Here is a 57,671-nt window from a genome sequence, read left to right on the forward strand (position 1 = left end):
GCTTCGGCGGCGCCGCCGGCGCGACCAGGACGACGCCGCCGCGCACCGCCGCGTCGGCGGCCGCGGCTGCGACGACCGGCGGCGCGGACGCGTGCTCCGGCACCTGCGCACGCGGCGGCTCGCCGCGCACGCGCGGCAGGTAGACGTCGATGCCCATTTCGGTGAGCCGGGCCAGGCTTCCTTCATCCAGCATGCGTGCTTCCGCGGCGCAGGTCGTTGTGGAATTTCGCGAAGATCTCGTCGAGCGCGGCGCCGTAGGCGTCGACCGTGGCCTTCAGGTCGCGCCCCGCCGCCGGCCGCTCGGCCCGATAATACTCGTCGAGCAGCGGCGTGCCGTCGCCCGCGTCGGCGCGCAGGCGCAGCCCGATCACCGCATGATATCCGCCGTCCGCGGTCGGCACGCGGTCCAAGCGCAGGATCGCGCCGCGCACGCGCGCCGCCTGCGCACTGGCCGGCAGCTCGTCGGTCACCCGCGCGGCGACGCCGGCGTCGCGCAGCAGGCCGATCAGGCGCCGCTGCAGGATGTGCGACGGCGAATCGGTCCACATCTGGTAGTGGTACTGGCGCAGTTCCTGCGCGCCCGGATCGAGCGCGTAGATCAGCGCCTGGTCCGCGTACACGCCTTCGGCGCCGAACAGCTCGACCACCAGCGCCTGGCTGAACAGCGGCGCCGGATCGGCCGGCAGCGGCTGCGGACGCGGCAGGCGGTAGTAGGTGAAATCCGGCACCGTCGGCGCGCTGCACGCGCCGAGCAGGGCCGCCCATCCGAGCAACGCGATCCAGCGCTTTCTCATCGCGGCTCCTCGTCGATCTGGTCCGCCTTCGGGGCGATGATCAGCCGGTTCGGGTGCTTGCGGATCTCGCGGCTGAACTCGTTGACGTAGCGGCTGGCCGATTCCAGGTGATGCATGATCACGTCCATGCGGCTGGAGAGCGCTTCCAGCGCGCCGGCGAGGTCCTGCACCGAGCGGCGCAGGTCGGTGCGGTTGTCCTTGGCGATGCCGGCGATGTCGCCGAGCGCGCGGTCCAGCGTCTCGCGCGTGCGGCGCAGCTCGCCGGCGAGCCGGCTGGTGTCGGCCAGGGTGCTCGCCAGCGCGGCACGGTTCTCCGGCTTGAGCACGTCGTTGAGCGCGTCCGAGGCGCGGTTCGCGCGGTCGAGCAGCGCCTGCGCCTGCTCCAGGATCTGCGGCGTGCGCTGGTCGATCGCGCCGGTGATCGAGTCCACGCGCTGCGACAGGGTCTGGATCAGCGGCGAGATCTGCGTGCGCGTCAGCGCGCTGATCTCGCCGGCCAGTTCGTTCATCGCGGCGAACACGTTGCCGCCTTCCTCGCCGCGCAGCTCCCCGCCCGGCGCGAGCGCGTCGCGGCTGGCGCCCTCGCGGATGCCGATCGAGACGTCGGCGAGCAGCCCGCTCGACTGCAGGCGCGCCACGCTGTCGCTGGGGATCGGCCAGTCGCGGCGCAGCGCCAGCTCGACGCGGTAGCGCGTGCCGCCGGTGCCGCGCTCGGGCGTGACCTCGCCGACCTGGCCGATGCGATAGCCCTGGTAGAACACCGGCGCGCCGTAGCGCAGCCCGCTGACGTCGCGATAGCGCACGACGTAGCCGCTGGTCGCCACGCCGCGCCCGGTGATCAGGGCCAGGCCGACCAGCAGCAGCGCCAGCGCCGCCAGCACCACGGCGCCGACGAGGACGTAGTTGATCGAGTCGCGTCTCACATCCAGCCTCGGACCGCCCCTGCCACGAAACTCTATCAGGCTTCTTCCTCGGTGAGCCGCCGCAGGTAGGCGTCGGCGTCGACCGGTATCTCGCGCGGACGGCGGTTGAGCAGGTCCTGGATGCGCTCGTTCGGCGAGGCGCGCACGGCCGCCACCGGTCCGGTCATCAGGATCTCACCGGCATCCAGCACGGTGATCGTGTCGGCGATCTTGAACGCGCTCTCCAGCTCGTGCGTGACGACCACGATGGTCATGCGCAGGGCGTCGCGCAGGCGCAGGATCAGCTCGTCCAGCTCGGCCGACACGACCGGATCCAGCCCGGCCGATGGCTCGTCGAAGAACAGCAGCCGCGGATCCATCGCGATCGCGCGGGCCAGCGCGGCGCGCTTGACCATGCCGCCCGACAGCTGGCTCGGCATCAGGTCCTGGAAGCCGCCGAGATTGACCACCTCGAGCTTGAGCCGGCTCATGATGCGGATGGTCGACTCGTCCAGCTGCGTGTGCTCGCGCAGCGGCAGCGCCACGTTCTCGCCGACCGTCAGCGAGGTCAGCAGCGCGCCGCCCTGGAACGACACGCCGATGCGCTTGCGCACGTCCTGCAGCTCGCGCTCGCCGGCGCGGCCGAGATCGACGCCGAACAGCTTCACCGTGCCCGACACCGGCCGCTGCAGGCCGAGCAGATGGCGCAGCAGCGTGCTCTTGCCGGAGCCCGAGCCGCCCATGATCACGCGGATCTCGCCGGCGCGCACCGAGAAGTCGACGCCGTGCAGCACGCGGCGGCGGCCGTACCAGGCCTCCAGCTGCTCGACTTCGATGAGTGTTGCTAATGCGCCCATTGAACGGCGACCTTTGCCCGAGCGAGATCATAAGCAACAACAAAACGAAACCAATTCGATTCCGCCTCTACCTCCAACAACGCTTCTCGCAACTGAGGCAGGGCGACATCAAGACCAGAACGAGCGCGCAATGCATGAGCACTCGGCACAGCGTGGATTCGAAAACTCCAATCCGGCCAGATCGTCGTCTTCTCCACAACCAGCACCTCAACGGCGCCGTTCGACTTCATCTTCGTTGCATATCGCGACGCCCAGAACTCGTCGCGCCAACTGAAGAAAAGTTGGAATAGGCCAAACTGAGGAACGTCCCGCACCGCAGAAGAAATTCGCTCAGCTCCGATCGGATACGAAAAACCGACCGGCAGCTTCTGCTTGCTCGATGTAGGGATCAGATCCATGGCTAACTAGCGGTTGAGAAAGAACGAAAACACCATGTCCACCACGATGATCCAGCAGATCGACAGCACCACTGCGCGCGTGGTCGCGCGGCCGACGCCTTCGGCGCCGCCGCTGACCGAGAATCCGGTGCTGACGCCGATCAGCGTGATCAGCACGGCGAACACCAGGCTCTTGGACAGGCCCTGCCAGAGGTCACCGGGCGACAGCAGCGACATCGTGTGCAGCAGGTAGGCGGACGGCGTCACGTCCAGCGCCGGCGCGCTGTACAGCGCGGCGCCGAGGATCGCGGCCGCGTCGGCGACGACCGTGAGCACCGGCAGCATGACCAGCATCGCGAGCAGGGCCGGCGCGACGAGATAGCGCACCGGATCGATGCCGGTCACGGCGAGGGCGTCGACCTCCTGCGAGACCGACATCGAGCCGATGCGCGCCGCCAGCGCGGATCCCGAGCGGCCGGCGACGAGGATCGCGGTGATCAGCGCGCCGAACTCGCGCGTGACGGATTTTGCCACGGCCAGCACGACCTGCGACTGCGCGCCGAATTCGCTCAGCGAGGCGATGAACTGGATGCCGAGCATCAGGCCCACGGTGAAGCCGAGCAGGGCCACGATCGGCAGCGCGTCGACGCCGATCTCGCGCATCTGGCGCACCACCGGCGCCAGCCGCAGCGGCTGGCCGATGCGCCAGCCGAACGCCGCGTAGTACAGCGCCTCGAACAGCAGCGTGGCCGCGTAGCCGACGCCGCCGACCGCCTCCAGCGTGACACGCCCGAGGCCGGCCAGCGCGTTCACGCGACGACCGCGTCGACGCTCGGCACCAGCACGAACACGCGGTCGAGCCGGGCCAGCTCGAGCACCGCGCGCACCGCGTCGCTGACGGCGACGAGCACGAAACGCCCGCTGCGCGTGCGCGCGTTCTGGAATCCTTCCACCAGCGCCGCGATGCCGGACGAATCGATGTAGCTGACCGCGGAGAGGTCGATGCCCACCGGATGGCCGACGGCCAGCGCGTCGAGCACGGCGCGGCGCACTTCGGCCGACCAGGACAGGTCCACTTCACCGCTGAGGCGGATCAGCACGTAACCGTCGCGATCTTCCCGGGCGACGATGTTCGGTACGGCGCTCATGTCTGGCTGGCCTCCTCCAGGCGCTTGCGCAGGATCAGCCGGTTGCCGCGGCCTTCGCGCATCGGCTCGATGCGCCACTCGTCCATCACGTGATCGATCAGGGCGACGCCGAGTCCGCCGCAGCGGCAATCGTCGAACGGCTGCGGCTTGATCGTGTCCGGATCGACGCACGGCGCGGCGTCGGTCAGTTCGAAGCTCAGCCACGCGCCTTCGCGCAGCACGCGCAGGGCGATGTCGCCGCTGCACTGCGTCCCGTAGGCGTGGCGGATGATGTTGGTGCAGGCTTCGTCGACGGCCAGCACCAGGCGCTGGCGCAGGCCCGCTTCGACGCCGTTCGCCTCCAGCGCGCCGCGCAGTGCGGCGCGCAGGTGGCGCAGTTCCTCCGCGGCGGCGTGCACGCGATGCTCGAGCAGGACCTCCGGCGCTTCCGCACGCGGCGCCTCGATCATCAGCACGGTGGTGTCGTCGACCAGGCGCAGCCGCCGCAGTTCGGAGAACAGGCTGCGCAGGCGCGTCTCGGCCGAACCGGCGGCGTGCCGCTCGATCAGCGCCCGCACGCCGGCGTGGCCGATCGGCCGGCCGCTCGTGTCGCGCACGTCGGTGGCGCCGTCGGAGAACGCGAACAGGGTGCCGCCGTCGAGCTCGATCGCGTGCTCGCCGAACGTGACGCCGCGCAGGATCCCCAGCGGCGGACCTTCCGACGGATAGTCGGAGAACGCCGCCGCGCGGCGCAGCAGCACCGGCGGGAAGCCGGCGCCGGCGAAGCGGACGTGGCGCGCGGCGCGGTCGCAGTAGCCGACCAGCGCGCAGACGAACCGCCCGTCCTGGGTGGTCTCGCACAGCTCGTCGTTGGCACGCGCGAGCCAGGCCGACGGCGCCAGGCCGTCCTTGCCGGCCCAGCGCAGCAGGCTGGCCGCGCGCACCATCAGCAAGGCGGCGTCCAGGCCCTTGCCGGAGACGTCGCCGACGACGAAGCCGATGCGGCCGTCGGGCAACTCGAAATAGTCGTAGAAGTCGCCCGAGATCTCGTGCGCCGGGCGGTTCAGGCCGACGATCGGAAAGGCGTCGCGGCGGCGCTTGGGCAGCAGCGATTTCTGCAGGCGCCGGGCGAGGTCGAACTCGCGCTTCAGGCGCTGCTGCTCGAGCAGGGCCTGCGCCTGCCGCGCATTGCTGATCGCCAGCGCGATCGGTACCGCGATCGCATCGAGCAGTTCCGCGTCGAGCATGGACAGCGGTTCGCCGTCGCGGCGGTTGACGATCTCCAGCGCGCCGATCGGGCCGGCGGCGGTGCGCAGCGGCACGCAGACCAGGCTGTGCGCGATGAAGCGGTCGCCCGCCGCGTGCCAGATCGAGGCGTCCGCGGCGACGTCGGACACCACGCGCGTGGCGTTGTCGGCCACCGACCTCCCGGCGACGCCGTGTCCGACCGCGAGGCGCGTTCCGGCCAGGTCGACCGGGCCGATGCACAGCTTGCATTCGAGCATGCGCTCGGCCGCCGGCACGTCGGCCGGATCGTCGAGCAGGAACAGCGCCGCCGCCTCGACCTGCGTGAAATCGACCACGCGATGGACCGATTCGGTGACGGTGCGGCGCAGGTCCAGCGAAACCGCCAGCGCCTGCGACAGTTCGGCCAGGAAGGCCAGGGCTTCCGCGGCGGGCGCGCGCGCCGGCGCGCCATCCGCCCGCGCGGACGCGGGCGAGGACGGCAGCGCGTGCGCGGCGTTCATTCGTCGGTCCGGCCGGCTTCGCGCAGCGCGCGGCGGCTGCTGCGCTTCTGGCGCAGGCCCCACAGGGTCAGGATCGGGCCCGACAGGACGTACAGCACCGCGATCGCGAACAGCACGCGCGGCGTGTCGACCGCGAGCGCGACCAGGATCAGCATCGCGATCGGAATCCAGATGAAGGGCACGCGATCGGATTTCGGGCCGGCCTTGAAGCTGAAATAGCGGAAACGGCTGACCATCAGCAGGCCGGCGACGATGGCCACCACCGGCGTGACGAAATCCACGTCGTTGGCGTCGAGGCCGAACAGGCCCTTGTCCTCGATCGCCCAGACGAAGGACATGCACAGCCCGGCCGCGGCCGGGCTGGCCAGACCCTGGAAATAGCGCTTGTCGGCGACGCCGACCTGGGTGTTGAAGCGGGCCAGCCGCAGCGCCGCGCAGGCGGCGTAGATGAAGGCCGCGGCCCAACCGAGCTTGCCCCAGCCCGAGCCGTAGGCCTTCAGCGCCGACAGCGACCAGGTGTAGAGCACCAGCGACGGCGCGAGGCCGAAGCTGACCAGGTCCGACAGCGAGTCGTACTGCACGCCGAACTCGCTCTGCGTGCCGGTGAGGCGCGCGACGCGGCCGTCGAGGCCGTCGAGCACGCCGGCGACGAACACCGCGATCGCGGCCTCGGTGTAGCGCCCGCCGATCGCCGCGACGATGGCGTAGAAGCCGGCGAACATCGCCGCCGTCGTGAACAGGTTCGGCAGCAGGTAGATGCCGCGCGGCGGCTTGCGCGCGCCGTTGTGGGTTTCGACGGTGTCGGTCTGCGGCATTGGATCGGAATGCCCGGCGATGAGGGACGTTGGACGGCCGCAAGGAGTGTACCGTGATCCCCGCCGATCCCGCTCGCACGACGCCGCCGCGGACGCCGCGACGGGCCCGGCCGGTGACGCCGGCGCCGCCGTCCGTTCGCGCCGCTTCCGCCACAAGGCACCATTTTGCAAACTGCGCACGAATTTACCCCACCTTCCCTTGTGCCGCCGGGCTTCTGGTGCTATCCAGTCGCCCGCAAGGCGCTGCCCCTGGCGCCGGCAAGGGGGTCCCCGATGAAACGCTTCCGGCTGATGCTCGCATTGCTCGCCGTTTCCGCATCCGCCGGCGCCGCGGAAATGTATTCGTGGACGGACGCAAACGGCGTCAAGCATTTTTCCGATTCGCCGCCGCCGCCGAACGTGGCCAAGGCGAAGAAGCTGAAGGTCCAGGGCGGGGTCACCACCACCGCGACCGAAGACGCGCAGAAACCCGCCGACAAGGACGCCGGTCCCGCGCTCGCCGCAGCGGCCGGCTATTCGCCGGAAGACATCAAGCGCAATTGCGACGTTGCGCGTAAAAATCTGGACATCGTCCAGGCGCAGAAACTGCCGCTGGACGCCGACGGCAATCCGGCCGATCCGGAAGCCGCCAAAGAGCACCAGGCGCAGATCGACAAGTCCAATCAGCAGATCAAGCTGTTCTGCACCGCGCACTGAGCGGGCCGCCCGCCGTCCGGGCGCTTTCGCCCGCGATTTTCATTGCGCCGCGGGCGCAGCCAATGCCGTCGCGCTGCTAGAATCCCGGGTTCCGTATTCGTTTTGGAACCCCATGCGCCTCTCCCGCTTCCATCTCGCCACCGTCAAGGAAGTTCCCGCGGACGCGGAAATCGCCAGTCATCGGCTGATGCTCAGGACGGGCATGATCCGCAAGCTGGCCGCCGGCATCTACACCTGGTCCCCGCTCGGCCTGCGTGTATTGAGCAAGGTGCAGGCCGTGGTGCGCGAGGAAATGAACCGCGCCGGCGCGATCGAATTGCTGATGCCGTCGATCCAGCCGAAGGAGCTGTGGGAGGAAACCGGTCGCTGGGAGAAATTCGGCGGCCAGCTGCTGAAGATCAGGGATCGCAAGGAAGCCGGCTATTGCTACGGCCCGACGCACGAGGAAGTCGTTACCGATTTCGCGCGCAACGAGCTGAAGAGCTACAAGCAACTGCCGGTCAATTTCTATCAGATCCAGACCAAGTTCCGCGACGAGATCCGGCCGCGTTTCGGCGTCATGCGCGCACGCGAATTCCTGATGAAGGACGCGTATTCGTTCCATCTGGATTCCGATTGCCTGGAACGCGAATACCGCAACATGTACGACGCCTACGGGCGCATCTTCACGCGTCTGGGGCTGCGCTTCCGCGCGGTGCAGGCGGACACCGGCGCGATCGGCGGCAACGCCAGCCACGAATTCCAGGTGCTCGCCGATTCGGGCGAGGACGCGATCGCCTTCTCCAGCGAATCCGAGTACGCGGCGAACGTCGAGATGGCCGAGGCGCTCGCGCCGGCCGCCACGCGCCCGGCCCCCTCGCAGGCGCTCGAGCGCGTCGCCACGCCGACGCAGAAGACCATCGAGGACGTGTCGGCCTTCCTCGGCGTGAAGCCGGAGCAGTGCGTCAAGACGATGCTCGTGCGCGGCGTCGACGGTCTCGTCGCGCTGTGCGTGCGCGGCGACCACGAGATCAACGAGGTCAAGGCCGCCAAGCTGGCCGAGCTGCCGGGCGCCTCGGTGCTCGCCGACGAAGCCGAGATCGTGCGGGTCACCGGCACGCGCCCCGGCTTCATCGGTCCGGCGGGCCTGCCCGATTCGATTCCGGTGATCGTCGACCGCAGCGCGGCCGCGCTCGCCGATTTCGTCTGCGGCGGCAACCAGGACGGCAGCCATTTCCGCGGCGCGAACTGGGAGCGCGACGCACGCGTCACGCGCGTGGCCGACCTGCGCAAGGTCGTCGAGGGAGACGCCTCGCCGGACGGCCACGGCACGTTGCGGATCGCCCGCGGCATCGAGGTCGGACACGTGTTCCAGCTCGGCTCCCAGTACGCCCAGGCGATGGGCGCGACCGTGCTCGACGACGGCGGCAAGGCGCAGGTCATGCAGATGGGCTGCTACGGCATCGGCGTCAGCCGAATCGTCGCCGCCGCGATCGAACAGAATCACGACGACAACGGCATCGTCTGGCCCGAGCCGATGGCGCCGTGGCGCGTGGCGATCTGCCCGATCGGCGCACAGCAGAATGCGCAGGTGCGCGAAGAAGCGGAACGGCTGTATGCGGAATTGAATGCGGCGGGTATCGAAACCCTGCTCGACGACCGTGGACTGCGACCGGGGCCGATGTTCGCCGACATGGAACTGATCGGCATTCCGCACCGCGTGGTGGTCAGCGAACGCGGCCTGTCCGCCGGCACGTTCGAATATCGCCGCCGCAACGAGAGCGAAAATCACGCCCTCGACCGCGAGGAATTGCTGCGCCGTTTGAGCTGATTGCTAATGCCGGACGCAAGAAACGCGCGTTTCAATATTGGAATCCCGCGGCGACACGGTTAAAATTCCGCCCGCCCGGCGCATGTGCCATTCGGCATGGCGTAATTCCGGGCTAGGAATGCGAGAATTGGTCCATTCGGCTGGAATTGCGAATGCTCCGGCTCCGAAGGATTCCATTGCTACTTCACCGATAATCGAGAGGTAACACCGGCATGGCGATCGATCTCAAATCCCTGAACCATAATCAGCTTTCCGATCTGATCGCGCGCGCGCGTGCGCGCCAGGACGAACTGGTCAAGGAAAAGGCCACCAAACTGCGCGAGAAGATCAACGCGCTGGTCAAGGCCGAAGGATTCGGGCTCGACGAGGTACTCGGACGTTCCGGCGGCGCGGCTCGCGGCAAGGCACGCGGCAAGGTCAAGCCGAAATACCGCAATCCGGCCGATCCGACCCAGACCTGGAGCGGCCGCGGCAAGCGGCCGCGCTGGTTCCATGCGGCCCTGACCGCCGGCAAGAAGGAAAAGGACTTGCTGATCGGCTGATTCGGAGCAATCCGTCACACGCCACTGGAACGCCGGCCTCGTGCCGGCGTTCTCGTTTGTGCGCTCCGAACTGGCGGGCGCCCAGCGCATGCTCGATAATTCCCGCTCTCCGCGGGCGGGGCGCGATGCGTCGAATGGCTCGGCGAAACAGCGGCACTGCCGTTTCGCCGGTCCGGCTCGCCCGGGGTACCGCACGCATGCCCGGACGGCCTGCCCATCGATCCCATCGACTTTTTCGACCCGACCATGACCAAACCGATCTGGGAACCCGGCACGGAACGCATCGAGCGTGCGAATCTGAACCGTTTCATGCGCTTCGTGCGCGAGAGCACGGGCGACGAGGACATACAGCGCTATTCGCCGCTGTATGAATTCTCGATCCGCCATCCGGAACGCTTCTGGTCGCTGGTGTGGGAGTTCTGCGGCATCCGCGCGCAGGGCGAGCACGAGCCGGTGCTCGCCGAGCGCGAACGCATGCCGGGCGCGAAGTGGTATCCGAACGTCCGCCTGAACTTCGCGCAGAACCTGCTGCGCTTCAAGGACGACCGCGTCGCGATGGTGTTCCGCAACGAATGGGGCCACAAGCGCGAGCTGACCTATGCGCAGCTGCACGCGGAAGTCGGCCGCGTCGCCCACGGGCTGAGGGAGTCCGGCGTCACGGTCGGCGATCGCGTCGCCGGTTTCCTGCCGAACCTGCCGGAAACGATCATCGCCATGCTGGCGACGACCTCGATCGGGGCGATCTGGTCCTCGTGCTCGCCGGATTTCGGCATCAACGGCGTGGTCGACCGCTTCGGCCAGATCACGCCGAAAGTGCTGTTCACCGCCGACCAGTACGGCTACGGCGGCAAGCGCTTCGACTGCCTGGAGAAGATCCGCGGCGTGATCGAGCGCATGCCGAGCGTCGAACGCGTCGTGGTGATCCCCTACAGCGGCGATCCGCTGCGGCTGGACGGCCTGCGCGACGCCGTGGCGTGGCCCGACTTCGGCGGCGACGGCGAGCACGCGCCGAAGTTCGAGATGCTGCCGTTCGATCATCCGGTGTACGTGATGTACTCGTCCGGCACGACCGGAGTGCCCAAGTGCATCGTGCACGGCGCCGGCGGCACGCTGATCCAGCATCTGAAGGAGCTCGTGCTGCACACCGACCTCAAGCGCGAGGACCGCTTCTTCTACTACACGACCTGCGGCTGGATGATGTGGAACTGGTTCGCCTCGGGCCTGGCGGTCGGCGCGACCCTGGTCGTCTACGACGGCTCGCCTTCGCACCCGGACGGCAACGCGCTGTGGACGCTCGCCGACGAGGTCGGCATCAGCGTGTTCGGCACCAGCGCGAAGTGGCTGTCGGCGATCGAGAAGGCCGGGGTGAAGCCGCGCGAGACGCACAAGCTCATCCACCTGAAGACGATCCTCTCGACCGGATCGCCGCTGGCGCCGGAGAGCTACGACTACGTCTATCGCGACGTCAAGGATCGCATGCTGCTGGCCTCGATCTCCGGCGGCACCGACATCATTTCCTGCTTCGCGCTCGGCAGCCCGCTGCTGCCGGTCTACCGCGGCGAGCTGCAGTGCCGCGGCCTCGGCATGAAGGTCGAAATCCTCGACGACGCCGGCAAGCCGGTGCGCGGCGAGAAGGGCGAACTCGCCTGCACCGCGCCGTTCCCGTCGATGCCGGTGTTCTTCTGGAACGACGAGGACGGCAGCAAGTACCGCAACGCCTATTTCTCGCGCGTGCCGAACGTGTGGTGCCACGGCGACCACGCCCTGCTGACGGAGCACGACGGTATCGTCATCTACGGCCGCTCCGACGCGACGCTCAATCCCGGTGGCGTGCGCATCGGCACGGCGGAAATCTACCGCCAGGTGGAGCAGGTCCCCGAAGTGCTGGAATCGGTCGCGATCGGCCAGCACTGGCAGGAGGACGAGCGCGTCGTCCTGTTCGTGCGACTGCGCGAGGGCGTGGTTCTCGACGACGCCCTGCGCGAACGCATCGTCAAGCAGATCCGCGCGAACACCACGCCGCGGCACGTGCCGGCGAAGATCGTCCAGATCGCCGACATCCCGCGCACGATTTCCGGCAAGATCACCGAAATCGCCGTGCGCGACACCATCCACGGCCTGCCGGTGAAGAACACCGACGCACTCGCCAATCCGCAGGCGCTGGATCTGTATCGCGACCTGCCCGAGTTGCGCAGCTGATGGAGGCGGGCACCACCGTCGCCGCGACGGACGTCGGCGCCGTGAGCGACGAGGCCAGGCGCGCCGACTTCGCCCTGCGCGTGTTCGCCACCGCGCTGTTCGCAACGCTCGCGCTGGTCAGCCTGGCGATGAGCGGACCGCTGGTGCAGGCGGACGAAGGTTCTTATCTGCTCAACGCCGCCGCGATCGCCGGCAAGCTGATGCGCGGCCTCGGCGCGGGCTACTACTCGGGCTACAGCGTGCTGCTGGCGCCGGGCTACCTGCTGTTCGACGACTTCTCGGCGGTCTTCCACTACGCGCTGATCGTCAACGCGGCCCTGCTCGCTTCGCTGCCGTTCGCGCTGCGGCGCATCCTGCGCTGCGTCGCGCCGGCGGCGGGACCGGGCTGGCAGGCCCTCGCCGCGGCGGCCGCGACCTGCCAGATCGCCGTGCTGGTGAACAGCCAGAACGCGCTGTCGGAGAACGCGCTGATTCCGGCCTACGCCTGGATGCTCGCATTCGGCGCCTCGATGCTGCAGCAGCGAAAGCGCCATGCCGCCGTGCTCTGCGGCGCGCTCGCCGGAGCCTTGTTCCTGATCCACCCGCGCGGCGCCACGATGGCGGCGCCGGTGCTGCTCGCCTTGTCGCTGCCGTGTCTGCGCGAGCGCAGCCTGCGTCCGCTCGTACTCTGCCTGTGGATCGCGGCCGCGGTGGTCGCCGCCGCGCACGGCCCGCTCGAATGGCTGGCGGGAAAGTCTTCCGGCGCGAAGATGCACGCCTATTCCGCCGACTTCGTGTTTGGCCGCTACGCCTCGCTCGTCACCTGGGGCCAGGCGCTGTTCGCCGTCTTCGGCGTGTCGCTGTATCTGGCGATCGCTTCGTGCGGACTCATCGTCCTGGCCGCCGGCGAGGCGGGAAACCAGGCGCTCGCGACCTGGCGGCAGCGCCATGCCGAATGCGCGCCGTCGGCCTTCGTGTCGCTCGCCATGCTGGCGGCGCTCGCCGCGAGCATTCTGGTCACGGCGGTCTACCTGACGCCGCCCGATCGCGTGGACCAGATCATCTACGGCCGCTACGCCCTGCCCTGCTTCGTTCCGCTGCTGGCGCTCGGGTTGATCCAGCTGCATCGCATCGATCGAAGCCGACTGGCGGTCGCCTGGTGGGTGGTCGTCGGGGTCCTGGGCGCGATCTTCCTGATGGGCCTGGCCTTCCATTGGCTGCCGCACCCGCCGGAAGACTTCTGGGTGCACATCAACGTACTCGACGTGTACGTCCCGTTCATCCTGGCCGGCGGCATCGACTGGCCGACGATCGGGTTCTATTTCTGCCTGCTCGCCCTCCCCGTCTATTCGGTCGCCTGCTTCGCCTCGCCGCGGCTCGCCGCACTGCTGTTCGCCGCGATCAATCTCGGCGTCGCCACGTTCATCACCGTCGATTCCACTCTGCCCTCCAACGACATGCGCGAACTGGGCCGGCAGGCGCGCAACGCCGTCCGCGACTTCGAACGCAGCACCGGCACGCCGATCTGCGTCGGCATCGCGCGCGAGGTCGACGGCTGGCACACCGTCGACTACCAGAACTGGCTGTTCGATCGCATCGACCCGAGCACCGTCGTCGATCGCGCGCGCTGCGTGCCGGGCATCATCGCCTCGATGACCCAGAACCGTCCCTCGGAACGCTTCCGGCTGGTCTCGACCGATCCTTACCGCCCCTACGGCCTGTTCGTCCAGAAGTCGGCGGCGCTGGACATCTACGAGGCAGGCCATGCGCTGCCACCGGCGGACTTCCCCTCGGCGTTGCCGGAAGGCGAGCGTTCGGCCAAGATCGAGACGTCCGGCCTGGAAGAAGGTATGCAGCTGCGCGTCGGCGAGTCGTTCACCTTCGAGGTCCAGGTGACGCACGACGGAGGAAGAATGACCTGGCCCGGCTACTTCGGCGAATCGGGAATGTACGCCGTGCGGGCAGGTGCCCGCATCGATTCGCTCGACGGAGGAGACCCCCGCAACGAGTTTCGCGCCGAACTGCCTCAGCCTCTGAAACCGGGCCAGTCGGCGACCATGGAAATGACGATCGGACCAGTCCGCAAACCCGGACGCTACACGGTCGAGATCGGCGTACTGCAGGAGGGAGTCGCATGGTTCAGTCCGACCAAGACCGTCACGATCCGGGCCGTCACGCCGTAGGAGAGCGAGCGGCGGCGTCCGCCGCGGCACTGCGCGCCGGCGCATCCCTGGACGCGCGATGATCAGGCCAAAGGCTCGCAGCCTCCGCCTCATCCTCGAACGGTCCGACGAGTGGATCGCGCGTTTCCTGCTCGTGTTCGCCGCGGGCATGCTCGCGTTCTATCTGCTGGTCACGTACCGCACGCTGTTCCATTCCGACTCGGCCATGAAGCTGCTGCTCGGCGAGGAAATGGCGCGCCGGTTCGCGCTGTTTCCGCGCGACTGGAACTACGTCAACGACATCCCGACCGTTTTCCCGACGCTGTTCGCCGCACCGCTCTCGCTGCTGTTCGCGCCGTCCTTTCCGCTGCATGCCGTGGTCGACCTGCTGGCGGCGGCGTGCGTGCTGTACTCGGCCTGGTTCGCCTCGCGCGAAGCCGGCGTGGACGGCCCGCTGAGGCTGCTGCTGCCGACCGCCCTCGCGACGGGATTGTCCGCGCCGTTCAGCGAAGCGGTGTTCGGCCAGTCCGCGTATTCCGGCCCGGTGTTCGTGCTTCTGATGCTGGCCGGCTGGACGTGCCGGCATCTGGCGCTCCAACCCGGCGCCGCCGACCTCGCCCTGCGCCGCGCGCGAATCGGCATTGCCGTCGTCATAGCCGCCGGAGTCGCCGGCGGGCCGCGCGGCATCGCCACGTATTCGGCGCCGATGCTGCTCGCCCTGGCCGGCTTCCACTTCTTCGCCGCACCCGAGGGCGAGGTCTGGCGCCGGCGCCTGTGGAATCTGCTCGTCGTGGTGCTCGCCGCTACGGTATTGGGCGGGCTGCTGTTCCTGCTGCTCGTTTCGCTGGTCGCCTATCATTCGGGCGCCGCCAGCCAGGCCTTCGCCAACGACGAGCAGATCCTGCACAACCTGCAGCTGTTCGCCAGCAACTGGCTCGCGCTGTTCGACGCCTCGGCACCGCCCGGGCGCCGGTTCGGCGGACTGGCGGCCGCCGTCTACGTCAGCCGGGTTTGCGTGGCCGCAGCCGTTTTCCTGCTGCCGCTGGCCCTGGTGTCCCGGCTGAACCAGCTGGCCTCGCTGCCGCTGCGGTTTCTGGTGCTGCTGCACCTGGCACTCGTCGTCACCACCGGCTACGTGCTGGTTTTCAGCACGATCCAGGGACAGACCGGCAGTCCGCGCTATCTGGTGCCTTGCGTGGCCACCGGCCTGCTCGCGACGGCCTGCTGGCTGCACGAGGCCGGACGCGTGCGCAGGGTGCGGACCGCCTGGCTCGGCTTCGCCATGATCGCCGCGCTGCTGACCCTGGCGCCGCTGCAGCTGGTCGGCAAGGCGTTCCTCGACTGGAGGAATCCCGCCGCGGGACTGCGCGGCAACCCCCACGACGAGATCGTCGCGGCGCTGCGCAAGGCGGGCCTGACGCGGGGCTACGCCACCTACTGGAATGCGGGTGCGCTGACGGTGCTGTCCGGCGGCGACGTGCGCGTCGCTCCCGTCGTGTTCAGTCCCGGCAGTCTTCCCGCTCCGTTCCATCATCTCAGCGCCGAGAGCTGGTACGCCGCCGACTGGGCCACCGGGCCCAGCTTCCTGCTGCTGGGCGGCGACGAAAGCGCCGAACTGAACCGTCCGACGCTGCGCAAGCTCGCCGGCGATCCGAGCGAAACGCTGCGGATCGGCAACTTCGAGGTTCTGGTCTATCCGTTCAACGTCGGCGAGCGCATCGGCTACGGAGCGCAGCCCTACGTGCGGCTGCCGAAGATGACGGCGCAGACCTGTGCCGCGGAATTCCAGCCTCTGGAGACCGCGCTTGCGTTGACCGCCGGCGAATTCGGCTATCTCCAGGTCAAGGCCGTGAATCGCTCGACGATCACCTGGTCGCAGAATTCCCTTCCGTACTTCAATCCGGGAGTGCGCGTATCCGACCTCGAAGGCGGGCAGATGTCCGAACATCGCGCCACGCTGCCCGAGGCGGTTCCTCCGGGCGGGTCCGTGCTGCTGACCCTGCCGTTCCGCGCGCCGGCAGCCGGCGAATACGAGCTGCGCGCCGGCTTCGTCAGCGAGGGGGACGCCTGGTGCGGCGACCTCGCCTCGAACTGGGTCAAAATACCCCTCTCCGTCAAACCCTGAGAATCCCCGTGCGCTGGGTCCAACAACACGCCTTCATCCTGCTCTGCATCGCCTTCACCGTGACCAGCCAGCTGCTGATGCGCTGGCGCGTCGGCGCCGCCGGACCGCTGCCGGCGGGCTCGCTCGAACGCGTCCATTTCATCGCCGCGCTGCTGCTGACGCCGTGGATCTGGCTGGCGATCGCGTGCACGTTCTTCGCCGGGGTCAGCTGGATGATGGCGCTGACCCGCTTCGACCTCAGCTACGCATTCCCCTTCACCGGCATCAGCTTTCTCGTCATGCTGACGGCGGGCGCACTGATGTTCAGCGAGCAGGTGACGTTCGGACGCCTGGTCGGCACGCTGCTCGTCGTGCTCGGATTGATCGTCGTCGTACGATCCTGAGCCATGGCACAGATCACCACCGGAGTGCGGGCGATCCTCTCCTCGCCGCGCGCCTACGATTTCACGCAGAACCTGGTCGGCGCCGAGCGCTCGCGCAAGCGGCTCGTGCGCGACTACCTGCGCCCGCAAGCGGGCCAGCGCCTGCTCGATATCGGCTGCGGCACCGCCAGGATTCTTTCGCATCTGCCGGACGGCATCGCCTACACCGGCGTCGACCTCAGCGAGCGCTACATCCAGGCGGCGCGGCAGGAATACGGAAGCCGCGGCGACTTCGCCTGCGTCGACGTCGGCCGCACCGACTCGGACCGCTATCGCGGCTTCGACCTCGCGCTGGCGACCGGCCTGCTGCACCATCTCGACGACGACGAAGCGAAGCGGATGCTCGCCACCGCGCGCGACGCGCTGCGCCCGGGCGGCCGCCTGGTGACGATCGACCCCTGCTTCGCGGACGGCCAATCCGCCCTGGCCCGCTACGTCATCGAACGCGACCGCGGCCGCAACGTGCGCACCGCCGAAGGGTACGCGCAGCTGGCGCGCGACGTCTTCGCGGACGTGCGCGTGGACGTGCGCTCGGACATGCTGCGCATCCCGTACACCCACACCATCCTCGACTGTCGCCGATGAGCATTCCGTTCAACCGTCCCTACATGACCGGAAAGGAGCTCGGCTACATCGCCGAGGCCCACGCCAACGGCCATCTCTCGGGCGACGGTCCGTTCACCAAGCGCTGCCACGCCTGGCTGGAGAAGACCACCGGCGCGCGCAAGGCGCTGCTGACGCACTCGTGCACGGCGGCGCTGGAAATGGCCGCGCTGCTGACGGACCTGGAGCCGGGCGACGAAGTGATCATGCCGTCGTTCACCTTCGTCTCCACGGCGAATGCGTTCGTGCTGCGCGGAGCGGTTCCGGTCTTCATCGACATCCGGCCGGACACGCTGAATCTCGACGAGCGCCTGATCGAGGCGGCGATCACGTCGCGCACGCGCGCGATCTGCGTGGTCCACTACGCCGGGGTCGGCTGCGAGATGGACGCGATCAACGCGATCGCCGCGCGGCACGGGCTCGTCGTCATCGAGGATGCGGCGCAGGGCGTGCTGTCCGAATACAAGGGACGCCCCCTGGGCACGCTCGGCAGCCTCGCGGCGCTCAGCTTCCACGAGACCAAGAACCTGATCTCCGGCGAAGGCGGCGCGCTCCTCGTCAACGACGAGCGCTACGCCGAACGCGCGGAGATCATCCGCGAGAAAGGCACCAACCGCTCGCAGTTCTTCCGCGGCCAGGTCGACAAGTACACCTGGGTCGACGTCGGATCGTCGTACCTGCCGGGCGAGATCGTCGCCGCCTTCCTCGCCGCACAGATGGAAGAAGCCGAGCGCATCACGCGCGAGCGCCTGGCGCTGTGGGACCGCTACCACGCGGCGTTCGCCGATTTCGAGGCGTGCGGCGTGCTGCGCCGCCCCGTCGTGCCCGCGCATTGCCGTCACAACGCGCACATGTACTACCTGCTGCTGCAGAACCTCGAAGCGAGGACGCGCTTCATCGCAGCGATGAAGGAGCGCGGCGTGCAGCCGGTCTTCCACTACATTCCGCTGCACAGCGCGCCGGCGGGCCGTCGCTACGCACGCACCAGCGGCGCGCTCGAGGTCACCGACCGGGTCAGCGACTGCCTCGTGCGCCTTCCGCTGTGGCTCGACGGCATGGACCAGCAGAAGGTCGTCGACGCCGCCCGGAGCGCCTTCGCATGAATGCCGCCGCGCCGCTGATTTCCGTGGTCAGCCCGGTGTACTGCTGCGAGGGATGCCTGCGCGAGCTGTGCGGCCGCCTCACGGCGACGTTGAGTTCCATCACCGATCGTTTCGAGATCATCCTCGTCGACGACGCGAGTCCGGACCGCGCCTGGGACACCATGCGCGAACTGTGCGCCACCGATCCGCGCATCAAGGCGGTCGGGTTGTCGCGCAACTTCGGTCAGCACTACGCGATCGCCGCCGGCCTGGAGCAAACCCGCGGCGAATGGGTGGTGGTGATGGACTGCGACCTGCAGGATCGTCCCGAGGAGATTGCCGCACTCTATTCGAAGGCGCTCGAGGGCTACGACGTCGTCTTCGGCGAGCGCGAGGTTCGCCGCGACGGCTGGTTCAAGCGCACCAGCTCGCGCCTGTTCATCGGCGTGCTGAACTACCTGAGCGGCGCCGACTACGACTACCGCACGGCGAATTTCGGCGTGTTCCACCGACGCGTCGTCGACGCGGTCCGCAGCATGGGCGATTCCTCGCGATTCTTCCCGGTGATGGTGCGCTGGACCGGGTTCCGCCGCACGTCCATGCCGATCCGCCACGACGCACGCAGCGAGGGGCGCAGCGCCTACACCTGGCGCCGGCTGGTGCGGCTCGGTCTGGACATCATCCTGTCGAATTCGGACAAGCCGCTGCGGCTGGTCGCGGTCGCCGGCATCGTCATCTCGATCGTGGCGCTGATCATCACGGCATACAGCCTTCTGCGCTACCTGCACGGCGACATCGACGTGGCCGGCTACACCAGTCTGATCGCCTCGATGTGGCTGCTCGCCGGCGTGATGCTGTTCTGCATGGGCGTGATCGGCCTCTACGTCGGGCGCGTGTTCGAGAGCGTGAAGGCACGGCCCGTCTTCATCGTGCGGGAGCGGATCAACCTGTGAGCGAGTCCGTCCTGCAGCCGTCGCCGCTCGACAGCGCCCGCTTCGGGCGGCGCGTCTATCGGGCCGCGCTGCGCACGATCGACGCGCCGGCGCTCGCCGACGAACTCCGCCGCCAGCGCGTGGACACGCTGATCCTGCGCGTTCCGGCCGAAGCGGTCGGCGGCGTCGCAACGCTGCACGAGGTCGGGCTGCATCCGATCGTCGCAGACACGCACGTCGAGTACGAAGTCTCCCTGGACATGGCGGCCATCGCGCCTTCGTCCATCGCTCTGTGCGAGGTCGCCGCCGGCGATTCGGAAGCACTGCGGGCCGTCGCCAGGTCCGTGTTCGACGGCTACTCCAGCCACTACAACGCCAATCCGCTGCTGCCCGCCGCGGCGATCGCGGACGGCTACGCGGACTGGGCTGCCCGCTTCTCGCACGCCCCGCAGACGCCGACCTGGTTCGTGAAGTCGCGCGGGGAGATCGCGGGATTCTCCTGCTGCCGCGTCGACGGCGACCAGGCGCGCGGAGTGCTGAACGGTATCCTGCCGGCAGCGAGAGGCGCCGGGCACTATCGCGCCATGCTGCACGCGATGCTGGAGCGTTTCCGAGCCGCGAACCTGCGCACGTTCGTCATCGCCACGCAGGTCCACAACATTGCCGTCCAGCGCGTCTGGGCCGAGGCCGGACTGCGCCTGAAGCACGCGGAGAACACGATCCACGTCAACTGCGATTTCGGCGGACTTTCCGCGTAGGGGGAGTTCGGCACCGCCGGTCCGTTTCGTGGAGTCCGGCGGCTGTTTTCCTTTCGCCTCGTCAGGCCAGAGCCGCCGCGAGTTCGGCGCGCAGATCCGCCACGTCCTCGACGCCGACCGAAAGCCGGATCAGCGAATCGCTGATGCCAAGCCGCTTGCGGTTCGCCGGCGGGATCGAGGCGTGCGTCATGATCGCCGGATGCTCGATCAGGCTCTCGACGCCGCCGAGCGATTCGGCCAGCGCGAACAGGTGGCAGCGCTCGAGCACGCGGCGCGCCTTGCGCAGGCCGCCCTTGACCTCAATGGAGACGATGCCGCCGAAGCCGTCCATCTGCTTCCTCGCCAGCGCGTGCTGCGCATGCGACTTCAGGCCCGGGTAGATCACCCGCTCGATGGCCGGGTGCTTTTCCAGCCATTGCGCAAGTTCGAGCGCGCCGGCGCAATGGGCGCGCATGCGCAGATGCAGCGTCTTGAGGCCGCGCATCGCCAGGAACGAATCGAACGGCCCCGCGACGGAACCGACCGAGTTGTGCAGGAAGGCCACCTGCTCGGCGAGCGCCGCGTCGCCGCCGACCACGGCCACGCCGCCGACGATGTCCGAATGCCCGTTGAGGTACTTGGTCGCCGAGTGCACGACGATGTCCGCGCCGTGTTCGATCGGCCGCTGCAGCATCGGCGAGCAGAACGTGTTGTCGACGACGAAGATCAGGCCATGCTTCTTCGCGAACGCGCCGATCTTCGCCAGATCGACCAGTTTCAGCATCGGATTGGTCGGCGTCTCCGCCCAGATCATGCGCGTGTTCGGCTTCAGCGCCGCCTTCAGCGCGGCTGCGTCGTTGAGGTCGATAAACGTGAAATCCAGGCCCGCGCTGCGGCGGCGCACGCGCTCGAACAGGCGGTAGCTGCCGCCGTAGAGATCGTCCATCGCGATGACGTGGCTGCCCGAATCGAGCAGTTCCAGCACCGTGCCGGCCGCGGCGAGACCGGACGCGAACGCATAGCCCTGGCGTCCGCCCTCGAGGTCCGCAACGCAGCGTTCATACGCCATGCGCGTGGGGTTCTGCGTGCGCGAATATTCGTAGCCCTGGTGCACGCCGGGACTGGACTGCACGTAGGTCGAGGTCGCGTAGATCGGCGTCATGATCGCGCCGGTCGAAGGATCGGGGCTCTGGCCTGCGTGGATGGCGCGGGTACCCAAACCGTGGCTGGGAGGCGTCTTCTTCATCGTTCTGGAGCCTTCTCGTGAAATGAATGTTGGACCGTCAGCGCGCCGAGGCTTCCAGCGCGAACAGATAGCAGGCGTCGACGTCGTCGGAGAGCAGGGACGCTTCGGCGAATTCGCGCGGATCGTAGTGCCCTGAGGCGGCCTGCACGGGCAGGTGCACCATGCCAACCTTGCGTGTGACGATGAAACCGGCGTCCGCGACGACACGCTCCAGCTCGGCGGGCGCGTACTCGTACTTGTGATCGGGATCGATGAACGAACCGGGGCACTGGATCTTCGTCAGCAGCCGGTTCGGCGTATCGAAGATCAACCGACCTTCGGGCGCGAGATGCGTGCGTGCCCATCCGAGCATGCCCGGAAGGGATTCCGGATAAATGTGCTCTATCGCCTGGCCGAGGAAAACGCAGTCGTACTCCCGCTCCTGCAGCGCGGGAATTTCCGCGACCTTCTCTCCGCTGCCGTGGAAATAGCTGACCGTGCCCCAGTCGAACTGCGCGGACACGCTTTGGTCGTACTTCGGCTTGCCCCAGTACTGCAGATCCGGCGGCCGGTCCAGGATGTCCAGCCGACTCGGACGATGCGGATAGCCGAGCTCGATCAGAGCGCCTTCGGGCCGGTTGGGGCTGCTGCCGCCGATGTCGAGAATCCGATCGAAGCAGGGCAGTGTCTGGATCCACTTCACACGAGACCGGTGCTGGATTCCAAGCAGATCGATGCCGAAGCTCGACAGGTACTCTTCGGATTGCAGAATGGTGTTGATGACGCCCTGATGAGTGAACCGCCCCGTCGCAATGATGTCCCGCCACGCTCGCAATCCCGAAGGATCGATTTGCCTCCGCAGCAGGACGAGATACGCCATGCGTACGTAGTGCTCTTCGTCCACCGCCGGTGAAAGTCCGAGCGCGACGGCCGCTCTGCCCATCCAACGCTTTCCTTTCCGGATCAATCCACTGGTCGGCATATCCGCTCCATAGTCATGTCACTCGCCGCCTCCCCATTCAGCAGACAGGCGATGACGAGGAAGGGACTTTTCGCCGCTGATGGCCGATTCACGACCGCCGCGCGAATTTACACTTGACGGGAATCTTCGACGCCGCCTCGCGCAAAGATCACCAAGTCGATGTGGCATGTCCCGTCCGTACCCGCACGACGGTTGGCGGCACGCCATCGATCCATGACCTCCGCGATCGTTCCACACACCTTGCGCTCGCCGTCGAATTCGATCGATTCGACCTTGGCTGCGCATTCAAAGAGTTGTTCCAAATACGTTTCCGGGTCGACCCGCGAGTGATTCCGGATCGCGACCGGATTGAATTCGGTGAAAATCACGGGCCTGTGCTTCCGCACGAGCGGCTCGATGCCCGGCCACGCCAGGGGCTCGTGCCCCTCGATGTCGATCTTGATCACGTCGAGGCGTTCGACTCCCTGCAGCAATGCGTGCACGGGCTGTGTCGGTGCGAATGCATCCGCCATTGACGCAGATATGTGCGTGTCGACGATACCATTGGAAGAATTGGCGTTGCGCAGCATCGGAACCACGCCGGCCGAAGCCGATGCGGCTACCGGAAATACACTTACGTGGTGAAACCCGTTGCCGTGGATTCCCGCACAGAGCGACTGTACGTTGCGGGCGATGGGCTCGATTGCGAACACGCGCCCCTTCGCACCGACCTTGCGTGCCGCGGACAGCGTAAAGATTCCGATGTTCGCTCCTACGTCGAGCACGGTGCCGCCGACCGGCACGCAATCGACGAACGCGGGCAGTACGTGCGGTTCGTAGGAACCGCTCGCCTGAACCGGAGCGCCGATCAGGTTGTCGCCCCGCCAAGGGTAGAGTTTGAGGCCCTCGAACTCCGCCTCGATCAAAGCCGGCTCGGCCATGTGCCGCGTCTTGTATTCGTCCGACGACTGCAGGATCGCGGCGACATCCGGCGCCGAAACACTTTGCGTGGCGATCAGCTGGCAGTACGTGTCGAATCCCCCCGCATCGGGTTCTCGCCCGAGTAGCAGGCGGTATGCGTGGCGCACGTCTTCCGGAGTGGCCTTGAGTCCGCTCATCAATAGTCCTGTTCGCTTGCGCGGCGTACCGCGCCTTCGTTGTGCAGCGTCAGCCCGCCCGCCGACGCAGATAGTTCAGCAGATCGATCCGCGTGATCAGGCCGACGAATTTCGCCCCGTCCATCACGATGGCGACGTGACCGGCGTCGAACACCGGCATCAGCGATTCGATCGAGGACTTCACGTCCAGCACCTGGAGCTTCTCGACCATCGCGGTCGAGACCTTGTCCTTGAACTTCGACTCGTCGGTGTGGACGTGCAGCAGCAGGTCCGACTCGTCGAGGATGCCGACGATGCGGTCGCCGTCCATGACCGGCAGCTGCGAGACGTCGTACAGCTTCATGCGGTTGTACGCGGTGATCAGCAGCTCGTTCGGGCCGACGACGACGGTGTCGCGGTGCGCGTAGGGGCGCAGGATCAGGTCGCGCAGGTCGCCGGTCGGCTGGCGGTCGAGGAAGCCGTTGTCAAGCATCCAGTAGTCGTTGTACATCTTCGACAGGTACTTGTTGCCCGTGTCGCAGACCAGGGTCACGACGCGCCTGGGCGCGGTCTGCTCGCGGCAGTACTTCAGCGCGGCCGCCAGCAGGGTGCCGGTGGAAGAGCCTCCCAGCACGCCTTCCTTGCCGAGCAGCTCGCGCGCGGTGAGGAAGCTCTCCTTGTCGCTGATGGCGTAGGCCTTCTTCACGCGCGAGAAGTCGCTGATGCTCGGCAGGAAATCCTCGCCGATGCCTTCGACCATCCAGCTCGCGGATTTCGTCGACAGCGTGCCTTCGTTGATGTACTGGGCGAGGATCGAGCCGACCGGATCGGCCAGCACGAACTCGGTCTGCGGCGAGACGCGCGCGAAATAGCGCGACAGACCCGTCATCGTGCCGGACGAGCCGCAGCCGAACACGATCGCGTCGACCTTGCCGTCCATCTGCTCGAGGATTTCCGGGCCGGTGCTGGTCTCGTGCGCCAGCGGATTGTCCGGATTGCCGAACTGGTTGATGAAGTACGCGCCGGGCGTCTGCGCGGCGATGCGCTCGGCGAGATCCTGGTAGTACTCCGGGTGCCCCTTGGCGACGTCCGAGCGCGTCAGGACGACTTCGGCGCCCATCGCCTTCAGGTTGAAGATCTTCTCGCGGCTCATCTTGTCCGGCACGACGAGGATGAGGCGATAGCCCTTGGCCTGGGCGACCAGGGCGAGTCCGAGCCCGGTGTTGCCGGCGGTGCCTTCGACCAGCGTGGCGCCGGGCTGGATCTTGCCGGCCTTCTCGGCGCCTTCGATCATCGACAGGCCGATGCGGTCCTTGATCGAGCCGCCGGGATTGGCGCTTTCGAGCTTGAGGAACAGTTCGCAGGCGCCGGTGTCCAGGCGCTGCGTCTTGAGCATCGGCGTGCGGCCGATCAGCTCGAGTACGCTGTGGTGAATCGTCATGCGGGCTCCGCAGGTCGTGGCACCGGACCGCTCAGGAGCGGTCGGGGGCACTCGAAACGCCTCCGGGCGGAGACGTCGGCGGATGATAACCGAGTGGAATGACGCTGTTGACCTGCCCGGGCGTGGCCGCCTCGGGGATCGGCAGGCGCCGCCGCAAACGGGCGGCGCCGGAACGGGATTCGAAGCGATTCAGCGCGGCGCGTGGGAGCTTTCCCACATCTGCGTCAACTTGTCCTTGGCGTGGAGCTTCTCGAACTTCATGCTGCGCAGGGTCGCCTCATCGACCGGCAGTACGCCCAGCTCGGCGTCGCGCACCTTGTTGTCGAGCTCCTTGTGGCGGTAGTACAGACTGCGGAACTCCGCATCCTTCTGCATCAGCGCCGCAACCTCTGACTGGTGTTCTTCTAGCATCGCTAACCTCCTCTATCGCAGGAACCGCGGACGCAGTGACGCGGCGGCGAAGCCGCGTCACTGCGTTGCGGGACGAGTACAACGATTGCGCGATGGCTCGGAAAGAGCCGCCTTTGCCACGATGGGAGCTGCAGGGAACGGCGAGGACCGATCGAACCGGTCGGCGGGCGCCACTGCCAGGAAACGTCCGAACAAGCGACTCGACCCTCGGCTAGCCGAGGCGGTGGAATCCTCTGTCGCGATCGCTGCAGTCATGGGCTTTGGCTTTGGCCCAAGCAGATACCGAAAGAATTTCCGGACCACTTGGAAGACAGACGCTACTCCTTCGATCCGGAGTTGGCAACACGACTTCCTGCAGGCGCGGGAGTTCCCGCGGCGACCCGCGGGAATCGTGAAATTATCGTTCAAAAACAGTGAATTGGCCGGCTCTTTCGGCGGCAACGGACGACCAATACCGCCCGCCGGGCGGGCGGCGCTCGCGGCCGTCGATGCCAGGCCGGCGGGCCACGCGGACCGCCCGCCTGGCGCAGGAAACCGGCGCGACTACGGCTGTCCCGAAGCCGGCGGAACCTTCTTGGGCTTGGGTGCCGGCTTCGCCGCCGGCTTGGATTTCGGCTTGGCCTGCGCATCGGCCTTCGGCGCCTTGCCGCTGAGCGCAGCCTCGAGCTCGGCTTCCTTCCTGGCCAGCGCGGTCGCCCTCGCCTGTGCGTCGGCCATGCGCTTGGCCTGGCTCGCTTCGGCGCGTGCGGCTTCGGCGGCCTGCGCGGCCTGCGCGCCCTCGGCCCGGGCCGCTTCGGCTTCGCGCGCCAGGCGCTCGGCCTCTTCCGCACGAATCTGCGACTGCAGGCGCTGGCGCTCCAGCTCCGCGCGGGCCTGGGCCGCGTCGCGCCGCGCGATCGCGAGCTGCAGCCGGTCGTTCTCGCGCTGCAGTTCGGTGCGCTGGTTCTCGAGATAGTCGGCCTCGGCCGCCGCCTGGGCGGTATCGATGCGACGCTCCACGAGGTAGACCAGCTTCTCGCGGTCGCGGCGGCCGGCTTCCTTGAATTCCGCCAGTGCCGCGCGCGCGCGGTCCAGCTGGGCGGGAGCGCGCTGGCCGAGCACGGGATCGCCGGCGAGGCGGTCGATGCGATCGGACAGGCGCTGGTATTCCTCGTCGCGCGCCGAGGCGGAGCCGCTGCACAGGAACAACGCCAGGGCCACGGCGAGCGCGTGGCGGGACGGACGGAAGCCGCGGATCATGGTTGTGCCTCCGGCGATGCGTGTTCGGTCAGGTCGCGATCCAGGGCCGAGTTCTCCTGCTTGAGCCGGTCGACCGCCTCGCGCGCCTTGGCCAGACGCGCCTTGGCGATCGCCAGTTCGCTGTCGGCGGACGACTCGCGCGCCAGTCGCGCCGCTTCGTCGTACTCCTCGCGCGCCTCGGCGGCCTGGGCCTGGTCGTAGCGCCGGCCGGCCGACCGGTATTCCGTCGAGGCGTATTCCGCGGCGCCGGCCGAGCGCGCACTGCCCAGGGAACGCGAGGCCGCGTCGAGCAGATCGGTCGGCGGCTTGGTCGGGCTGCAGCCCTGCAAGGCCAAGAGCGCCAGCGCAACGGCCGGGACATAAAGTTTTCGCATGCTATATCTCATAAGTCGCGCGCTGGTCCGTGCAAGAATTCCGTATTGTGGGAACGCTGCGCGGCGCTGGCAAATCTGCGCCGCAGCGTGGAACAGGGGCTCGGCTGCCGGGGGCGGCTGCCGGGAGATTGGATCCGAACCAGGGCGAAGTCACCGATGGACATCGGCTATTTCCTGAAACTGATGGTCGAGAAGGGTGCGTCGGACATGTTCCTGACCACCGGAGCGCCGGTCAACATCAAGGTCGAGGGCAAACTCTACCCGCTCGGCAACACCGGCATGCCCAACGGCATGGTCAAGAAGATCGCCTACTCGCTGATGGACGAGGGCCAGGTGCCGCAGTTCGAGAAGAACCTCGAGCTCAACATGGCTATTGCGGTGAAGGACACCGGCCGCTTCCGCATCAACGTGTTCAAGCAGCGCGGCGAAGTCGGCATGGTCATCCGCGCGATCAAGAGCGAGATCCCGACGATCGAGCAGCTGCGCCTGCCGCTGCTGTTCAAGAACATCATCATGGAGCCGCGCGGCCTGGTACTGCTGGTCGGCGCGACCGGCTCGGGCAAGTCGACCACCCTGGCGTCGATGATCGACCACCGCAACACGAACAGCTCGGGCCATATCCTGACGATCGAGGATCCGATCGAATACCTGTACCGCCACCGCAAGTCGGTGGTCAACCAGCGCGAGGTCGGACTCGACACGCACAGCTACCACGAAGCGCTGAAGAACGCGATGCGCGAGGCGCCGGACGTCATCCTGATCGGCGAGATCCGCGACGCCGAGACCATGGAAGCGGCGATCGCGTTCTCCGAGACCGGCCACCTGTGCCTGGCGACGCTGCATTCCAACAACGCCGACCAGACGATCGAGCGCATCCTGAACTTCTTCCCGGAATCGGCGCACCGCAACATCCTGATGAACGTGGCGCTGAACCTGAAGGCGGTCATCAGCCAGCGCCTGGTCATGGGCAAGGACGGCCGGCGTCTGCCGGCGGTCGAGGTGCTGATCAATACGCCGCACATCCGCGACCTGCTGCGCCGCGGGCAGATCCACGAGATCAAGGAAGCGATGGATCGCAGCCTGCAGGAAGGCATGCAGACCTTCGACCAATCCCTGTACGCGCTGTACAAGGAAGGCAAGATCGATCTCGAGGAAGCGCTCGGTCACGCGGATTCGCGCGACGGCCTCGCGCTGAAGGTGCGGCTGGCGGAAGGTGCCGATGTGCCGATGCACGACGTCTTCGACACGTCGTCGTATTGATGCGATCGTCCTCGATCGCCCTGACCTGACGGGACCGCGCGACGGGTGGCACGTCTTCGGCGGCTCCAGCAGCGACCATTCGCGGCCGCTCTTTCAGAACAGCAGATACGTCGAAAGGATGTACTTGTCGTTGGAGCGCGGTGGCAGGCCGGCGTGCTGGAACAGCCAGTACGGCGGGAACACGAGCAGGCGCCCGGCGCGTGCCTGCACCTTGAGGCCGAGGTCGCAGAACTCGGTCTCGCCGCCCGCGGCGACGTCGTTGAGATACCAGAGAAACACCAGGTAGCGGTTGGCGACGGCGTCGATCGAGTCGAAGTGCGGCTGGAACTGCTCGTCCGCGCCGACGCGATAGCGTTTGATGCGCAGGTCTTCGATGTCCGGCCGCGCCGGCACCGGAATGGTCAGGCGCACGCGCTCGTTGTAGAGCGCGAGATGACGATCGATCTGGTGCAGGAAGAACCCCTTGAAACCGTCGTCGGCGAGGCGCGAGACGTTCAGCTCGGTCCATCCGCTGCGCTCCAGCCCCGGCCGCACGCCGCGGCCATTGTTCGTCTGCAGATGCGCCGTCTGCTCGAAGGATGCGATCAGCTGCGCGCAGAACTGCGGCTCCAGCGCATCGTCGAACCAGACGACGTAGTCCGTCAGCGCGGGCCGGCGCGCGCCTTCCGCGTCACCAGGCATAACCCCAGCGCTCCATGACCGGCTGAAGAATCGTGCGCACGGGCGCGAGATGGTCCTCGTAACGCCGCCAGCGGTCGACCGCCCGCGCATTGGCCGGCTCGATCACCTGCGTGTAGCTCGGCGTGCTGATGTAGCCCTTGTTGCGGGCGTGCTCGTGGAATCCCAGCAGCGGGCCGGCATCGGCCAAACCCAGGAAATCGCCGATCCGCCGCGCATTGCCTTCGAAGTCCGCCACCAGCTCTTCGTAGCGCGAAACCAGCAGCGCCGGCTGCATCAGCTCCGCGTGATGGAACCACGATTCCATCGCCGCGACGTAGCTGCGCGCGAGGCGTTCCAGGGTCGAGCACATCACCATGAAGTTGGGCGAGCGGAAATGCTGCATGTAGCAGCTCAACAGCACGTCGCAGGGATGGCGCAGGGCGAGGATGATGCGCGCCTGCGGGAACAGGCGCAGGATCATCGGCAGGCGCAGCATGTTCAGGGGATTCTTGTCGACCAGCCGCTGCCCCGGCCCGAGGCGCACCGTGTTGGCGACGAGCCGCCAGTATTCCTCGCGCAGACGGCCGCACTGGGCCGGCGTGAGTTCACCGAGATCGTGCGGATAGCGCAGGCTGAGCGGCGACAGCAGCTCGATCGTGTCGTTGACGTAGATGCGCTCGTCCATCGAGCGCAGGCCGGGATGCGCGTCGAGCATCTGCTCCAGCATCGTCGTGCCCGAACGCGGAAATCCGACGATGAAGATCGGCGACGCCTCCGCGGCCGGCGGGTCCGGATCGGACCATGTACGAAATTCCCGCTCGAGCAGGCGCACCGCAGCGGTCGGCAACGCCGTCGCGTCGGGCGCCAGCAGCTGCGGGACGAGCTGCTCGGCCAGGCGCAGCTGACAGGCGTGCGCCTGCGCGAACGCCTGCATCGCCGCCTCCGCGTCGCGATGGCGGTCGCAGACCTTGCCGAGCGCGAAATAAAACCCGGCGCGGCGATGCTCGGGCTCGGTCAACGGAACGAGCTGTTCGACCAGCGCGCGCATGCGCGCCGGGTCGGCGTCGCGCGAGGCGATCGCGATCTGCGCGCCGGCGATGTCGCGGCGCAAGGCCGGGTCGCGCACCGCGTCCGGCGGAGGCAGACGGCGCAGCCATTCGCGCGCCTCGTCGAGGCGGTTCAGGCGCTCGTACAGGCCGACCAGCGAGGCCAGCACGCGTGCCTCGTCAGGCGTCCGGCGCAGGGCCTCGAGCAGGACGGCCTCGCCGTGAGTGGTCTCGCCGAGCAGGGTCAGCAGCGAACCGAGCTCGATGCGCTGCTCGTCGTTGAGGTCGGCCCATTCCCGCCACGGCTGGATCAGCTTCTGCGCGGCCGCGTGATCGCCGCATTCGTAGCAGGCCCGGGCACCGTAGAGGCGCGCGTCGAGCAGGCGCGCGTCCGCCGCGACCGCAGCCAGGAACCGGTCGCGCGCGGCGGCGACCTTGCCCGCCTCCATTTCGAGAAATCCGAGATTGACGAGCAGCCCGGCGTTGGCCGGCGCGAGGCGCAGCGCCTGTCCGTACGCCGCATCGGCGGCGATGAAATCGCCGGTGTCACGCAGCACGTTGCCGAGGTTGTTCCAGTGCTCGAACACGCCCGGCTGCAACCGAGTCAACCGGGCGTACGCGTCCACGGCCGCCGGCAGCTTGCCCTGGAACTGCAGGCTCAGCGCGAACAGGGTCAGGGCGGCGACGTCGTCGGGTGCGACGCCCAGCCGGGCGCGGCACAGCTCCTCGACGCGATCGTAGTGAGCGGCCCGCAGCAGAGCATAGGCCTGGGCCGGCGAGAACGCGGAGGAAGCGGCGACCGTCATGCGGCAACGATATCGCAGTGGTCGAAAAAAAGCCGCGCGGCTCGCACCGCGCGGCTTGCAGCCGTTCCGGCGGACCGGATCAGAACTTCACGGTCACGCGACCCCAGAAGTAGCGGCCGAGCATTTCCGAATAGTAGGTGCTGACGTCGGTGTTCGAGTTCAGCGTGTTGTTCTGGTAGATCTGCGGCGGCTTCTTGTCGAACGCATTGTCGATGCCGACGTCGAAGCGCGTCTTCAGAGACGCCAGTTCGTAGCCGATCTGGAAGTTGTGCGTCGTCGACGAGCCGTACTTGAGCACGACGCCGGGGAAGTCCGGCGAGCCGTCGGCGGAGAAGTTCTGGCGCAGGTCCATGCTGCCGACCGAGAACGGTCCGACGTAATGCGCGTACCAGCTCGCGTCGAACGCGCCCAGGCGCCAGCTGATGCCTGCGATCGCCTTCCAGCGCGCATAGTTGCCGTATTCGTTCCAGTACTTGCCGGCGAGGCTGTTGACGACGTTGCCGGGCAGGCCCGGCGTCAGCGAGTTGTCCATCCGCGCCAGGTACGTGCTGTTGAAGCTCAGCGCGAAACTGCCGAACGAGGTCTCCGGCAGGCGGTACTTCGCGGAGAAGTCCACGCCCTTCGCGTCGAAGCGGCCGAGATTGACGACCGGCTGGTAGATCGTGTCGATGGAGCCGGAGCTCGGACCATCCGGGAAGCGCCGCACGAGGCTGCAGAACTGCCCCGTGTTGTAGCAGGTGTTCACCGCCAGCGAGGCGCCGATGTTGCCGATGTAGTCGTTGAGATACAGGCGCCACAGGTCGGCGCTCAGCGAGAGGCCTTCCAGCCAGCGCGGATCGTAGACGACGCCGAAGTTGAACGACTTGCCGAACTCCGGCTTCAGGGTCGTCAGGTTCGGGTCGATGCGATGCGCCCAGATGTTGCCGGACGGCGTGCCGTTGCTCTGCGACAGGCCCGTACCGCCGAAACTGCCGTCCTGCGGAACGCCGACGCAGGCCGCGGCCACGCTCGGAGGCACGACGCCGCCTTCGAAGTTGGCGGCATTGAGCCCGTTGCAGGGATCGCGGAACAGCGGCGCGTTGCCGGCCGGTCCGGCGTAGACGTCCTGCGTGGTCGGCGCGCGGAACACCTTCGACACCGTGCCGCGCAGCAGCAGGTCCTCGATCGGACGCCACTCGACGGCGACCTTCCAGTTGTTGGTGTTGCCGAACTTGTCGAACTTCGAATAGCGGTCGCCGACGATCAGGTTCAGCGAGTGCGCGAACGGAATGTCCTTCAGGATCGGCACCAGCACTTCGAAATAGGCTTCCTTGACGTCGAGCGAACCGCTCACCGGCGATCCGCACGCTTCCTGCGCCAGGGCGCAGTTGCCGCGGTTGTCGGCGACGGAGAGGCTGTCGACGCGACCGGTCAGGCTGTCCTTGCGGTACGACACGCCGCCGGCGAGGCTGACCGCGCCGGCCGGCAGATCGAACAGCTCGCCGGCGACGTCGAAGCGCGCGATGCGCTGGCTCGCCGTGGTGCTGTCGTATTTCGGATTGACCAGCACCGACTGCAGCTGCGAGATCGTCGCCGGATCGTTGACGTTGAAGATGTTGATCGGCGTGCAGCCTTCGATCGGATTCTCCGCCGTGCCGCAGTGCACCTGGCCGTCGCCGCCGAGGAAGGACGACCCCAGCGCGTTGCGCAGCGCCGGATAGTTCACGTAGCCGTAGGAGTTGGTGTCCTTGCTGTAGTGGCCGTAGTCGAAGCCCAGATCCCAGGTCCAGCTCGAGGCGCCGAAGGTGCCCTTGAAACCGCCATGACCGGAATAGCTTTCGGTCGACTGGGCGATGACGCGATTGCCCAGGCTCGTGAAGCGGGAGAGATACTGGTAGCCGTCGCGGCCGAACTCGATGCCGAACGGGTTGTAGTAGTTGTCAGCCGCGATGGTGACCGCGTCGTTCTGCGCGTCGAACGGCAGCGGCGCGATCTGCGAACGCGAGCGGGTCTTGTTGGCGTAGACCTCCAGATAACCGGTGACGGAATCGGTGATCTTGTAGTTGCCGAGCGCGAATGCGCTGGTGCGCTCCTGCGGCGTCAGGATCAGATTGCCGACGCGCTGGTAGTTGTAGGCGTCGTTGTTCGGGCCCGAACCGACGTAGCAGCGATAGTCGCCGGGGGAACCGCCCGAGCGGCCGGCGATCAGGGTCACGCTGCCGCAGCTTTCGCCGTCCTGGTTGAAGTACATGCCGTCCGGCACGAAGATGCGGCCGCTCGGCGTACGGCTCGATCCGGCCAGGCTGACGACGCCGCTGTACAGATAGAACGCATCCGCCGAGAACGGACGGTTCGCCGCCGACGCGATCTCCTGCTTGTTGTAATTGACGCCGACGGTCAGATTGCCCTTCTCGGAATTGTGGCCGAACATCACCGAGTAGCCCTGGCGCTGGCCGTCGTCGCGGTCGGAGATGCCGTAGTCGGCCTGCAGCTCGACGCCCTGGAAATCCGAGCGCAGCACGAAGTTGACTACGCCGCCGATCGCGTCGGATCCGTACACCGAGGACGCACCGTCGCCGAGGACTTCCATGCGCTCGATCGCGCTGGCCGGAATCTGGTTGACGTCGGTGCTGTTGCCCGGGATCTGCATGATCCGGTGGCCGTTGATCAGGATCAGCGTGCGCTGGGCACCGAGGCCGCGCAGATCGATGTAGGTGCCACCGTCACCGCCGCTGTTGTTCACGCTCGGATTGGAGCCGGCGCCCGCGACGGAAGGCAGGTTCTGCAGCAGGTCGCCGACGGTCAGCTTGCCGGACCGCTCGATCGCTGCCTTGTCGATCGTGACGACCGGATTCGCCGTTTCGAGATCGACGCGCCGGATGCGCGAACCGGTGACGACCACCGTGCCCAACCGTTGCGTATCCGGACCTTGATTCTGGGCGTCCTGCGCGGCGACGGGTGCCGCCTGCGCCGCGACGGCGGCGGAAATTCCGAGGAACAAGGCATTGCGCGCAGGGTTGCGGCGAGGTACGCGATTGACGGCCATGAGCGATCTCCGGGATCGATGAAAGTGGGCACCAACGTGCGAGCGTGCGGCACCGGGAATGTGCGATCTCCAAGCGTGAATCAGCGAACGACCGATGCGAGCCCCCGTTGACCGCGCTCGATGGTTCTTAACGGCATTATTACAACAATAAAAATGCCTTGTCGACGCTCCCGTATGGATTTCGCGGATCGGAAACACGCCCGATAGTTCGTTCAGGATCATAGCCATCGGCTCGGTGGCGTCTTCCGGCAGCGGCATTTCCCGAAAAATCCGCGTGCATTGGAAAAGGCAAAAAAAACGGCCCCGTTTCCGGGGCCGTCGAAAAAACATCGCAGCAATCGCTTCTTAGAACTTCTGCGTGTAACGCAGATAGTAGAAGCGACCGATGTCGAAGCCGCCGTAATAGGCGTACTGCGAGTTCGGCGCCGAGTACATGATCGGCGGCTGCTTGTTGAACAGGTTGTTCGCACCGACCGAGATCGTGCCGTTCCACGGAGCCGTCCAGCGGATCTGGGCGTCGTGGAAGGTGGTCGAACCGACGCGGTTGGTCGGATCGGCACCGGTGTCCGGCGCGACGTGGTCAGGCTGGTTGCACTCCGGACCGCCTTCCGTGTCGTACGAGCAGCTCTCCTTCATGCTGGAGTAGTAGCGCGTGGTCCACGTCGCTCCGAAGTCACCCAGCGACCAGTCCAGGCTCAGGTTCGAACGGATGCGCGGGAAGCCCGCGAAGCTGTTCTGCACCTGCACAACGGTGTCCGGCTTGTCGTCCGGCTTGACGTTGTTGAGCTTGACGTAGGTCGTGTCCCAGCTCACGCGGAAGCGGCCGAACGCGAACTCCGGCAGACGGTAGTTCACGCCGAAATCGTAGCCTTCCACTTCCTGCCAGCCCTGGTTGATGCCGGCACGCAGCGCGGTGTTGACCGCACCGCTGGCATCACGCGTGAACAGAGCGCCCGAGCAGCGCGATTCCACGCCGAACACGTAGCAGTCCTGCAGCATCTGGCTGACGGTATCGCCGACGATCGTGTTCTTGATCTTGACGTTGTACCAGTCCAGGCTCAGGTCCAGACCCTGGATCCAGTTCGGGCTGTAGACCAGGCCAGCGGTCTTGCTGGTCGAGGTCTCCGGCTGCAGGTTCGCGTTCGAACCGGCCATGAACGGAATCGCGGTCTGGCACGGCTGCGACGTACACGGACGGCCACCCTGACGCGGCTGACGGAAGTCGGCCGCCGTCGGGTTCTGGCCACCGAAGCCGGCCACGCAGCGCGCGAGCACGTCGGGGTTGCGAGCAGCGGAACCGAGCACGGTGTCGCACGGATCGGAGTAGCTGTCGAACGTCTGGCTGAAGCCGCCGTACAGGTCGCCGATCGTCGGCGCGCGGAAGCCCTCGGCGTAGTTGCCGCGGACCAGCAGGTCCTCGATCGGACGCCAGGTCAGGCTGAACTTGCCGTTGGTCGTGTCACCGAACGTGGAGTAGTCCGAGTAGCGCGCCGCGACGTTGAACGACAGTTCCTTGAAGAACGGCACGTCCTTCAGCACCGGCACGTCCACTTCCACGTAGTACTCGTCGACCGAGTAACGACCCTTGGTCATGGTGCCGGCGAGGTCGGTACTCTGACCGGCCTGCTTGGACGCGTCCGGCTCGAAGCGGCCCGACTCCGAGCGGTACTCGTAACCCGTGGCGAGACCGACGTCACCCGCCGGCAGCGAGAACAGCGAACCGGTCAGGTTGGCGCTGTAGTCCACCGTCTTGGTGCGGCCGGTGTCGTGGTAGAACGGGAACAGGAACGTCTGCAGTTCCTTGTTGCCCGACAGCGAGTCCGGAGCGACCGTGCCGGCCGGATAGAACGGGTTCCACGGCACGCACTGTCCGGGGCCCGAACCGTACGGGGTCGGGCTGTCCGCCGTGCCGCACTCGACGCGGTTGGTCAGCGGGTTGAAGAACGAAGCGCCCGTCGATGCCGCCACGGCCGGCAGGCTGTAGTCGCCGCGGCCGGTCTTGAGCAGGTCGTTGGTGTTGACGTAGCCGCCGACGTCCCAGTTCCAGGTGCGGCCGGCGATCTCGAAGGAGCCTTCCAGCGTGCCGGAGAAGCGGTACGTCTGCAGGTCGCTGCGCGTAACGCGCGGCACTTCCCAGCCGCGGCGCAGGAAGTAGACGTTGGTCGCGTCAGCCGGATCGGCGACGTGCTGCGTGCCGAACGGGTTGTAGTAGCTGTCCGGCGACAGGTTGCCACCCTGGAACGGATAGCCCGCGACCTGCTGCGTGGTCGAGCGCTTGTTGTACAGGATGTCGGTCGAGAACTTGATGTTGTCGGTGATGTTGTACTCACCGGCGACGAACAGCGAGTGACGGTCCAGACCCGTCGTGCCCATCATCTGCTCGTTGGAGTTGCTGAGGTCGGACGCGCCACCGGCCGAATTCGTGCCGTGGAAGTCGTTCGGACCGTTGTTGTAGCCGGCGTTGAACGGATTGCCGCCCGGGTTCAGCGTACAAGCGCCGTACGGGCTGTCTTCGATGCCCGGACAGCCGTTGGGCAGGAAGAACACGCCCCACTGCGAGACCGGGGTCAGCGCATCGAGCGGATGACGGCTGCTGTTGCCGTAACGGCTGTAGGGACGATTCTTCGCCCAGGTCGGCTCTTCCTTCGAATACTCGGCGGCGACCGTGATCGAGCCGCGCTCGTTGTGCGAGCCCAGCGTCATGCTGTAGGTCTGCTTGGTGCCGTCGCCTTCGTCGTACTGGCCGACGTAGGCGCTGGCTTCCATGCCGTCGTAGTTACGACGCGTGATGATGTTGACCACGCCCGCGATCGCGTCGGAGCCGTAGATCGCCGAGGCGCCATCCTTCAGCACTTCGATGCGCTCGACCGCCGCGACCGGAACCTGCGACAGATCCTGCAGGCCGTCGCTGGTCGCGCCCAGGCGCTTGCCGTTCAGCAGCACCAGCGTGCGGTTGGCGCCGAGGTTGCGCATGTCGATGTAGTAGCCACCGACGTTCTCACCGGAGGCCAGCACGCTCGAGCGGCTGATCGGCGGCGAGCCGGCTTCGGTCAGGTTCGACAGGATGTCGACGACCGTGTTGAAACCCTGCTTCTCGATCGCGGCGCGATCGAGCACCAGGATCGGCTGGGCGGTTTCGACGTCCGCCTTGCGGATGCGCGAGCCCGTCACCGTGACGGTTTCCAGCGACTGCGTTTCACCTTGCGGGTCTTGCGCGAAGGCCGGGGCCGCGGTCAGGGCAACCGCGGCCGCGGTTCCCGTATACAACGCATAGCGCACGGCTTTGAAAAGCTCGTTGCTCGATAAATTCATTTCACTCTCCAACGTCAGAGTTGTGTCACAGCTCGGGACATGTGCTCTCCCATCCATGGGAACGACCAAAACGGTCCACCAAAACCCTCGGCAGTTGCCGATACTAACAAGATTCTTACGCCATGGGAATCCCTGAGCACAGCCTTAACAACTCGGGAAAATTTTTGTTATTCAACAACTTATAACTTTCGGACGAAGCGCTCGGCGCCCAACCTCGAGGCTGGGAGGGACGAAATGTGAAAATTCAAGGAATGCCCCGAGCAGGTGCCTGCCGGCTTCGCGCAGATTCCGATTTCGACGCCCGCATACCCTGTGGACGCCGCTTGGGAAAGGGAGAGAAAAGGCCGCTGACAGGAGTGCCGGCGAAGACGACGCACAGCGCCGCCCGGCATGCGCGGCGAGCTTGGAATCAAGAGAGGGGCAACGGCAGGGAGAACGATGCCGGACCTGGATCCGCCGAATCTCCGACGGAGAGGAACGAAACCTCTACAGATCCTGACGGTACTGGATGTACGGCGTACGGTTCTGCTGTCCGTCCGCGTCGCGGGAAGCATTGATCGGCGCGTTCAGAATGTTCTGCGTACCGACGCTGAGCTCGCCGCTCCACGGGGTACGCCAGGACACGCCGAGATCGAGCGTGGTCCAGCGCTTGCCGGCGAACATCGGGTCGTCGCTGCGCAGCACGTGTCCGACGACTGCGCCGCGCAGCGAGCCCGCGCCCAGCCCGAGGCTGAGCGAAAGCTGGTCGAGGTCGATACCCGGCAGCCCGCCCTGGCCGATCGCGGAAAGACGGCTGCGGCCGTAGCTCGCGGCGACGTCGAAGGACGGACCGCTTTCGAACTGCCAGCGGCCACGCGCGTACAGCGCGGCTTCCGAGTCCAGTCCGAGTCCGTAGGAATTGAGCGCCCCCGGCAGGGTCAGCACCGGCACGACGCTGTTGCCGAGCGAGAGTTCGCCGAGCGCGGGAGTGCCCGGTTGCGACTGCAGCCACGACAGACCGTAGGAAAGATCCAGCGCACCGTCAGGCGTGGTCCAGCCCAGGCCCAGCGCGCCGGTCATCGAATTGCGCGCCCACGGCGTGGACGCCGGAACGCTGCAATTGATCGACGTGCAGGTGGCGGAAGGCGTGGCGAGATATTGTCCGAACATCGCGTCGGCGCGGAAACCGTTGCCGAGCTGCCAGCTCAGTCCGCCCGCGCTCGCCTGCGAGCTGCCGGCAAGATGCCAGGCGGAAGGACCGGCGTAACCGGGGGTCGGGTCGATCGGCGACTGCCCCCATTCCCGCGGCAGGGCGACCACCGCCAGCAGCTGACCGTCCGAACCGGACCAGATCGGCACCACCGGCGCGCCCTGGGCCAGCATCGGCGGGGCTCCATCGAACGCGAGCAGCTCGTCGACCAGGGGGGTCTTGCTCGTCGGATGCACCGGCGCCAGGGGCGGCAGCGACTGTGCCGCACCCGCAATCGGGAACAGCGCGATCAGCAACCACTTGGCAAGACGCAGTTTCATTGGAGCCGGTACCGGAACGATCCTCGCGGGCGCGCAGCAGAGAGAGTGCGCGCGGATAGCAGAGTTCCCAAGCCTCGAAGGCTGGCCGAGTATAGCTCGATTTACGAAATACTAACAGGCCTCGCCAGCACCGAACTTTGCGAAAAATCGCGTCCCCGCTCACGAAACCGAAAGACGACGACCCGCCTTTCCCGCCATCCGGCGGGCCCAGGCACCGAACGGCGAACCCGGCCGCGGCACAGCCCTCCCCGGGCGCGCATGCGCCATCAGTCATGCCGAAATTCCATCTCCAGACCTATGCCCCTACGCGGCAAGTCGCCGCATACTCCGGCAGCTGTCCAGCCTACTACTCGGGGAACCTCCGTATGACCAGTCTGCCATCACGCTCCGCGCTCGCCGCGGCCCTGCTCCTTGCCTTGAGCGCCGGTGCGCCTGCCGCGAACGCCGTCTCGGCCTCCGTCGTCGCCGCACACCCGTCGATCGACGCGATCGACGCGGCTCGCGCGAACCCGGACGTGATCATCCTGCAGACCGGCATCTTCGACCCCGCCGCACAGCAGTTGAACGTCGACTCGGTCGGCGCCGCCGCGGATGCGCCTTCCGCCTATGCGATCGTGCAGTTCCGGCAGGGCCAGCTGCGCGAACAGAAGACGCTCGCCGCCCGCGGCGTGCAGTTTCTCGGCTACGTGCCGAACAACGCCTACTACGTCCGCCTCAACGGCACCAAGCTGGAAGATCTGAGCCGCAATCCGGCGGTCCGCTGGGCCGGTCCGCTGCGGCCGGCGATGAAGCTCGACCCGCAGCTGTGGCGCGCTGAGCGCGTCGCGTCGAAGGCGCTGCAGGAAGACGGCCGCTACGAAATCATCGTCAACGCCTTCGCCGGCGTCTCGTCGGCGAACATGGCGGCGGCACTGCGCAAGCGCGTGCCGAACGTCGAGATCACCCTGCGCAGCGAGCGCGCGGACGCCATGCCGTACGTGCGCGCCGCCGTGCAGCCCGCCGACCTCGACGCCCTGCTGCTGGCCGCGACCGAGATCGACGGCGTCGTCAGCGTCGCACCGTGGGTGCCGACGACGACGAACAACGCCGGCGGCATCGCCGCGCTGCAGGGCAATCTCACCGCGTCCTGCGCCGGCAGCGGTCCGGTCTGCGGTCCGGCGCCGCTGTTCGACCAGGGCATCACCGGCGCCGGGCAGATCGCCGCGGTGGCGGACTCGGGCACCACCGTCAACGCCGCCTGGTTCACGACCCTGGACAAGGGCAGCGGCCCGCACACCGAAGTCACCTTCGCCGAGAATCCGCCGCCGGCGCTGCCGAACATCGGCACGCTGTATCCGGACAACAAGATCATCGGCTACTGGACGCAGCCGGGCGGCCCAACCGACTACGACTACGTGTCCGGCCACGGCACGCACACGACCGGCACCGTCGTCGGCGACGCTTCCGGCACGTTCGGCGCGAACTCGTTCATGCCGTCGACGCCGCTGCTGCCCAACCACGACCTCGCCGACGGCATGGCGCCGAACGCGCAGCTGCTGATGCAGGACATCGGCCCGAACAACGCCACGTCGGTCATCGCGGCCGACTTCGCCGGCACCCTCGAGCAGGCCTACCGCGCCGGCGCGCGCGTGCACAACAACAGCTGGGGCGGCCCCACGGCCGGCCAGTATTCCGATCAGGACGCGGCGGCCGATTCGGCGATCCGCAAGCGCGAGGAACTGCTGGTCGTCATCTCGGCCGGCAACGACCGCGCCGGTGCAACCCAGACCGGTTCGCCCGGCAACGCCAAGAACGCCGTCACCGTCGCCGCCCTCGGCCACGCCGGCAGCCTGGTCAAGGCCAGCTACTCCAATGCCGGCCCGACCGCGGACGGCCGCATAAAGCCGGACGTGGCCGCGCCCGGCAGCAGCGTGATCTCCGCGCGCAACAGCGCCACGCCGGTCAACTCCACGCCGACCGCGCCGCAGACGGCGCCGAACTCCGGCACCTCGATGGCGGCACCCACGGTGACCGGCAACGCGGTGCTGCTGCGGGAGTTCTTCACCGACGGCTTCTATCCGCGCGGCGAGAAGACCTCCGACGACGCGCTGAACCCGACCGGCGCAACCTTGAAGGCGCTGCTGCTCAACGGCACCACGCCGGCGACGACACCAGCGGCGTTCCCGAACACCGGCACCGGCTGGGGCCGTCCGTGGCTCGACAATTCACTGTGGTTCAAGAACACAATGCCCAACGGCGACGACAGCCGCCGCCTGCGCCTGTTCGAACGCACCAACGAAGCGGGCATGCAGACCGGCGACGTGCACGAATACGCCATCGCCAGCGTGGCGGCGGGCATCGAGTTCCGCGCCACGCTGACGTGGTTCGATCCGGCCGCCGTGCCGGGCTCCGCCTCGACGCTGATCAACAACCTCGACCTCGAAGTCGTCGCGCCCGACGGCCAGACCTATCTGGGCAACCGCTTCAGCGGCGGCGTGTCGACCACCGGCGGCACGGCCGACGCGAAGGACACGGTCGAGCAGGTGCGCTTCACCGCGCCGGTCGCCGGCAGCTACACGCTGCGCGTCAAGGCGACGTCGGTGCCGGGCGACGGCAGCGTCGGCAGCGATCGCCAGGGCTACGCGCTGGCGGTTTCCGGCGGCTTCGGCCTGCCCGACACGGCCGCGCTGCCGGCACCGACCGCACTGTCGGTCGCCGGCAACGGCAGCAGCGGCGTCGAGATCGGCTTCACGCTCGCCGGCGGCGCACAGGGCGCGCAGCTGTACCGCGCCGACGGCACCTGCGCGACCGCGCAGGCGGGCGATTTCCATCTGGTCGCCTCCGGCAGCGGCGCGCCGCTCACCGACGACACCACCGTCGGCGGCTTCGACTACGCCTACAAGGTGCGCGGCATCTCCAACGACGTCGAAGGCGAGGCCTCGACGTGCATCGACGTCGTCTCGCAGGACGACTGCACGCTGGCGCCGACCTTCGACATCGGCTCGGTGATCGCCGACGGCGCCAATGCGAGCTGCAGCGTGAACCTCGAATGGACCCCGGCGGAGAGCGCCTGCCCGGCGGCCGCGACGATCACCTACAAGATCGAGCGCGACACCGATCCGTACTTCGGCAACGCGCAGACGCTGGCCCCGGGCCAGTCCGGAACCACCTTCGCCGACACCGCGGTGACCAGCGGCACGCCGTACTTCTATCGCGTCACGGCGACCGACGCCGACGGCAACACCACCGTCGCACGCACCGCCAACACGACGCCGACCGGCGCCGACGGTCCGGATCCGGCAGCCTTCCTCGACGACGTCGACACCGGCAGCTTCATGCACATGCAGGCTCCGTGGCAGATCACCAACGCGGCCGCCAGCGCGGGCAGCTTCAGCTACCGCAGCGCGCGTGACGGCGAGCCGTACCCGGCCAACACCTGCGCCAGCATCCAGACGCCGCCGCTGACGATCGCGGCCGGCGCGACGGGCCTGAGCTTCAAGGCGAAGTACGACCTCGAACTCGAGTGGGACGGCGTGGCGATGGAAATCTCCACCGACGGCGGCACCACCTGGAACGACCTGCCGCCCACCGGCGGCTATCCGAGCTCGTTCGCGGCGACCGAGGACAGCACCCCGGGCATCCCGGCCAACGCCTGCGGCTACCGCGCCACGCACGGCGCCTTCAGCGGCGTGACGACGGCGACCTCGAACGACGATCCCGGCAACGGCACCGCCACCGCCGTGTTCAAGCCGTTCGCTGCCGACCTGTCGGCCTACGTCGGCCAGACCGTGCAGATCCGCTGGGTGCTCGCCACCGATCCGCTGGCCACGTTCGATGGCTTCTCGCTCGACGAAGTGCGCATCGGCGACGGCGACTCCGGCGACGTGATCTTCGCCAATGGCTTCGACGAGGACACCGGCAGCGGCGACCACATGTGCCATTGACGCGACGAGTACCGCCCGTCGCAACGACGGGCTAAGCTGCAAAGACGCCGGCGCGGACTTCCGCGCCGGCGTCGTTTGCGCAAGTCCGACCACCGCCGATGCCCGCTGCCGCCCGCTCCCTTCCCCGCCGCTTCCTGCGCTGGCTGCTGATCGCCGTGGCGGTCTGGCTGGCGACGAGCGTGCTCGCGGTGCTCGTGCTGCGCTTCGTGCCGCCGCTGACCTCGGCGGTGATGCTGCAGGACTGGCTCGGCGCACGGCTTGCCGGCGAAGGCGGCTACGCCCTGCACTATCGCTGGACGCCGTGGGAGCAGGTGTCCAAGGCGCTGCCGATCGCCCTGGTCGCGGCCGAGGACCAGAAATTCCCCAGCCACCACGGCTTCGACTTCGACGCCATCCAGGACGCGCTGGCCGAAGCGGAGGAAGGCGAACGCCTGCGCGGCGCCAGCACGATCAGCCAGCAGGTCGCCAAGAATCTGTTCCTGTGGAACGGCCGCAGCTTCGTGCGCAAGGGCCTGGAGGCGTACTTCACCGTGCTGGTGGAGGCGCTGTGGCCGAAGCGGCGCATCCTGGAGGTCTATCTGAACATCGCCGAGTTCGGCGACGGCCTCTACGGCGCGGCGGCGGCCAGCGAACGCTTCTTCGGCGTCGGGCCGGCACGGCTGGATGCGCGCCAGGCCGCCCTGCTCGCCGCCGTGCTGCCCAACCCTTCGCGCTACCGCGTCGACAAGCCCTCGCCGTACGTGCTGCGCCGCGCGGCCTGGATCCAGCGCCAGGCGAACCAGCTCGGCGGCCCCGCCTACCTGCCGCGCTGAAGGCGCCGTCGCCGCGATTTCGCGCGTCATCGCCGTCGGCTAGCATGCGGCGTCCCCCATCGCGGTATCGCTCATGTCGAAACTGACGGTCGTCGTGCCCGCCTACAACGAGAGCGAGGGCCTGCGCGAATTCCACGCGCGCCTCGCGGCCGTGCTCGACCAGCTCGATCTGGAAACCGAGGTGCTCTACGTCGACGACGGCAGCCGCGACGACACTTTCGCGATCATGCGCGCGCTGCGCGAATCCGATCCGCGCGTCTCGACGCTGAAGCTGTCGCGCAACTTCGGCAAGGAACTGGCGCTGACCGCCGGCCTGGACTACGTCGACGCCGACGCGGCGGTCGTCATCGACGCCGACCTGCAGGACCCGCCGGAACTGATCCCGACCTTCGTGCAGCACTGGCGCGAAGGCTACGACGTCGTCTACGGCACGCGCGCCTCGCGCGCCGGCGAAACCGGCTTCAAGAAATTCACCGCGTCGGGCTTCTACCGCGTGATGGGCCGGCTGTCGTCGACGCCGATCCCGCGCGACACCGGCGACTTCCGCCTGCTCTCGCGCCGCGCGCTGGATGCGCTCAAGCAGGTGCGCGAACGGCAGCGCTTCATGAAGGGCCTGTTCACCTGGGTCGGCTTCCGCCAGCTGTCGGTCGTCTACCACCGCGATCCGCGCTACGCTGGCGAGACCAAGTGGAACTACTGGAAGCTGTGGAACTTCGCCATCGAGGGCATCACCTCGTTCTCGGGCGCGCCGCTCAAGCTCGCCACGTACTTCGGCCTGCTCACCGCGATCGTCGCGTTCCTGTTCGGGCTGTGGGTGCTCGCCAAGGCGCTGTGGCTGGGTGATCCGGTGCGCGGCTATCCGTCGCTGATGGTGGTCGTGCTGTTCCTCGGCGGCGCGCAGCTGATGGCGCTCGGCGTGATCGGCGAATACCTCGGACGCCTCTACGTCGAATCCAAGCAGCGGCCGCTCTACCTCATCGACGAATACCGCCCGGCCGGCTGACGGCGCGCCACGCGGCGGCATTTCCCGGGCAGGCGACTGATCAAATGTGCCGCTGCGTCTAGCCGGCGGCCACCCTGCCTTCGAGCCGAATATGATCCGCCGCAAGGCGGAGGCAGTCTCGGCCTGGGCAGGAGGGAGCACCGATGCGCAAGATGGCCGGATGGTGGATTGCCGCGGGCCTCCTCGCGGCCGCGGGGGGCCTGTACTGGCAGCAGGCGGAGCGAAGCCGCCCCCTGTTCCTGCGCGGCGAAGCCGAGGAGGCCGAGGAAGGCGGCCGCCCGCCGGTCGAAGGCGACTACTGGGCCATCCGCCTGGCCTACGCCGGCGACCCGCAACGCCTGCATTTCGAGCCGGCCTGGCTGCTGGAAGCGTCCAAGCAGAACCAGCGCATCGCCGCCGCCGCGCCGGCCGGCGCGCGCACCTACGCACGGTCGGCGAAACAGGCGCTCGCGCTGGACCCCGATGCCTTCACCCTGCTCGGCCCGAAGCCGCTGGTCGGCGAGGGATTCGGCGTCGGCAGCAATGCCGGACGCACGAACGTCATCGTCAGCGACCCGACCGACCCGGCCGTCGCCTGGATCGGCTCCGACGGCGGCGGCGTGTGGAAGACCACGAACTGCTGCTCGGCGGCGACGACCTGGACGGTCAAGACCGATTTTCCCGAGATCGCCAGCATGGCGATCGGCGACCTGACGCTCGATCCGAACGACCCGAACGTGCTCTACGCCGGCACCGGCGACCTGCGCTACGGCTCGTTCTCGTTCGGCGCCGCCGGCCTCCTCAAGAGCACCGACCGCGGCGAGACCTGGAGCCTGCTCGGCCTGGACGTGTTCAATCCGATGTACGGCCCCTCCGCCGGAGGTTTTCCGCAGTACCAGTCGATCGGCAAAGTCGTCGTCGATCCGAATGATTCGGACCACGTCATCGTCGGCACCAAGACCGGCCTGTACTTCTCCTACGACGGCGGCACGAACTGGGACGGCCCCTGCTACACCAATTCGCTCACCACGGCGACGCCGCCGCAGCGCCAGGACATGACCGGGCTGATCGCCGTGAACCGCAGCGGCAGCACCGTGCTCTACGCCGCCGTCGGCACGCGCAGCCAGCCGACGCCGGTGCAACCCGACCTGGTCAACAACGGCGCCAACGGCGTCTACCGTGCGGACATGCCGGCCAGCGGCTGCCCGGCCGTGTCCGACTGGACCCTGCTGGCGAACGGATTCCCGACCGGCACCGGCAACGGCACGCCGAACAATTCGCGCGGCCGCCTGGAAATCGCCGTCGCCCCGGGCGACTCGATGACGCTCTACGCGATGTTCGCCAACCCCGCCAACAGCGGCATCTCCGGCATCTGGAAGACCACCGACGGCGGCGACACCTGGACGCAGACCGGCCAGCCCGGCGATCCCGGCGAACAGATGTGGTACGACGCCGGCATCACCGTCTCGCCGACCGATGCGAACGTGGTCTTCGTGAGCACCGTCGACCTGTTCCGCACCACCGACGGCGGCAGCACCTGGACCAACCTGACCGGCGCCTACAGCGGCGGCCCGGTGCATCCGGACAACCATGCGCGCGCGATCGTCGGCGGCGATGCGAACAGAGTCCTCAACGGCAACGACGGCGGCGTCTACTACCTCGACAACGCGTTGACGGCGAGCAGCTACAACAATGCCAACTGGACGGCACTGAACGACACGCTGCCGACGATCGAGGTCTACCACGGCGACATCACCGCCGATTTCGCCACCGCCGCCAGCTCGGGCGTGAGCGCCGGCTTCCAGGACAACGGCAGCGCGACCGCGGTGTTCTCCGGCACTCCCGTGGCCGGCCCGTGGAACGCGACAAGTGGCGCCGACGGCATCGTCTCGCGCATCGAGCCGGTCCTCGGCCAGCGCTGGTACTACTCCTGGCAGAACGGCAACGTATTCGTCAGCACGGACGGCCCCGACGGCGCGGAGGCCAGCGCCTCCGGCAACTGGGGCGACGACACCCTGAGCTTCATCTTCCCGTTCGACATCTACCGTTACGGCGCGCTCGACGTCGCCGGCAGCGGCTGCACCAGCACACAGGGCTGCACGCACCTGATCGCCGGCTCCAACCGCGTGTGGGAAACCACCACCGGCGGCGTCAACGGCAACGGCTGGGCGCCTAAGACACCCAACCTGACCAAGGGCACGCTGCAGGCGCGCTCCTTCATCAACAACCTGCACTACTCCGTCAGCGACCCGACCGTCGCCATCGCCGGTACCAACGACGGCAACGTGCAGTACGTGTTCGGCCTCGGCGCGGCCAGCGCGGCGACGGCGGTCGACGTGACCGGCGGCAACGCGGTGCTGCCGAACCGGCCGGTGATGGACGTCGCCACCGATCCGCTGAATCCGCTGGTCGGCTACGCCGCGATCGGCGGCTTCACCGCGAACGCGCCGGCGACGCCGGGCCACGTACTGCAGGTGACCTGCACCGCGCAGTGCGCGAGCTTCACCTGGGTCGACAAGAGCGGCAACCTGCCCGACATTCCGGCCAACGCGGTCATCGTCAATCCGCATATTCCCCGGCAGGTCTTCGTCGGCATGGACTGGGGCCTGTACTTCACCGACGACATCACCGCGCAGACGCCGGTGTGGCAGCGCTTCGAGGGCCTGCCGCACGTGATGATCTGGAGCCTGTCGATCGACCGCGGCTTCACCACGCTGGCCGCCTACACGCGCAGCCGCGGCGTGTGGGCCTGGCCGCTGCCGGTCGGCGAAGGCGGCGGCAGCGCGGACCTGTCCGTGACGCTGACGCCACCGGCTGGCGTGGAGCCCGGACTGGAGCTGAACTACACGATCCGCGTGACGAACAACGGCCCCGACGCGGCCGACAACGTGCAGCTGGACAGCCCGCTGGCTCCCGGCCTCGGCTTCAAGTCCAACGCCGGCGACTGCAGCGGTGCCTTCCCATGCACGTTCCCGAGCCTGGCCCCCGGCGCGAGCGTGACGGTGACCACGCGTGCCTGCGTCGCGCGCGACACGGCCGCATCGGGACCGGTCGCGTTCACCGCGACGGCGTCGTCGGACACCACCGATCCCGTCGTCGCGAACAACAGCGCCGGCGCCGACGCGCCGCTGATCCCGGTACAGTTCGCCGACGGCTTCGACTGCCCCGGCGCCTGAACGACCGCCGTCGCGTGTTGCGCGGCGGCGAGCCTGGCACGCGCGGCGGCGCTACACTGCCTCCGGCGGCGAACGCGCCGCGCTCCGCCGGAGGAAAGCATGCTGCAGGTCAAGCATCTACTCGCGGAAAAGGGCAGCGAGGTCTACTCGGTCGGCCCGGACGAGCCCGTCCTCAACGCGATCCGCACGATGGCCGACCGCTACATCGGCGCCCTGCTCGTCATGCGCGGCGACGAACTGGTCGGCATCGTTTCCGAACGCGACTACGCGCGCAAGGTGATCCTCAAGGGCCGCCACTCGGACGACACGCCGGTCAGCGACATCATGTCGCCGAACGTGCTGACGGTCGGACCGGAAGACACCATCGACACCTGCATGCGCCTGTGCACCGACCGCCGCGTGCGCCACCTGCCGGTGGTCGACCACCGCAAGGTCGTCGGCGTGGTCTCGATCGGCGACCTGGTCAAGGCACTGATCAGCGAGCAGAGCACGCAGATCGAACAGCTGCAGCGCTACATCGCGGGCTGAAGTCAGCGCGGGCTGAAGTCGGCGCGCGCAGAATCCGAGCAAGACACGCTGCCGTCATGCCCGCGAACGCGGGCATCCATCGAGTGCAGCCGGTGGATTCGCGCTTCCGCGGGAATGACGACGTTTCCCGGGCCGGTTCTCTTTCAACGCGCCGCTTACGCCGCGTCCGGCTGGTTCTCCGGCCGCGCCGCCTCGAACGCCGGCAGCGACAGGCAATGCTCGTTGACGCGCCGGATCGTCGGGAACGGCGTGAGGTCGAGGCCGAAGCGGTTCGCGTTGTAGACCTGCGGAATCAGGCAGGCGTCGGCCAGGGTCGGTTCGTCGCCGTGGCAGCACAGGCCGGTCGCCGGATCGGACGCGAGCAGTGCCTCGAACGCGCGGAAGCCTTCCGCCATCCAGTGCCGCATCCACGCCTCGCGCGCCGGCGGCGTCGCGTCGAACTCGCGCTCGAGGTACTGCATCACGCGCAGGTTGTTGAGCGGATGCACGTCGCACGTGACCAGCAGGGCGAGCGAGCGTACGCGCGCGCGCGCCAGCGGCTGCGTCGGAAGCAGCTTCGCGCCGCCCGCCTCGCCGGCCTCGTCCAGATACTGGAGTATCGCCAGCGACTGCCGGATCACCTCCGCGCCGTGCACCAGTACCGGCACGGCGTCCATCGGGTTCAGCGCATGGTGCTCGGCGCCGTGCTGCTCGCCGCCGTTGCGCACCAGATGCACCGGCTTCTGCGCGTAGCACACGCCCTTCAGGTTCAGGCCGATGCGCACGCGATAGCAGGCGCTGGAGCGCCAGTAATCGTACAGGACGAATCCGGCCGCCATCGCCTCAGACCGCCTGCTTCGTCACGACCTGCTCGATCGCGCCGAACAGGCTCTTGCCGGCGGCATCGGTGATCTCGATGCGCACCGTGTCGCCGAACTTCAGGAACGGCGTCGACGGCTTGCCGTCGCGCAGGGTTTCCACCGTGCGCTGCTCGGCCAGGCACGAGGCGCCCTTGGAAGTGTCCTCGTTGGCGATCGTGCCGGAGCCGACGAGGGTGCCGGCCGACAGCGGCCGCGTCTTCGCCGCGTGCGCGACGAGCTGGGCGAAGTCGAACTGCATGTCGACGCCGCACTCGGCTTCGCCGAACCACTGGCCGTTGATCCAGGTGCGCATCGGCAGGTGCAGCTTGTTCGCGCGCCAGGCATCGTCGAGCTCGTCCGGCGTGACGAACACCGGCGACAGCGCCGAGCGCGGCTTGGACTGCAGGAAGCCGAAGCCCTTGGCCAGTTCGGCCGGGATCAGGTTGCGCAGCGATACGTCGTTGACCAGCCCGATCAGCTGGATGTGCGCAGCGGCATCCGCGGCGGAAACGCCCATCGGCACGTCGTCGGTGACGACGACGACTTCGGCTTCGAGGTCGATGCCCCAGTCCTCGCTGGCGGCGAGGATCGGATCGCGCGGACCGTAGAAGCCGGCGCTGGTCGCCTGGTACATCAGCGGATCGACGTAGAAGCTCTCCGGCACCTCGGCGCCGCGCGCGCGGCGCACGCGCTCGACGTGCGGCAGGTAGGCGCTGCCGTCGACGAATTCGTAGGCGCGCGGCAGCGGCGCGGCGAGCGCGACCGGGTCCAGCGCGAACGCGCCGTCGGCCTTGCCTTCGTTCAGGGCCTCGGCGAGCGTGTTCAGCCGAGGCGCCGCGTTCGACCAGTCTTCCAGCGCGCGCTGCAGCGTCGGCGCGATCGCGCCCGCGCGCACGGCACGCGAGAGATCGCGGCTGACGACGATCAGCGTGCCGTCGCGGCCGCCTTCCTTGAGACTGCCAAGCTTCATGGTCCGACTCCGTTTTCGAAGGTGTCGCGGGCGGGTCCAGCCGACGCTGCCACCGCCCGCGGGGCAATTGTCGTCGATGTCGCGGTCCGCGGCTGCCGGTGTGCTCCGGGGAGCGTCAGGTCGCGGAGAAATTCTTGCGCAATCCCTGCCAGCAGGCCTGGTACTCGCGCTGGCGATGGGCCGCGTCGATCGCCTGCGCGGTCGGGCGGATCACCGCGCGCGACTCGAACATGAAGGCCATCGTGTCCCGGATGTAGTCCGGCTTGGACGTGTCCGCCGCGCTGGCCTTCTCGAACGTCGCTGCGTCAGGGCCGTGGCCGGTGAAGCTGTTGTGCAGCGAGCAGCCGCCGGGCGCGAAGCCTTCCGCCTTCGCGTCGTAGGCGCCGTGGATCAGACCCATGAATTCGCTGGCGACGTTGCGGTGAAACCACGGCGGGCGGAACGTGTCCTGCATCGCCAGGATGCGCGGCGGAAAGATCACGAAGTCCATGTTGCTGACGCCCTCGTGCTCGCCGGGCGAATGCAGCACGAGGAAGATCGACGGATCGGGATGGTCGTAGCTGATAGAGCCGATCGTGTTGTGGCGGCGCAGGTCGTACTTGTACGGCGCGTAGTTGCCGTGCCAGCCGACCACGTCGATCGGCGAGTGGTCGATCGGCGCGCGCCACAGGTGGCCCTGGAATTTCGCGATCAGCTCGAAATCGCCCTCGGCGTCCTCGTACGCGGCGTGCGGGGCGAGGAAGTCGCGCGGATTGGCCAGGCCGTTGCTGCCGATCGGCCCAAGGTCGGGCAGCTTCATCATCGCACCGAAGTTCTCGCACACGTAGCCGCGCGAAGGACCGTCCGGCAGCGCGACGCGGAAGCGCACGCCGCGCGGGATCAGCGCGATCTCGTGCGGGACGACGTCGAGCACGCCCAGTTCGGTCTCGATGTGCAGGCCGCCCTGCTGCGGCACGATCAGCAGTTCGCCGTCGGCGTCGTAGAACCAGCGGCCGTGCATGTCGCGATCGGCGGCATACAGGTGCACGCCGATGCCGGTCTGCGCCTGCGGCGATCCGTTGCCGGCCATCGTGAACAGGCCCTCGACGAAATCGGTCGGCTGCTGCGGCAGCGGCAGCGGGCTCCAGCGCAGCTGGTCCGGCGTGACCGGACCGTCGCCGAAGTCGTTGTGGAAATACGATTGCGCGAACGGCACGAAGGTGCCGTGCATCGCCGCCGGGCGGATGCGGTAGAGCCAGCTGCGCCGGTTCTCGTGGCGCGGCGCGGTGAACGCCGTTCCGGACAGCTGCTCGGCGTACAGCCCGTGCGCGACGCGCTGCGGCGAGTTGCGTCCGACCGGCACGGTGCCGGCGATCGCCTCGCTGACGAATTCGTTGCCGAAACCGGATTGGTAGCCGTTGCTGACGATCGACATCGTAAGGTCTTCCTGCCGGCGTCATTCCCGTGAGCGGGAATCCATGGCGCTTCGTCGCTGCCTTGAAATGGATGCCCGCGTTCGCGGGCATGACGCCGAAACAATGCGGTGGAAGGAACGAAGGATGCTGCGGTTGAAGCCTGCGTCGAGAGCGGCGCCTACAGCACGCCGCGCTTCATCTGGTCGCGTTCGATGCTCTCGAACAGCGCCTGGAAATTGCCTTCGCCGAAGCCCTCGTTGCCCTTGCGCTGGATGATCTCGAAGAAGATCGGCCCGAACGCGTTCTGCGTGAAGATCTGCAGCAGCTTGCGCTGCTTGGTCTCGCGGTCGGCGTCGATCAGGATCTTGTTCCTGGCCAGGCGCGGCACGTCCTCGCCGTGGTCGGGCACGCGCACATCGATGACTTCGAAGTACGTGTCCGGCGTGTCGAGGAACTCGATGTTGTGCGCGCGCATCGCTTCGACCGTGTCGTAGATGTTGTCGGTGAACAGCGCGATGTGCTGGATACCCTCGCCCTTGTAGGCGTCGAGGTATTCGTTGATCTGCGATTTCGGATCGCTCGATTCGTTGAGCGGAATGCGCACGATGCCGTCCGGCGCCGTCATCGCCTTCGAGACCAGGCCGGTCTTGGCGCCCTTGATGTCGAAGTAGCGGATCTCGCGGAAATTGAACAGCTTCTCGTAGTAGTCCGACCACTTCTGCATGTTGCCGAAGTAGAGGTTGTGGGTCAGGTGGTCGATGAAGGTCAGGCCGAACCCGGCCGGGTTGCGCTCCGCACCTTCCACCGGCACGTAATCGGCGTAGACGTCGTCGCGGGCGCGGTCGATCAGGTACAGCATGCAGTCGCCGATGCCCTTGATCACCGGCGCATCGACCGCGCGCGTGTCCGCCTTGTCGACGATCTTCTCGCCGCCGTTGGCGAGCACCGTGTCGAGCACCTGGCTCACCGGTTTCCTGAAGCCGATCGCGAAGCCGCAGGCGCTCGGGCCGTGGGCGCGGGCGAAATCCGCGGCGAAGGAATCCGGATCCTCGTTGAGCAGGAAGTTCACCCCGCCCTGGCGGTACACCGTGATCGGGCGCGACTTGTGGCGCAGCACGGCGGAAAAGCCCATGCGGCGGAAGTAGTCGTGCATGAACTCGCCCTGGCCTTCGGGCGCGGCGAATTCGACGAACTCGAAACCGTCGATACCCATCGGGTTCTCGAACGTGGTGACCTGCATGCCGAGGTTGGGCTGAGTGTTCATTCCAATGGCTCCAAGGCTCCCGCCTGCTCCGCGACGGAGCGGCGGTTAGTTGAAAAGTGCGGACAAGGATGGCCGCTCTTGCTCTTGCAAACACGGACGTTTGCATAAGTAACGCGATAAGATTAGTTTCATATGAAACTACAAGCAAGACGCAGCGCCGCATGACCGACCACGAACCGCTCGAACTCGAACGCTTCCTGCCCTATCGCCTGTCGATCCTGTCCAACCGGGTCAGCCAGGCGATCGCGCGCGAGTACCAGCAGCGTTTCGACCTGACCATGACGGAATGGCGCGTGATCGCGGTGCTGGCGCGCTTCGACGGCGCCGGGCTGTCCGCGCGCGAGGTCGCCGAGCGGACCGAGATGGACAAGGTGGCGGTCAGCCGGGCGCTGGCGCGGCTGGTCGCGGCCAAACGCGTCGTGCGGCGCACGCACGACGGCGACAAGCGCCGTTCGGTGCTGCTGCTGTCGGCCAAGGGCTGGAAGATCCACGACGTCGTCGCGCCGCTGGCGCGCGAGCACGAGCGCGAACTGCTCGGACGCCTCGACGCCGACGAGCGCCGCATGCTGCAGCGCGTGCTGGACAAGCTGGCGCCGGTGTGAAAAGGCCGGGAGTCGGGAATCGTAAAAAGCCGGCCTGCTCTCCGATTCCCTATTCTCGATTCTCCATTCCCGGCTTCACCGCACCCCGTGCATCAGCCGGTTGATCAGCGGGCCGACCAGGAACAGCAGCACGCCGGCGCCAACCAGGGCCCAGAAGCCGAACGTGTAGCCGCCGAGCGCGGACTCCACCGTCATGCCGCCCTCGCCGCTGACGTGGCCGGCGAAGATGCCCGACAGGTTGTTGCCGATGCCGGTCGACAGGAACCAGCCGCCCATGCCGAAGCCGACCAGGCGCAGCGGGGCCAGCTTGGTCACCATCGACAGGCCGATCGGCGACAGGCACAGCTCGCCCACCGACTGGATCACGTAGACCATGAACAGGGTCCAGAACGGGATCTTGCCGGCGTCGCTGACCAGGCTCGACAACGCGAACATCAGCAGCAGGAAGGCCAGGCCGTTGAAGATCAGGCCGAGGCCGAACTTGCGCGGGATCGACGGCTCGACGTTGCGCTTGCCCATCCACACCCAGATCACCGCGATGATCGGCGCCAGCGCGATGATCGCCAGCGAGTTGACCGACTGGAACCAGGCGTTGGGGAAGGTCCAGTCGCCGAACTCGCGGTTGACGATCTTGTCGGCGAGGAAGGTGAACGAGCTGCCGGCCTGCTCGAAGAACATCCAGAACAGCACGTTGAACGCGAAGATGATCAGCATCGCGATCGTCTTGTCGCGCTGCACGGCGCCCTCGCGCACGCCCTCGACCAGCAGCAGCGCGCACAGCCCGACGAACATGATGCCGAGGACCCAGGCCAGCGTGCCGGCGCCCATCGCGAGCAGGCCGTACATGACCGGGATCGCGGCGAGCACGCCGACCAGCACGTACAGCACGCGTGCCCGCGACGCGCCGCCTTCCGGCGGGCGGCCGATGCCTTCGAGCTGGGCGCGGCCGAACCAGAACCAGAGCAGGCTGATCAGCATGCCGACGCCGGAGGCGATGAACACCATCTTGTAGGCCGGCATTACCGAGGTGCCGAAGATCTGTTCGGCGAGGATGCCGGTGAGGATCGGCGACAGGAAGCCGCCGAGGTTGATGCCCATGTAGAAGATCGTGAAGCCGGCGTCGCGGCGGCCGTCACCGACACCGTAGAGCTTGCCGACCATCGTGGAGATGTTCGGCTTGAACAGGCCGTTGCCGCAGATGATGGTGGCAAGGCCCAGTTCGAAGATGTGCGACTCCGGCCAGGCAATCAAGAACAGGCCGGCCGACATGACGACGGCGCCGAGCAGGATCGAGCGCTGGTAGCCCAGCACGCGGTCGGCGATGTAGCCGCCGAAGATCGCGCTGGCGTAGACCAGGGCGAGATATGCGCCGTAGGTGCGGTTCGCCGGCGCCTCGCCGCTCGGATCGCCGCCGTGGAACTGCGCCACGATGTACAGGACCAGGGCCCAGCGGATGCCGTAGAACGCGAAGCGCTCCCAGAACTCCGTCATGAACAGCATCCACAGCGGGCTCGGATGGCCCATTCTCTGCGGGAAATTCGGCGGCGCGGCGGCGTCGGTGGCGGTCGTGGACATGGGTTTCCTGTGAATCGAAAGTGAACAAACCGGTCACGTGTAACCGCTCGCGGCAGCAACGTCAAACCGCAGCGCAATATCGGAGCGTGGAGCCGGGCGCCGGGGGATTGCGTTGCGACTCGGTCAGGACCGGCGCGCCGGTGGCGGTAGCCGCATCGCCGTCACCACCGCTGGACCCTCGTCATCCCCGCGCGAGCGGGGATCCACCTTGATGCTTCTCGCCTTCGATGCAGGGCAGGATGGATTCCCGCAATCGCGGGAATGACGAGGACGACAGGGACGACCTGCCTCCCGTCGCTGAGAAACCCGCGCGCAAACGAACGTTCGACCCGCTCAGTTGCCGATTTCGGTGCGCACGTCGATCAGTTCCGGGAAGAAGGTCAGGTCCAGCGCCTTCTTCAGGAAGGAGACGCCCGACGAGCCGCCGGTACCGCGGCGGTGGCCGATGATGCGCTCGACCGTCTTCATGTGGCGGAAACGCCAGAGCTGGAAACTCTCCTCGATATCGACCAGCTGCTCGCACAAGTGATACTCGGGCCAGAACTCGCCGGCGTTCTCGTAGATGCGCTTGAACACCGGCACCAGCTCGGGCACGCGCACGTGCGGCTGGGTGACGTCGCGTTCGAGGCAGGCGGCCGGGATCGCGTGCCCGCGGCGCGCGAGGTAGCGCAGGAATTCGTCGTACAGGCTCGGCGCCTCCAGATCGGCGCGCAGCTGCGCCTGCGCGGCGGGATCGTAGTCGAACACCTTCAGCATGCCGGCGTTCTTGTTGCCGAGCAGGAACTCGATGCGCCGGTACTGCAGCGACTGGAAGCCCGAGGACGGCCCGAGGACCGGCCGGAACTGCATGTATTCGGTCGGCGTCAGGGTCTCCAGCACCGCCCACTGCTCGAACAGCTGGCGCTGCACCTGCTTCACGCGGGCGAGGATCTTCAGCGTGGCGTCGACGTCGTCGTCGCGCAGGCGCGCGATGGCCGCGCGCAGTTCGTGCACGAGCAGCTTCATCCACAGCTCGGCGACCTGGTGCTGGACGATGAACAGCATCTCGTCGTGCAGCGGCGGATCGCTGAGCGGCTTCTGCGCCGACAGCAGGGTGTCCAGCTGCAGGTAGCCGCCGTAGGTCGTGCGTTCGCGCAGATCGGTTTCGATCCCGCTCTCCAGCGGACGCAGGTTGTTCGGTTCGTTCATCGTGGGGCCGGCGAAGGGAAGCTTGCAGTGTACCGCGCACAGCCCCATGCCATGTTGCGTCGGGCCTTGCGGAGCACGCCGCGACTTGGCTACCGTTCCGGCCCCGCCAGCCGAACGGCAGAGCGCTCGCCGCTGCTCGCCTCGAACGCCAGCCGCTCGGCCACCACATCGTGTTGATACGCGCCTCGCGCGCCGCTGTCCTGGAGGCTCCTTGTCCACCGCCGCCACCTTCGAAATCGAATTCCTGCAGTACCTCGACGCCGACGGCAAGCTCGTCCGCGACGACCTGCCCGCGATCGCCCGCGACATCCGCCAGCTCGTGGAGCTGTACAAGCTGATGCTGTTCACGCGCACCTTCGACGCCAAGGCCGTCGCCCTGCAGCGCACCGGCAAGCTCGGCACCTACGCCTCCTGCCTCGGCCACGAAGCCGCGCACGTCGCGATCGGCAGCGCGATGCAGGAGGACGACGTGTTCGCGCCGATGTACCGCGAGTACGGCGCGCAGTTCTACCGCGGCGTGAAGCCGCGCGAGGTGCTGCTGTACTGGGGCGGCGACGAGCGCGGCAACGACTTCTCCGGCCCCGCGCACGACTTCGCCTGGTGCGTGCCGATCGCCACGCAGTGCCTGCACGCCGCCGGCGCCGCGCTCGCGTTCAAGACGCGCAAGGAACCGCGCGTCGCCGTCGCCGTGGTCGGCGACGGCGGCTCGTCGAAAGGCGACTTCTACGGCGCGATCAACGTCGCCGGCGCGATGGCGCTGCCGCTGGTCGCCGTCATCGTCAACAACCAGTGGGCGATCTCGGTGCCGCGCTCGGCGCAGACCGGCGCGAAGACGCTGGCGCAGAAGGGCATCGCGGCAGGCCTGGAGTGCCTGCAGGTCGACGGCAACGACCTCATCGCCATGCGCGCCGCGATGGACTACGCGGTCAAGCGTGCGCGCCACGGCCACGGCGGCATGGTCATCGAGGCGGTCACCTACCGCCTGTCCGATCACACCACCGCCGACGATGCGCGCCGCTACCGTCCCGAAGCCGAGGTCAAGGAGGCCTGGGACCGCGAGCCGATGCGCCGCATCAAGAACTACCTGATGTCGCTGAACGCCTGGACCGAGCAGGAAGAAGAGGAATGGAAGGCCGAGTGCGCGGCGAAGGTCGACGCCGAGGTCAACGCCTACCTCGAGACGAAGTCGCAGCCGGTCGAGGCGATGTTCGACTACACCTATGCCGAGGTGCCCGCGGATCTCGCCGCGCAGCGGCGGCAGGTACTCGGCGGCGACGCCGCTTCCCATTGATCCGTCGCCCCGGCGCAGGCCGGGGCGCGACGACCGCTGCCGGCCCGGCGCGGAACGACGAGGCGAACAGAGATCATCCATGGCACAAATCACCCTTATCGAAGCCGTCACCCAGGCGCTCGCCCACGAGATGCGCGTCGACCCGAGCGTCGTCGTGCTCGGCGAGGACGTCGGCGTCAACGGCGGCGTGTTCCGCGCGACGCAGGGACTGCAGGAGAAGTTCGGCGCGGCGCGCGTGATCGACACGCCGCTGGACGAAGCCACCATCGCCGGGCTCACGGTCGGGCTCGCCGCGCAAGGCATGAAGCCGATCGCCGAGGCGCAGTTCGAGGGCTTCATCTATCCGATGATGGAGCACATCGCCTGCCACGCGGCGCGCATGCGCACGCGCACGCGCGGCCGCCTGACCTGTCCGGCCGTATTCCGCGCGCCATGGGGCGGCGGCATCCGCGCGCCGGAACACCACTCCGAGGCGAACGAGGCGCTGTTCACCAACATCCCCGGCCTGCGCGTGGTGCTGCCGTCGTCGCCGGGCCGCGCCTACGGGCTGCTGCTCGCCGCGATCCGCGATCCGGACCCGGTCATGTTCTTCGAGCCCAAGCGCATCTACCGCCAGTACAAGGAAGAAGTGCCCGACGACGGCGAGGCGCTGCCGCTGGACGTGTGCTTCGTGCTGCGCGACGGCAGCGACGTGACCCTGGTCACCTGGGGCGCGCAGGTCAAGGAAGCCCTGGAAGCCGCCGACGCGCTGGCCGAACAGGGCATCAGCGCCGAGGTCATCGACGTCGCCACGCTGACGCCGCTCGACTTCGACACGATCCACGAATCGGTGAAGAAGACCGGCCGCTGCGT

Annotated in this window: 47 protein-coding genes (1 of these 47 running past the window's edge); 20 read left to right on the forward strand and 27 right to left on the reverse strand. The window is 67.7% G+C overall.

Translation table 11 applies throughout. The annotated features are described in order from the left end of the window. The 9 genes from ACFO6Q_RS10500 to ACFO6Q_RS10540 all read right to left on the reverse strand — a co-directional run. Window positions 1–193: hypothetical protein (locus ACFO6Q_RS10500; protein WP_380020742.1), on the reverse strand; the 193-nt coding region annotated here is incomplete at its 3' end. Beyond that, a complete protein-coding gene (locus tag ACFO6Q_RS10505; RefSeq protein WP_380020743.1) occupies window positions 183–794 on the reverse strand; it encodes an ABC-type transport auxiliary lipoprotein family protein in 612 nt (203 codons plus the stop codon). The genes ACFO6Q_RS10500 and ACFO6Q_RS10505, both read right to left, overlap by 11 nt. Further along, window positions 791–1,717, reverse strand: coding sequence for an MlaD family protein (locus ACFO6Q_RS10510; protein ID WP_380020746.1), 927 nt, complete (start codon window positions 1,715–1,717; stop codon window positions 791–793). Before ACFO6Q_RS10510 ends, ACFO6Q_RS10505 begins: the two co-directional genes overlap by 4 nt. A 35-nt stretch (window positions 1,718–1,752) precedes the next feature. After that, window positions 1,753–2,553, reverse strand: coding sequence for an ABC transporter ATP-binding protein (locus tag ACFO6Q_RS10515; RefSeq protein ID WP_380020748.1), 801 nt, complete (start codon window positions 2,551–2,553; stop codon window positions 1,753–1,755). Next, window positions 2,541–2,951: a hypothetical protein gene (locus tag ACFO6Q_RS10520; RefSeq protein ID WP_380020750.1), complete on the reverse strand. Its 411-nt coding sequence runs from the start codon at window positions 2,949–2,951 to the stop codon at window positions 2,541–2,543. The genes ACFO6Q_RS10515 and ACFO6Q_RS10520 overlap by 13 nt, the downstream gene beginning before the upstream one ends. Window positions 2,952–2,957: 6 nt before the next feature. Then, on the reverse strand, window positions 2,958–3,743 hold the full coding sequence (locus ACFO6Q_RS10525; RefSeq protein WP_380020752.1) for an MlaE family ABC transporter permease: 786 nt from the start codon (window positions 3,741–3,743) through the stop codon (window positions 2,958–2,960). Continuing rightward, the gene (locus ACFO6Q_RS10530; RefSeq protein WP_380020755.1) at window positions 3,740–4,078 is read right to left on the reverse strand and encodes an STAS domain-containing protein; all 339 of its coding nucleotides are present in this window, start codon (window positions 4,076–4,078) and stop codon (window positions 3,740–3,742) included. The genes ACFO6Q_RS10525 and ACFO6Q_RS10530 overlap by 4 nt, the downstream gene beginning before the upstream one ends. Beyond that, window positions 4,075–5,805, reverse strand: a complete 1,731-nt coding sequence (locus tag ACFO6Q_RS10535; protein ID WP_380020757.1) for an ATP-binding SpoIIE family protein phosphatase — start codon at window positions 5,803–5,805, stop codon at window positions 4,075–4,077. Before ACFO6Q_RS10535 ends, ACFO6Q_RS10530 begins: the two co-directional genes overlap by 4 nt. Beyond that, window positions 5,802–6,620 carry a CDP-alcohol phosphatidyltransferase family protein gene (locus ACFO6Q_RS10540; protein WP_380020759.1) on the reverse strand — a complete coding sequence of 273 codons (819 nt, stop codon included), beginning with the start codon at window positions 6,618–6,620 and terminating at the stop codon, window positions 5,802–5,804. Before ACFO6Q_RS10540 ends, ACFO6Q_RS10535 begins: the two co-directional genes overlap by 4 nt. 165 nt (window positions 6,621–6,785) lie before the next feature. On the opposite strand from ACFO6Q_RS10540, the gene ACFO6Q_RS10545 reads away from it, so the two are divergent. The 11 genes from ACFO6Q_RS10545 (at window position 6,786) to ACFO6Q_RS10595 (ending at window position 19,930) form a co-directional block, all read left to right on the forward strand. After that, window positions 6,786–7,316 carry a DUF4124 domain-containing protein gene (locus ACFO6Q_RS10545; RefSeq protein ID WP_380020761.1) on the forward strand — a complete coding sequence of 177 codons (531 nt, stop codon included), beginning with the start codon at window positions 6,786–6,788 and terminating at the stop codon, window positions 7,314–7,316. A 112-nt stretch (window positions 7,317–7,428) separates the two neighbouring features. Continuing rightward, window positions 7,429–9,126 carry a proline--tRNA ligase gene (locus ACFO6Q_RS10550; RefSeq protein WP_380020763.1) on the forward strand — a complete coding sequence of 566 codons (1,698 nt, stop codon included), beginning with the start codon at window positions 7,429–7,431 and terminating at the stop codon, window positions 9,124–9,126. Between the two features lie 212 nt (window positions 9,127–9,338). Then, on the forward strand, window positions 9,339–9,668 hold the full coding sequence (locus ACFO6Q_RS10555) for an H-NS histone family protein (RefSeq protein ID WP_380020766.1): 330 nt from the start codon (window positions 9,339–9,341) through the stop codon (window positions 9,666–9,668). 246 nt (window positions 9,669–9,914) lie between these two features. Then, window positions 9,915–11,867 carry an acetoacetate--CoA ligase gene (locus tag ACFO6Q_RS10560; RefSeq protein WP_380020769.1) on the forward strand — a complete coding sequence of 651 codons (1,953 nt, stop codon included), beginning with the start codon at window positions 9,915–9,917 and terminating at the stop codon, window positions 11,865–11,867. After that, window positions 11,867–14,029, forward strand: coding sequence for a hypothetical protein (locus ACFO6Q_RS10565; protein ID WP_380020771.1), 2,163 nt, complete (start codon window positions 11,867–11,869; stop codon window positions 14,027–14,029). The genes ACFO6Q_RS10560 and ACFO6Q_RS10565 overlap by 1 nt, the downstream gene beginning before the upstream one ends. A 58-nt stretch (window positions 14,030–14,087) precedes the next feature. Beyond that, entirely contained in the window at window positions 14,088–16,133 is a 2,046-nt protein-coding gene (locus ACFO6Q_RS10570) for a hypothetical protein (protein ID WP_380020774.1), read from the forward strand. Between the two features lie 8 nt (window positions 16,134–16,141). Next, on the forward strand, window positions 16,142–16,516 hold the full coding sequence (locus tag ACFO6Q_RS10575) for a hypothetical protein (protein WP_380020777.1): 375 nt from the start codon (window positions 16,142–16,144) through the stop codon (window positions 16,514–16,516). A 3-nt stretch (window positions 16,517–16,519) separates the two neighbouring features. Further along, window positions 16,520–17,140, forward strand: coding sequence for a class I SAM-dependent methyltransferase (locus tag ACFO6Q_RS10580; RefSeq protein ID WP_380020779.1), 621 nt, complete (start codon window positions 16,520–16,522; stop codon window positions 17,138–17,140). Continuing rightward, entirely contained in the window at window positions 17,137–18,261 is a 1,125-nt protein-coding gene (rffA, locus tag ACFO6Q_RS10585) for a dTDP-4-amino-4,6-dideoxygalactose transaminase (RefSeq protein ID WP_380020781.1), read from the forward strand. The genes ACFO6Q_RS10580 and rffA overlap by 4 nt, the downstream gene beginning before the upstream one ends. Beyond that, window positions 18,258–19,193 carry a glycosyltransferase family 2 protein gene (locus ACFO6Q_RS10590; protein ID WP_380020782.1) on the forward strand — a complete coding sequence of 312 codons (936 nt, stop codon included), beginning with the start codon at window positions 18,258–18,260 and terminating at the stop codon, window positions 19,191–19,193. Before rffA ends, ACFO6Q_RS10590 begins: the two co-directional genes overlap by 4 nt. After that, window positions 19,190–19,930 carry a GNAT family N-acetyltransferase gene (locus tag ACFO6Q_RS10595; RefSeq protein WP_380020784.1) on the forward strand — a complete coding sequence of 247 codons (741 nt, stop codon included), beginning with the start codon at window positions 19,190–19,192 and terminating at the stop codon, window positions 19,928–19,930. Before ACFO6Q_RS10590 ends, ACFO6Q_RS10595 begins: the two co-directional genes overlap by 4 nt. Window positions 19,931–19,991: 61 nt before the next feature. Here ACFO6Q_RS10595 and ACFO6Q_RS10600 read toward each other — a convergent pair whose 3' ends face one another. The 7 genes from ACFO6Q_RS10600 to ACFO6Q_RS10630 all read right to left on the reverse strand — a co-directional run bounded on the left by ACFO6Q_RS10600 (window position 19,992) and on the right by ACFO6Q_RS10630 (window position 26,657). Continuing rightward, window positions 19,992–21,155, reverse strand: coding sequence for a trans-sulfuration enzyme family protein (locus ACFO6Q_RS10600; RefSeq protein ID WP_380020786.1), 1,164 nt, complete (start codon window positions 21,153–21,155; stop codon window positions 19,992–19,994). Between the two features lie 37 nt (window positions 21,156–21,192). Next, entirely contained in the window at window positions 21,193–22,077 is an 885-nt protein-coding gene (locus tag ACFO6Q_RS10605; RefSeq protein WP_380020788.1) for a DUF4214 domain-containing protein, read from the reverse strand. 146 nt (window positions 22,078–22,223) lie between these two features. Then, window positions 22,224–23,213, reverse strand: coding sequence for an FkbM family methyltransferase (locus ACFO6Q_RS10610; protein ID WP_380020789.1), 990 nt, complete (start codon window positions 23,211–23,213; stop codon window positions 22,224–22,226). A 49-nt stretch (window positions 23,214–23,262) separates the two neighbouring features. Then, window positions 23,263–24,633: a pyridoxal-phosphate dependent enzyme gene (locus ACFO6Q_RS10615; protein WP_380020791.1), complete on the reverse strand. Its 1,371-nt coding sequence runs from the start codon at window positions 24,631–24,633 to the stop codon at window positions 23,263–23,265. Window positions 24,634–24,822: 189 nt separating this feature from the next. After that, entirely contained in the window at window positions 24,823–25,044 is a 222-nt protein-coding gene (locus tag ACFO6Q_RS10620) for a YdcH family protein (protein WP_380020793.1), read from the reverse strand. A gap of 543 nt (window positions 25,045–25,587) precedes the next feature. After that, a complete protein-coding gene (locus tag ACFO6Q_RS10625; RefSeq protein WP_380020795.1) occupies window positions 25,588–26,283 on the reverse strand; it encodes a hypothetical protein in 696 nt (231 codons plus the stop codon). Further along, the gene (locus ACFO6Q_RS10630; RefSeq protein ID WP_380020796.1) at window positions 26,280–26,657 is read right to left on the reverse strand and encodes a DUF4398 domain-containing protein; all 378 of its coding nucleotides are present in this window, start codon (window positions 26,655–26,657) and stop codon (window positions 26,280–26,282) included. The genes ACFO6Q_RS10625 and ACFO6Q_RS10630 overlap by 4 nt, the downstream gene beginning before the upstream one ends. Before the next feature lie 156 nt (window positions 26,658–26,813). Here ACFO6Q_RS10630 and ACFO6Q_RS10635 point away from each other — a divergent pair, with 156 nt between their 5' ends. Continuing rightward, window positions 26,814–27,917 (forward strand): PilT/PilU family type 4a pilus ATPase, encoded by a 1,104-nt coding sequence (locus ACFO6Q_RS10635; RefSeq protein ID WP_380020798.1) that lies wholly within the window; start codon window positions 26,814–26,816, stop codon window positions 27,915–27,917. Window positions 27,918–28,010: 93 nt separating this feature from the next. Here the strand turns inward: ACFO6Q_RS10635 and ACFO6Q_RS10640 are convergent, their stop codons facing one another. From ACFO6Q_RS10640 to ACFO6Q_RS10660, 5 genes are all read right to left on the reverse strand, one after another. Next, entirely contained in the window at window positions 28,011–28,598 is a 588-nt protein-coding gene (locus ACFO6Q_RS10640; RefSeq protein ID WP_380020800.1) for a 2OG-Fe(II) oxygenase, read from the reverse strand. Beyond that, window positions 28,588–30,429 (reverse strand): tetratricopeptide repeat-containing sulfotransferase family protein, encoded by a 1,842-nt coding sequence (locus ACFO6Q_RS10645; RefSeq protein WP_380020802.1) that lies wholly within the window; start codon window positions 30,427–30,429, stop codon window positions 28,588–28,590. The genes ACFO6Q_RS10640 and ACFO6Q_RS10645 overlap by 11 nt, the downstream gene beginning before the upstream one ends. A gap of 79 nt (window positions 30,430–30,508) precedes the next feature. Next, entirely contained in the window at window positions 30,509–33,454 is a 2,946-nt protein-coding gene (locus ACFO6Q_RS10650; protein ID WP_380020803.1) for a TonB-dependent receptor plug domain-containing protein, read from the reverse strand. A gap of 345 nt (window positions 33,455–33,799) precedes the next feature. Then, on the reverse strand, window positions 33,800–36,766 hold the full coding sequence (locus ACFO6Q_RS10655; RefSeq protein WP_380020805.1) for a TonB-dependent receptor plug domain-containing protein: 2,967 nt from the start codon (window positions 36,764–36,766) through the stop codon (window positions 33,800–33,802). 486 nt (window positions 36,767–37,252) lie between these two features. After that, complete coding sequence (locus tag ACFO6Q_RS10660) at window positions 37,253–38,275, reverse strand: TonB-dependent receptor (protein WP_380020807.1); 1,023 nt, start codon at window positions 38,273–38,275, stop codon at window positions 37,253–37,255. A gap of 365 nt (window positions 38,276–38,640) precedes the next feature. Between ACFO6Q_RS10660 and ACFO6Q_RS10665 the strand changes: the two genes are divergently transcribed. The 5 genes from ACFO6Q_RS10665 (at window position 38,641) to ACFO6Q_RS10685 (ending at window position 47,696) form a co-directional block, all read left to right on the forward strand. Further along, a complete protein-coding gene (locus ACFO6Q_RS10665; protein WP_380020809.1) occupies window positions 38,641–42,198 on the forward strand; it encodes a S8 family serine peptidase in 3,558 nt (1,185 codons plus the stop codon). A 98-nt stretch (window positions 42,199–42,296) separates the two neighbouring features. After that, complete coding sequence (gene mtgA / locus ACFO6Q_RS10670) at window positions 42,297–43,010, forward strand: monofunctional biosynthetic peptidoglycan transglycosylase (protein ID WP_380020811.1); 714 nt, start codon at window positions 42,297–42,299, stop codon at window positions 43,008–43,010. A 73-nt stretch (window positions 43,011–43,083) separates the two neighbouring features. Continuing rightward, on the forward strand, window positions 43,084–44,013 hold the full coding sequence (locus tag ACFO6Q_RS10675) for a glycosyltransferase family 2 protein (RefSeq protein ID WP_380020813.1): 930 nt from the start codon (window positions 43,084–43,086) through the stop codon (window positions 44,011–44,013). A 143-nt stretch (window positions 44,014–44,156) separates the two neighbouring features. After that, entirely contained in the window at window positions 44,157–47,168 is a 3,012-nt protein-coding gene (locus ACFO6Q_RS10680; RefSeq protein WP_380020815.1) for a hypothetical protein, read from the forward strand. A 99-nt stretch (window positions 47,169–47,267) separates the two neighbouring features. Continuing rightward, window positions 47,268–47,696, forward strand: a complete 429-nt coding sequence (locus ACFO6Q_RS10685; RefSeq protein WP_380020816.1) for a CBS domain-containing protein — start codon at window positions 47,268–47,270, stop codon at window positions 47,694–47,696. Window positions 47,697–47,851: 155 nt separating this feature from the next. Here ACFO6Q_RS10685 and maiA read toward each other — a convergent pair whose 3' ends face one another. From maiA to hppD, 4 genes are all read right to left on the reverse strand, one after another. Further along, the gene (gene maiA, locus ACFO6Q_RS10690) at window positions 47,852–48,514 is read right to left on the reverse strand and encodes a maleylacetoacetate isomerase (protein ID WP_380020818.1); all 663 of its coding nucleotides are present in this window, start codon (window positions 48,512–48,514) and stop codon (window positions 47,852–47,854) included. A 4-nt stretch (window positions 48,515–48,518) separates the two neighbouring features. Beyond that, window positions 48,519–49,505, reverse strand: a complete 987-nt coding sequence (locus ACFO6Q_RS10695; protein WP_380020819.1) for a fumarylacetoacetate hydrolase family protein — start codon at window positions 49,503–49,505, stop codon at window positions 48,519–48,521. Between the two features lie 115 nt (window positions 49,506–49,620). Next, window positions 49,621–50,919, reverse strand: a complete 1,299-nt coding sequence (hmgA, locus tag ACFO6Q_RS10700; protein WP_380020821.1) for a homogentisate 1,2-dioxygenase — start codon at window positions 50,917–50,919, stop codon at window positions 49,621–49,623. 158 nt (window positions 50,920–51,077) lie between these two features. Next, window positions 51,078–52,163, reverse strand: a complete 1,086-nt coding sequence (hppD, locus tag ACFO6Q_RS10705) for a 4-hydroxyphenylpyruvate dioxygenase (protein ID WP_380020823.1) — start codon at window positions 52,161–52,163, stop codon at window positions 51,078–51,080. 161 nt (window positions 52,164–52,324) lie between these two features. Between hppD and ACFO6Q_RS10710 the strand changes: the two genes are divergently transcribed. Continuing rightward, complete coding sequence (locus ACFO6Q_RS10710) at window positions 52,325–52,765, forward strand: MarR family winged helix-turn-helix transcriptional regulator (RefSeq protein ID WP_380020825.1); 441 nt, start codon at window positions 52,325–52,327, stop codon at window positions 52,763–52,765. Between the two features lie 75 nt (window positions 52,766–52,840). On the opposite strand, the gene ACFO6Q_RS10715 is transcribed toward ACFO6Q_RS10710, so the two are convergent. Together ACFO6Q_RS10715 and ACFO6Q_RS10720 are read right to left on the reverse strand one after the other, a co-directional pair. Continuing rightward, the gene (locus ACFO6Q_RS10715; RefSeq protein WP_380020826.1) at window positions 52,841–54,340 is read right to left on the reverse strand and encodes a peptide MFS transporter; all 1,500 of its coding nucleotides are present in this window, start codon (window positions 54,338–54,340) and stop codon (window positions 52,841–52,843) included. A 333-nt stretch (window positions 54,341–54,673) separates the two neighbouring features. Beyond that, a complete protein-coding gene (locus ACFO6Q_RS10720; RefSeq protein ID WP_380020827.1) occupies window positions 54,674–55,528 on the reverse strand; it encodes a tryptophan 2,3-dioxygenase in 855 nt (284 codons plus the stop codon). Window positions 55,529–55,739: 211 nt separating this feature from the next. Here ACFO6Q_RS10720 and pdhA point away from each other — a divergent pair, with 211 nt between their 5' ends. Then, window positions 55,740–56,819: a pyruvate dehydrogenase (acetyl-transferring) E1 component subunit alpha gene (gene pdhA, locus ACFO6Q_RS10725; RefSeq protein ID WP_380020829.1), complete on the forward strand. Its 1,080-nt coding sequence runs from the start codon at window positions 55,740–55,742 to the stop codon at window positions 56,817–56,819. A gap of 79 nt (window positions 56,820–56,898) precedes the next feature. After that, a protein-coding gene (locus ACFO6Q_RS10730) for an alpha-ketoacid dehydrogenase subunit beta (protein ID WP_380020831.1) crosses the window boundary here: on the forward strand, window positions 56,899–57,671 show its 5' portion. It continues 208 nt past the right edge of the window; 773 of the gene's 981 nt are visible here — the first part of the coding sequence; it begins with the start codon at window positions 56,899–56,901; its stop codon lies beyond the right edge, outside the window.

Source organism: Dokdonella ginsengisoli (assembly GCF_042652785.1).
Classification (GTDB): Bacteria; Pseudomonadota; Gammaproteobacteria; order Xanthomonadales; family Rhodanobacteraceae; genus Dokdonella_A; species Dokdonella_A ginsengisoli.

Excerpts from the sequence above, each read along its gene's own strand:
- ACFO6Q_RS10505 (WP_380020743.1), bottom strand. The coding sequence starts at position 794 with ATGAGAAAGCGCTGGATCGCGTTGCTCGGATGGGCGGCCCTGCTCGGC.
- ACFO6Q_RS10515 (WP_380020748.1), bottom strand. The coding sequence starts at position 2,553 with ATGGGCGCATTAGCAACACTCATCGAAGTCGAGCAGCTGGAGGCCTGG.
- ACFO6Q_RS10520 (WP_380020750.1), bottom strand. The coding sequence starts at position 2,951 with ATGGATCTGATCCCTACATCGAGCAAGCAGAAGCTGCCGGTCGGTTTT.
- ACFO6Q_RS10530 (WP_380020755.1), bottom strand. The coding sequence starts at position 4,078 with ATGAGCGCCGTACCGAACATCGTCGCCCGGGAAGATCGCGACGGTTAC.
- ACFO6Q_RS10535 (WP_380020757.1), bottom strand. The coding sequence starts at position 5,805 with ATGAACGCCGCGCACGCGCTGCCGTCCTCGCCCGCGTCCGCGCGGGCG.
- ACFO6Q_RS10540 (WP_380020759.1), bottom strand. The coding sequence starts at position 6,620 with ATGCCGCAGACCGACACCGTCGAAACCCACAACGGCGCGCGCAAGCCG.
- ACFO6Q_RS10550 (WP_380020763.1), top strand. The coding sequence starts at position 7,429 with ATGCGCCTCTCCCGCTTCCATCTCGCCACCGTCAAGGAAGTTCCCGCG.
- ACFO6Q_RS10555 (WP_380020766.1), top strand. The coding sequence starts at position 9,339 with ATGGCGATCGATCTCAAATCCCTGAACCATAATCAGCTTTCCGATCTG.
- ACFO6Q_RS10560 (WP_380020769.1), top strand. The coding sequence starts at position 9,915 with ATGACCAAACCGATCTGGGAACCCGGCACGGAACGCATCGAGCGTGCG.
- ACFO6Q_RS10565 (WP_380020771.1), top strand. The coding sequence starts at position 11,867 with ATGGAGGCGGGCACCACCGTCGCCGCGACGGACGTCGGCGCCGTGAGC.
- ACFO6Q_RS10570 (WP_380020774.1), top strand. The coding sequence starts at position 14,088 with ATGATCAGGCCAAAGGCTCGCAGCCTCCGCCTCATCCTCGAACGGTCC.
- ACFO6Q_RS10580 (WP_380020779.1), top strand. The coding sequence starts at position 16,520 with ATGGCACAGATCACCACCGGAGTGCGGGCGATCCTCTCCTCGCCGCGC.
- rffA (WP_380020781.1), top strand. The coding sequence starts at position 17,137 with ATGAGCATTCCGTTCAACCGTCCCTACATGACCGGAAAGGAGCTCGGC.
- ACFO6Q_RS10590 (WP_380020782.1), top strand. The coding sequence starts at position 18,258 with ATGAATGCCGCCGCGCCGCTGATTTCCGTGGTCAGCCCGGTGTACTGC.
- ACFO6Q_RS10600 (WP_380020786.1), bottom strand. The coding sequence starts at position 21,155 with ATGAAGAAGACGCCTCCCAGCCACGGTTTGGGTACCCGCGCCATCCAC.
- ACFO6Q_RS10605 (WP_380020788.1), bottom strand. The coding sequence starts at position 22,077 with ATGGGCAGAGCGGCCGTCGCGCTCGGACTTTCACCGGCGGTGGACGAA.
- ACFO6Q_RS10610 (WP_380020789.1), bottom strand. The coding sequence starts at position 23,213 with ATGAGCGGACTCAAGGCCACTCCGGAAGACGTGCGCCACGCATACCGC.
- ACFO6Q_RS10615 (WP_380020791.1), bottom strand. The coding sequence starts at position 24,633 with ATGACGATTCACCACAGCGTACTCGAGCTGATCGGCCGCACGCCGATG.
- ACFO6Q_RS10620 (WP_380020793.1), bottom strand. The coding sequence starts at position 25,044 with ATGCTAGAAGAACACCAGTCAGAGGTTGCGGCGCTGATGCAGAAGGAT.
- ACFO6Q_RS10625 (WP_380020795.1), bottom strand. The coding sequence starts at position 26,283 with ATGATCCGCGGCTTCCGTCCGTCCCGCCACGCGCTCGCCGTGGCCCTG.
- ACFO6Q_RS10630 (WP_380020796.1), bottom strand. The coding sequence starts at position 26,657 with ATGCGAAAACTTTATGTCCCGGCCGTTGCGCTGGCGCTCTTGGCCTTG.
- ACFO6Q_RS10635 (WP_380020798.1), top strand. The coding sequence starts at position 26,814 with ATGGACATCGGCTATTTCCTGAAACTGATGGTCGAGAAGGGTGCGTCG.
- ACFO6Q_RS10640 (WP_380020800.1), bottom strand. The coding sequence starts at position 28,598 with ATGCCTGGTGACGCGGAAGGCGCGCGCCGGCCCGCGCTGACGGACTAC.
- ACFO6Q_RS10645 (WP_380020802.1), bottom strand. The coding sequence starts at position 30,429 with ATGACGGTCGCCGCTTCCTCCGCGTTCTCGCCGGCCCAGGCCTATGCT.
- ACFO6Q_RS10650 (WP_380020803.1), bottom strand. The coding sequence starts at position 33,454 with ATGGCCGTCAATCGCGTACCTCGCCGCAACCCTGCGCGCAATGCCTTG.
- ACFO6Q_RS10655 (WP_380020805.1), bottom strand. The coding sequence starts at position 36,766 with ATGAATTTATCGAGCAACGAGCTTTTCAAAGCCGTGCGCTATGCGTTG.
- ACFO6Q_RS10660 (WP_380020807.1), bottom strand. The coding sequence starts at position 38,275 with ATGAAACTGCGTCTTGCCAAGTGGTTGCTGATCGCGCTGTTCCCGATT.
- ACFO6Q_RS10665 (WP_380020809.1), top strand. The coding sequence starts at position 38,641 with ATGACCAGTCTGCCATCACGCTCCGCGCTCGCCGCGGCCCTGCTCCTT.
- mtgA (WP_380020811.1), top strand. The coding sequence starts at position 42,297 with ATGCCCGCTGCCGCCCGCTCCCTTCCCCGCCGCTTCCTGCGCTGGCTG.
- ACFO6Q_RS10675 (WP_380020813.1), top strand. The coding sequence starts at position 43,084 with ATGTCGAAACTGACGGTCGTCGTGCCCGCCTACAACGAGAGCGAGGGC.
- ACFO6Q_RS10680 (WP_380020815.1), top strand. The coding sequence starts at position 44,157 with ATGCGCAAGATGGCCGGATGGTGGATTGCCGCGGGCCTCCTCGCGGCC.
- ACFO6Q_RS10685 (WP_380020816.1), top strand. The coding sequence starts at position 47,268 with ATGCTGCAGGTCAAGCATCTACTCGCGGAAAAGGGCAGCGAGGTCTAC.
- maiA (WP_380020818.1), bottom strand. The coding sequence starts at position 48,514 with ATGGCGGCCGGATTCGTCCTGTACGATTACTGGCGCTCCAGCGCCTGC.
- ACFO6Q_RS10695 (WP_380020819.1), bottom strand. The coding sequence starts at position 49,505 with ATGAAGCTTGGCAGTCTCAAGGAAGGCGGCCGCGACGGCACGCTGATC.
- hmgA (WP_380020821.1), bottom strand. The coding sequence starts at position 50,919 with ATGTCGATCGTCAGCAACGGCTACCAATCCGGTTTCGGCAACGAATTC.
- hppD (WP_380020823.1), bottom strand. The coding sequence starts at position 52,163 with ATGAACACTCAGCCCAACCTCGGCATGCAGGTCACCACGTTCGAGAAC.
- ACFO6Q_RS10710 (WP_380020825.1), top strand. The coding sequence starts at position 52,325 with ATGACCGACCACGAACCGCTCGAACTCGAACGCTTCCTGCCCTATCGC.
- ACFO6Q_RS10715 (WP_380020826.1), bottom strand. The coding sequence starts at position 54,340 with ATGTCCACGACCGCCACCGACGCCGCCGCGCCGCCGAATTTCCCGCAG.
- ACFO6Q_RS10720 (WP_380020827.1), bottom strand. The coding sequence starts at position 55,528 with ATGAACGAACCGAACAACCTGCGTCCGCTGGAGAGCGGGATCGAAACC.